The sequence below is a fragment of the Micromonospora sp. 15K316 genome, from assembly GCF_004348525.1.
In the GTDB taxonomy this organism is placed as follows: Bacteria; Actinomycetota; Actinomycetes; order Mycobacteriales; family Micromonosporaceae; genus Micromonospora.
In genome coordinates this window covers 1-40,668 of record NZ_SMKG01000032.1, presented here as the reverse complement: position 1 = coordinate 40,668, position 40,668 = coordinate 1, and the positions used below count along the sequence as shown (strand labels likewise).

Annotated in this window: 39 protein-coding genes; 16 read left to right on the top strand and 23 right to left on the bottom strand. The window is 73.2% G+C overall.

The window, feature by feature from the left end; all coding sequences use genetic code 11:
• Nucleotides 1-33: 33 nt before the first annotated feature.
• Nucleotides 34-1,179, bottom strand: a complete 1,146-nt coding sequence (locus E1211_RS10165) for a hypothetical protein (RefSeq protein ID WP_132347768.1) — start codon at nucleotides 1,177-1,179, stop codon at nucleotides 34-36.
• Between the two features lie 52 nt (nucleotides 1,180-1,231).
• Nucleotides 1,232-1,882 (bottom strand): LysE family translocator, encoded by a 651-nt coding sequence (locus E1211_RS10160; RefSeq protein WP_132347780.1) that lies wholly within the window; start codon nucleotides 1,880-1,882, stop codon nucleotides 1,232-1,234.
• Between the two features lie 151 nt (nucleotides 1,883-2,033).
• Between E1211_RS10160 and E1211_RS10155 the strand changes: the two genes are divergently transcribed.
• The 3 genes from E1211_RS10155 to abc-f all read left to right on the top strand — a co-directional run bounded on the left by E1211_RS10155 (nucleotide 2,034) and on the right by abc-f (nucleotide 5,006).
• Nucleotides 2,034-2,513 carry a DUF1992 domain-containing protein gene (locus tag E1211_RS10155; RefSeq protein WP_132347766.1) on the top strand — a complete coding sequence of 160 codons (480 nt, stop codon included), beginning with the start codon at nucleotides 2,034-2,036 and terminating at the stop codon, nucleotides 2,511-2,513.
• A gap of 49 nt (nucleotides 2,514-2,562) precedes the next feature.
• The gene (locus E1211_RS10150) at nucleotides 2,563-3,141 is read left to right on the top strand and encodes a GNAT family N-acetyltransferase (protein WP_132347764.1); all 579 of its coding nucleotides are present in this window, start codon (nucleotides 2,563-2,565) and stop codon (nucleotides 3,139-3,141) included.
• A gap of 227 nt (nucleotides 3,142-3,368) precedes the next feature.
• Nucleotides 3,369-5,006 carry a ribosomal protection-like ABC-F family protein gene (gene abc-f / locus E1211_RS10145; protein ID WP_132347762.1) on the top strand — a complete coding sequence of 546 codons (1,638 nt, stop codon included), beginning with the start codon at nucleotides 3,369-3,371 and terminating at the stop codon, nucleotides 5,004-5,006.
• 156 nt (nucleotides 5,007-5,162) lie between these two features.
• Here the strand turns inward: abc-f and E1211_RS10140 are convergent, their stop codons facing one another.
• From E1211_RS10140 to E1211_RS10120, 5 genes are all read right to left on the bottom strand, one after another.
• Complete coding sequence (locus E1211_RS10140; protein WP_132347778.1) at nucleotides 5,163-5,729, bottom strand: maleylpyruvate isomerase N-terminal domain-containing protein; 567 nt, start codon at nucleotides 5,727-5,729, stop codon at nucleotides 5,163-5,165.
• A gap of 106 nt (nucleotides 5,730-5,835) precedes the next feature.
• Complete coding sequence (locus E1211_RS10135) at nucleotides 5,836-6,849, bottom strand: HEAT repeat domain-containing protein (RefSeq protein WP_132347760.1); 1,014 nt, start codon at nucleotides 6,847-6,849, stop codon at nucleotides 5,836-5,838.
• Nucleotides 6,843-7,538: a HEAT repeat domain-containing protein gene (locus tag E1211_RS10130; RefSeq protein WP_132347758.1), complete on the bottom strand. Its 696-nt coding sequence runs from the start codon at nucleotides 7,536-7,538 to the stop codon at nucleotides 6,843-6,845. The genes E1211_RS10135 and E1211_RS10130 overlap by 7 nt, the downstream gene beginning before the upstream one ends.
• Nucleotides 7,539-7,673: 135 nt before the next feature.
• Nucleotides 7,674-8,561, bottom strand: a complete 888-nt coding sequence (locus E1211_RS10125) for a hypothetical protein (RefSeq protein WP_207915322.1) — start codon at nucleotides 8,559-8,561, stop codon at nucleotides 7,674-7,676.
• A 117-nt stretch (nucleotides 8,562-8,678) separates the two neighbouring features.
• Entirely contained in the window at nucleotides 8,679-9,482 is an 804-nt protein-coding gene (locus E1211_RS10120) for a bifunctional 2-polyprenyl-6-hydroxyphenol methylase/3-demethylubiquinol 3-O-methyltransferase UbiG (RefSeq protein ID WP_132347756.1), read from the bottom strand.
• Nucleotides 9,483-9,559: 77 nt separating this feature from the next.
• Here E1211_RS10120 and E1211_RS10115 point away from each other — a divergent pair, with 77 nt between their 5' ends.
• Nucleotides 9,560-10,684, top strand: a complete 1,125-nt coding sequence (locus tag E1211_RS10115) for a P1 family peptidase (RefSeq protein ID WP_132347754.1) — start codon at nucleotides 9,560-9,562, stop codon at nucleotides 10,682-10,684.
• A 203-nt stretch (nucleotides 10,685-10,887) separates the two neighbouring features.
• Nucleotides 10,888-11,643 (top strand): helix-turn-helix domain-containing protein, encoded by a 756-nt coding sequence (locus E1211_RS10110; protein WP_132347752.1) that lies wholly within the window; start codon nucleotides 10,888-10,890, stop codon nucleotides 11,641-11,643.
• A 19-nt stretch (nucleotides 11,644-11,662) separates the two neighbouring features.
• Here the strand turns inward: E1211_RS10110 and E1211_RS10105 are convergent, their stop codons facing one another.
• Nucleotides 11,663-12,502, bottom strand: a complete 840-nt coding sequence (locus E1211_RS10105; protein ID WP_132347750.1) for a helix-turn-helix domain-containing protein — start codon at nucleotides 12,500-12,502, stop codon at nucleotides 11,663-11,665.
• Nucleotides 12,503-12,614: 112 nt separating this feature from the next.
• Between E1211_RS10105 and E1211_RS10100 the strand changes: the two genes are divergently transcribed.
• Nucleotides 12,615-13,214, top strand: a complete 600-nt coding sequence (locus tag E1211_RS10100) for an NADPH-dependent FMN reductase (RefSeq protein WP_132347748.1) — start codon at nucleotides 12,615-12,617, stop codon at nucleotides 13,212-13,214.
• 43 nt (nucleotides 13,215-13,257) lie between these two features.
• Here the strand turns inward: E1211_RS10100 and E1211_RS10095 are convergent, their stop codons facing one another.
• Both E1211_RS10095 and E1211_RS33355 read right to left on the bottom strand, forming a co-directional pair.
• Nucleotides 13,258-14,184, bottom strand: a complete 927-nt coding sequence (locus tag E1211_RS10095; protein WP_243709477.1) for a glycosyltransferase — start codon at nucleotides 14,182-14,184, stop codon at nucleotides 13,258-13,260.
• A complete protein-coding gene (locus E1211_RS33355; protein ID WP_243709474.1) occupies nucleotides 14,181-14,426 on the bottom strand; it encodes a glycosyltransferase in 246 nt (81 codons plus the stop codon). Before E1211_RS33355 ends, E1211_RS10095 begins: the two co-directional genes overlap by 4 nt.
• Nucleotides 14,427-14,936: 510 nt before the next feature.
• On the opposite strand from E1211_RS33355, the gene E1211_RS10090 reads away from it, so the two are divergent.
• Nucleotides 14,937-15,470: a DUF1062 domain-containing protein gene (locus E1211_RS10090; protein WP_243709473.1), complete on the top strand. Its 534-nt coding sequence runs from the start codon at nucleotides 14,937-14,939 to the stop codon at nucleotides 15,468-15,470.
• Nucleotides 15,471-15,528: 58 nt separating this feature from the next.
• Here the strand turns inward: E1211_RS10090 and rox are convergent, their stop codons facing one another.
• Nucleotides 15,529-17,070 carry a rifampin monooxygenase gene (rox, locus tag E1211_RS10085; protein ID WP_132347742.1) on the bottom strand — a complete coding sequence of 514 codons (1,542 nt, stop codon included), beginning with the start codon at nucleotides 17,068-17,070 and terminating at the stop codon, nucleotides 15,529-15,531.
• A 224-nt stretch (nucleotides 17,071-17,294) separates the two neighbouring features.
• On the opposite strand from rox, the gene E1211_RS10080 reads away from it, so the two are divergent.
• Nucleotides 17,295-19,196: a S9 family peptidase gene (locus E1211_RS10080; protein WP_132347740.1), complete on the top strand. Its 1,902-nt coding sequence runs from the start codon at nucleotides 17,295-17,297 to the stop codon at nucleotides 19,194-19,196.
• 350 nt (nucleotides 19,197-19,546) lie between these two features.
• Here E1211_RS10080 and E1211_RS10075 read toward each other — a convergent pair whose 3' ends face one another.
• Both E1211_RS10075 and E1211_RS10070 read right to left on the bottom strand, forming a co-directional pair.
• Nucleotides 19,547-19,867, bottom strand: coding sequence for a hypothetical protein (locus E1211_RS10075; protein WP_132347738.1), 321 nt, complete (start codon nucleotides 19,865-19,867; stop codon nucleotides 19,547-19,549).
• 630 nt (nucleotides 19,868-20,497) lie between these two features.
• On the bottom strand, nucleotides 20,498-21,964 hold the full coding sequence (locus E1211_RS10070) for a hypothetical protein (protein WP_132347736.1): 1,467 nt from the start codon (nucleotides 21,962-21,964) through the stop codon (nucleotides 20,498-20,500).
• Between the two features lie 268 nt (nucleotides 21,965-22,232).
• Here E1211_RS10070 and E1211_RS10065 point away from each other — a divergent pair, with 268 nt between their 5' ends.
• Nucleotides 22,233-23,261 carry an aldo/keto reductase gene (locus tag E1211_RS10065; protein WP_132347734.1) on the top strand — a complete coding sequence of 343 codons (1,029 nt, stop codon included), beginning with the start codon at nucleotides 22,233-22,235 and terminating at the stop codon, nucleotides 23,259-23,261.
• Nucleotides 23,262-23,270: 9 nt separating this feature from the next.
• On the opposite strand, the gene E1211_RS10060 is transcribed toward E1211_RS10065, so the two are convergent.
• The 3 genes from E1211_RS10060 to E1211_RS10050 form a co-directional block, all read right to left on the bottom strand.
• Nucleotides 23,271-24,470, bottom strand: a complete 1,200-nt coding sequence (locus E1211_RS10060; protein ID WP_132347732.1) for a low temperature requirement protein A — start codon at nucleotides 24,468-24,470, stop codon at nucleotides 23,271-23,273.
• Nucleotides 24,471-24,667: 197 nt separating this feature from the next.
• Nucleotides 24,668-26,224, bottom strand: a complete 1,557-nt coding sequence (locus E1211_RS10055) for a glycosyltransferase family 39 protein (RefSeq protein WP_371686140.1) — start codon at nucleotides 26,222-26,224, stop codon at nucleotides 24,668-24,670.
• A 78-nt stretch (nucleotides 26,225-26,302) separates the two neighbouring features.
• A complete protein-coding gene (locus E1211_RS10050; RefSeq protein WP_132347728.1) occupies nucleotides 26,303-27,526 on the bottom strand; it encodes an MFS transporter in 1,224 nt (407 codons plus the stop codon).
• A 74-nt stretch (nucleotides 27,527-27,600) separates the two neighbouring features.
• Here E1211_RS10050 and E1211_RS10045 point away from each other — a divergent pair, with 74 nt between their 5' ends.
• The 3 genes from E1211_RS10045 (at nucleotide 27,601) to E1211_RS10035 (ending at nucleotide 29,227) form a co-directional block, all read left to right on the top strand.
• Nucleotides 27,601-28,092 (top strand): MarR family winged helix-turn-helix transcriptional regulator, encoded by a 492-nt coding sequence (locus E1211_RS10045; protein ID WP_132347774.1) that lies wholly within the window; start codon nucleotides 27,601-27,603, stop codon nucleotides 28,090-28,092.
• A gap of 57 nt (nucleotides 28,093-28,149) precedes the next feature.
• Entirely contained in the window at nucleotides 28,150-28,665 is a 516-nt protein-coding gene (locus E1211_RS10040) for a DUF2087 domain-containing protein (RefSeq protein ID WP_132347726.1), read from the top strand.
• A 136-nt stretch (nucleotides 28,666-28,801) separates the two neighbouring features.
• Nucleotides 28,802-29,227: an Hsp20/alpha crystallin family protein gene (locus E1211_RS10035; RefSeq protein ID WP_132347724.1), complete on the top strand. Its 426-nt coding sequence runs from the start codon at nucleotides 28,802-28,804 to the stop codon at nucleotides 29,225-29,227.
• Nucleotides 29,228-29,407: 180 nt separating this feature from the next.
• On the opposite strand, the gene E1211_RS10030 is transcribed toward E1211_RS10035, so the two are convergent.
• On the bottom strand, nucleotides 29,408-30,391 hold the full coding sequence (locus tag E1211_RS10030; protein ID WP_132347722.1) for a YafY family protein: 984 nt from the start codon (nucleotides 30,389-30,391) through the stop codon (nucleotides 29,408-29,410).
• Nucleotides 30,392-30,475: 84 nt separating this feature from the next.
• Here E1211_RS10030 and E1211_RS10025 point away from each other — a divergent pair, with 84 nt between their 5' ends.
• Nucleotides 30,476-31,468, top strand: a complete 993-nt coding sequence (locus tag E1211_RS10025) for a tyrosine-type recombinase/integrase (protein WP_132347720.1) — start codon at nucleotides 30,476-30,478, stop codon at nucleotides 31,466-31,468.
• 71 nt (nucleotides 31,469-31,539) lie between these two features.
• On the opposite strand, the gene E1211_RS10020 is transcribed toward E1211_RS10025, so the two are convergent.
• From E1211_RS10020 to E1211_RS10005, 4 genes are read right to left on the bottom strand one after another with little or no spacing between them, the layout of a single operon-like run.
• Nucleotides 31,540-31,911 (bottom strand): VOC family protein, encoded by a 372-nt coding sequence (locus E1211_RS10020; RefSeq protein WP_132347718.1) that lies wholly within the window; start codon nucleotides 31,909-31,911, stop codon nucleotides 31,540-31,542.
• 55 nt (nucleotides 31,912-31,966) lie between these two features.
• Entirely contained in the window at nucleotides 31,967-32,452 is a 486-nt protein-coding gene (locus E1211_RS10015; protein ID WP_132347716.1) for a cation:proton antiporter regulatory subunit, read from the bottom strand.
• Nucleotides 32,434-33,978: a potassium/proton antiporter gene (locus tag E1211_RS10010; RefSeq protein ID WP_132347714.1), complete on the bottom strand. Its 1,545-nt coding sequence runs from the start codon at nucleotides 33,976-33,978 to the stop codon at nucleotides 32,434-32,436. Before E1211_RS10010 ends, E1211_RS10015 begins: the two co-directional genes overlap by 19 nt.
• Before the next feature lie 28 nt (nucleotides 33,979-34,006).
• On the bottom strand, nucleotides 34,007-35,299 hold the full coding sequence (locus tag E1211_RS10005; RefSeq protein WP_243709472.1) for an SLC13 family permease: 1,293 nt from the start codon (nucleotides 35,297-35,299) through the stop codon (nucleotides 34,007-34,009).
• Nucleotides 35,300-35,832: 533 nt separating this feature from the next.
• On the opposite strand from E1211_RS10005, the gene E1211_RS10000 reads away from it, so the two are divergent.
• Both E1211_RS10000 and E1211_RS09995 read left to right on the top strand, forming a co-directional pair.
• Nucleotides 35,833-36,789, top strand: coding sequence for a HAMP domain-containing sensor histidine kinase (locus tag E1211_RS10000; RefSeq protein WP_132347712.1), 957 nt, complete (start codon nucleotides 35,833-35,835; stop codon nucleotides 36,787-36,789).
• Nucleotides 36,786-37,433 carry a response regulator transcription factor gene (locus E1211_RS09995; protein ID WP_120676592.1) on the top strand — a complete coding sequence of 216 codons (648 nt, stop codon included), beginning with the start codon at nucleotides 36,786-36,788 and terminating at the stop codon, nucleotides 37,431-37,433. The genes E1211_RS10000 and E1211_RS09995 overlap by 4 nt, the downstream gene beginning before the upstream one ends.
• A gap of 87 nt (nucleotides 37,434-37,520) precedes the next feature.
• Here the strand turns inward: E1211_RS09995 and E1211_RS09990 are convergent, their stop codons facing one another.
• A complete protein-coding gene (locus E1211_RS09990; protein WP_132347710.1) occupies nucleotides 37,521-39,224 on the bottom strand; it encodes an acyl-CoA dehydrogenase family protein in 1,704 nt (567 codons plus the stop codon).
• Between the two features lie 161 nt (nucleotides 39,225-39,385).
• Between E1211_RS09990 and E1211_RS09985 the strand changes: the two genes are divergently transcribed.
• Complete coding sequence (locus tag E1211_RS09985; protein WP_132347770.1) at nucleotides 39,386-39,796, top strand: hypothetical protein; 411 nt, start codon at nucleotides 39,386-39,388, stop codon at nucleotides 39,794-39,796.
• Between the two features lie 78 nt (nucleotides 39,797-39,874).
• Here E1211_RS09985 and E1211_RS09980 read toward each other — a convergent pair whose 3' ends face one another.
• Nucleotides 39,875-40,588, bottom strand: a complete 714-nt coding sequence (locus E1211_RS09980; RefSeq protein WP_132347708.1) for a thymidine kinase — start codon at nucleotides 40,586-40,588, stop codon at nucleotides 39,875-39,877.
• Between the last annotated feature and the right edge of the window lie 80 nt (nucleotides 40,589-40,668).

The window sequence follows — 40,668 nt, the reverse complement described above, 5'->3', positions numbered from 1 at the left end:
CGTCCCGCCCGTGGTGGCGCGTCGGGCGCGGGCTCAGCCCGCCGCCGCGCCGGAGCCGAGCCGGGCCAGCGCCGCGGCCAGGTCGCTGACCTGAGCGGCGAGCTGCGCCACCCGCTGCTGGGCGGAGTCCCGGTCGGCCTCGGCGGTCTGCAGGCGTACGGTCAGCTCGGTGAGCCGGCCCTCGGCGGTGGCCGCGGCCCGCCGGGCGGCGGCCAGCTCGTCGGCGAGGGTCTCGCCGCGCGCGGCCGCGGCGGTCAGCTCGGTGCGCAGGTGACCGGCGGCCGCGTCGGCTTCCAGGCGGGCGGTCTCGGCCTGCCGGACGGCCGCCTCGGCGCGGTCCCGAGCCCGGTCGGCCTCCTCGCGGGCCCGGACGGCGTCGGCGGCGCCGGCGCGGGCCCGGGTGGCGTCGGTGCGGGCCTGTTCGGCCTGCCGGCGGACGTCCTCGACCTCGCTCTGCCACCGCTGGGCGCGTTGGTGCGCCTCGGCGGCGTCGCGGGTGGCCCGGTCGGCGTCGACGCGGGCGGCGTCCCGCTCCGCGGTGAGGTCGGCGACCCGACCCCGTTCGGTGTCGCGTTCCGCGCGCACCGTACGCAGCTCCTGCCGCGCCGCGTCCCGGTCCCGTTCGGCCTGCACCCGCAGCGCCTGCGCGGCGGTGGCGGCCCGGCGCGCCTCGTCCCGGTCCGCCTCGGCCTGACTGGCGCGCTCGGCGTCCCGGGCGGCCTGCTCGGCGGCGTGGGCGGCGTCGGTGCGGGCGGTGTCCCGCTCGGCGAGCGCGGCCCGCGCCTGCTCACGGGCCTGCGCGGCGGCGGCCGTGGCGTCCTCGGCCTCGCGGCGGGCCTCGTCCCGCTCGGTCTGCGCCGCGGCGACCTCGGTGGCCGCCTCGGCGCGGGCCTGGGCGAGCTGCCGCTCCACCCCCACGGGGGAGAGTTCGGCGTGCAGCGCCTCGGTCAGCGTCTCCACGATCTGGTCGAGGCGGTCCACCGCCTCCCACGTCCGGGCCACCTGCCCGGGCAGGCCGGGGGCGTTGCGGTGCCGCATGCGGCTGTTGCGCGAGGCCCGCAGGCAGGCGCCGTCGTTGTCGCGGCAGTACCGGAACGGCCGGCCGGCGCCGGCACGTTGCGGCACCGGACGTCCACAGTGGGCGCAGGGGCGGATGTCGGCGGTGGGCTGGGCGTCCATCGAGGGCGAAGTCTAGTGGGATCCGTCCCGCCGGTCGGAACCCGGCGACGACTCAGGGGGTGGCCACGGCGGCGCGGGACCGGTCGGCGGCGATGCGTACGGCCAGGGCGCCCAGCACGGTGCCCATCACCCAGCGCTGCACGCGCAGCCACGACGGCCGCCGGGCGAAGAACCCGGCCAACGCGCCGGCGGTGAGCACGATCAGGCCGTTGACCACCACGGCGACGCTGATCTGGGTCAATCCGAGCAGCAGGCTCTGCAGGGCCACCTGCCCGCGCTGCGGCTGCACGAACTGCGGCAGCAGCGACACGTAGAGAATCGCGATCTTGGGGTTGAGCAGATTGGTCACCAACCCCATGGTGAACAGCCGGCGCGGCCGTTCCACTGGCATCGGCGCCGGAGTGAACGGGGAGCTTCCACCGGGCCGCAGCGTCCGCCAGGCCAGCCAGAGCAGGTACGCCGCGCCGGCCAGCTTCACCGCCGTGTACAGCGCCGGCACCAGCACGAACACGGTGGCCAGCCCGGCGACCGCGGCCAGCAGGTAGATCCCGAACCCGGCGGCGACGCCGAGCAACGAGACGAACCCCGCCCGGCGGCCCTGGGTCACCGACCGGGACACCAGGTAGACCATGTTCGGCCCCGGAGTCAGCACGATGCCCAACGCCACCAGCGACATCCCCACCAACGCGCCCGCATCCACCATCGCCCGCACCCCTCCCTCATTGATCAACGCTTCGACGCTACGGCCGCCGGCACCGGCCGGGGGAGTGCCACCGCAACGACCGTGGCCTGCCTCTTCTCGGTGGCCGGCCGGGAATTCGCGGCGCGTTACGGTGGGCCGGGGAGGTGACCGGATGACGAACATGTGGGAAGCGACGGTCGAGGCGCAGATCCGCTCCGCCCAGGAGCGCGGCGAGTTCGACAACCTGCCGGGCGCGGGCAAGCCGATCCCGGGCCGGAACCTGCCGTACGACGAGTCGTGGTGGATCAAGAGCTTCATGGAGCGGGAGAAGCTCCCCAGCGACCTGCTGCTCCCCACACCGCTGCAGCTGCGCCGCCGGGTCGAGCGGGTGCCCGACGAGGTGCGTGAGCTCCCCACCGAGCAGGCCGTACGCGACTTCTGCGCCCTGCTGAACACCGAGATCATGGCCTGGCTGCGCCTTCCCACGGGCCCGCGGGTCGTGGTGCGTCCGGTCAACGTCGACGCCGTGGTCCGGCGCTGGCGCGACGAGCGACGTGCCGCCGTGACGTCCCGCACACCGCCGACCGCCACGCAGACCGGCCGGACGCCCCGGCGGGCCTGGTGGCCGTGGCGTCGCCGCTCCGCCGCCTGACCCACCTGCCGGGGCCACGGACGACCCGCCTTTTCGGCAGAATGCCCTCGTGTCGATCATCCTGCGGGCCCCGGCGACCGTGACCGCGCCGGAGCTGCTGCTGCGCCCCTGGCGGGACGACGACCGGGACACGCTGGTCGCGGCGCACCAGGATCCGGTCCTGCGGAGCTGGACCCGCAACCCGCTCACCACCGCCACCGAGGCGGGCCGCTGGTTGACTCAGGCGCAGCGAGGTTGGCGGGCCGGCGACTGGCTGACCTTCGCCGTGTGCGAGCCGCACCCGGACGGCGGCCACCGGCCGGTGGCGAACGTGGTGCTCAAGAACGTCGCGCCCGGCCGGCCGGCCGCCGAGGTGGGCTACTGGACGGCCGCCGCGGCGCGCGGACGCGGTGTGGCCGGCCGGGCCGTCGACGCGGTGAGCCGGTGGGCGTTCACCCGCTTCGCCGGGCTGACCCGGCTGGACCTGCTGCACCAGATCGACAACCCGGCCTCCTGCCGGGTCGCCGAGAAGGCCGGCTTCGCCTTCGTCGAGGTGCTGCCGGCCCGGCCACCGTTCCCCCGCGACGGGCACCGACACGTACGCCACGCCGGCTCGACCGGATCAGGCGGCTCGGCGATCAGATCTTGAAAACGAGTTGCCGCGAGTCCGACGGCTGTTACCGTTGGGCCCGCGAAGTGACCAGGACCAGGGAGCAGAACATGGTGGGTGAAGACGACATCTCCGGGTGAGACCGGGCAGTGAGTGGCCACCGGCGGCGCGAGTCAGCGCCGACGCCGGGGCCTCGTCGTCGTCTTCCTGATTCGCCTCCCGGGCTGCGCCCGCAGCGCGCCCGCCAGCCTTTCCGAGGTCCACCCATGTCCAGTGCGTCCATCATCTGCTCGAACCTCTCCTTCTCGTGGCCGGACGACACCCCGGTCTTCGAGGAGCTCTCCTTCACCGTCGGTGAGGGCCGGACGGGTCTCGTCGCGCCCAACGGCGCCGGCAAGAGCACCCTGCTCAAACTCATCGCGGGCGAGTACCAGCCCACCGGCGGCAGCGTCACCGTCGACGGGGTGCTCGGCTACCTGCCGCAGACCCTGCCGCTGGCCGCCGACCTGACCGTGGCCGAGGTGCTCGGTGTCGCCCCGCTGATCGCGGCCCTGCACGCCATCGAATCCGGCGACACCGACGAGGCGCACTTCGCCACCATCGGCAACGACTGGGACGTCGAGGAGCGCACCCGCGCCGAACTGGACCGGCTCGGCCTCGGCGACGTGTCGCTCACCCGCCGCCTGCACACCCTCAGCGGCGGGCAGGTCGTCTCCCTCGGCCTCGCCGCCCAGCTGCTGAAGCGGCCCGACGTGCTGCTGCTCGACGAGCCCACCAACAACCTCGACGTCGAGGCCCGGCGGCGGCTCCACGACGTGCTCGAGGAGTGGCGCGGCACTCTGCTGCTGGTCAGCCACGACCGGGCGCTACTGGACCGGATGGACCGCATCGCCGAACTCGACGGCGGCGAGCTGCGCCTGTACGGGGGCAACTTCACCGCGTACTCCGAGGCTGTGCAGGCGGCCCGGGAGGTAGCCGAGAAGAACGTCCGCAATGCCGAGCAGGAGGTCAAACGGGAGAAGCGGGAGATGCAGCAGGCCCGGGAGCGGGCGGCCCGCCGGGCCAGCAACGCCAACCGCAACCTCGGTAACGCCGGGCTGGCCAGGATCGTCGCCGGTGGGCTGAAGCGCAGCGCCCAGGAGTCCGCCGGTCGGTCCAACGAGGTGCACGCCTCCCGGGTCAGCGAGGCCCGCGCCCGGCTCGACGAGGCCAGCCGCGCCCTGCGCGAGGAGCAGAAGATCGCCATCGAGCTGCCGGAGACCACCGTCCCGGCCGGCCGTACGGTCTTCGAGGGCGAGGGGATGCAGGTCCGCCACGGTGACCGGGCCGTCTTCGGCGGCGACGGCGTCGACCTGACCATCCGCGGCCCGGAGCGGATCGCCCTGTCCGGGCGCAACGGCGCCGGCAAGTCGACACTGCTGCGGCTCATGAACGGCGACCTGACGCCGGAGGGCGGGCGGATCCGGCACGCCGAGGGGCGGGTGGCGTACCTGTCGCAGCGACTGGACCTGCTGGACCTGGAACGCACCGTGCTGGAGAACCTGGCCGCGTACGCGCCCACCCTGCCCGAGGCGCAGCGCATGCACCTGCTGGCCCGGTTCCTGTTCCGCGGGCCCCGCGCCCACCTGCCCGTGGGGGTGCTCTCCGGTGGTGAGCGGCTACGCGCCACCCTGGCGTGCGTCCTGTTCGCCTCCCCGGCGCCGCAGCTGCTGCTGCTCGACGAGCCGACCAACAACCTCGATCTGGTCAGCGTCGCCCAGCTGGAGAACGCGCTCGGCGCGTACCGGGGCGCGTTCGTGGTGGTCAGCCACGACGAGCGGTTCCTGCGGGAGATCGCGGTGAACCGCTGGCTGCGGCTCGACGACGGCCGGTTGCAGGAGACCGGCCCGCCCGAGGAGGACTGACGCCGCTCCCGGTTCCGCGGGGCTGCCACCGCGCCGTCTTGCGTATCGCTCCCGGCCCTGCCGCGCTGCCGGCCGGCCGGGAGCGATGCCCGGTGACCGGGACCGCTCAACCCGGCCCGCCCGGTCGCGCCGCCGTCCGGGATGTGCGCGGCGGTGTCAGTCGCGGGCGGCCCGCCAGCTCCAGGAGGTGCGCCGGGCCCGGCCGGGCAACTCGTCCCGCCCGGTCAGCCAGCGCAGCACCCGCGGCGGCGGGCCGCTGGGCGCGTCCGGGAAGAGCCGGTTGATGACGGCGGCGCTCAGGTCGGCGGGCGTCTCCCACGCCACCCCGAGGCCGGCGGCGATGTCCCCGGTGTGCAGCAGCGTCTCCGCCACCCCCATCGCCGCGAACCCGCCCGGGTCACACGGCCCGTAGTGCCAGGCGCGGGCGCCGGGATCGGCGGCGTCGACGGTCGCGGCGAGCAGCCCGGCGCAGGCGGTGACCACGGTCAGCACCGCACGTGGGCTCGCGGCGGGAGAGACCCGCAGGTCGAACGGAAGGTAGCCGTCCGCCGGTCGGCCGCTGACCTGCCCGGCGTACGCCAGCAAATCGTGGGCGACGTGTGCGACGGTGGTCCAGCAGCTCCACCTCAGGCCGCCGGCCGGCACGCCCCAGTCCTTCCCCGTGTGCGGCCCGAGCACCCGCACCATCTCGCCGGCCGCCCGTACGACGTCACTGCCACCCAGACCCGCCACGCCCCGACCTTCACACGACCGAGGGCCCGCAGACAGCCGTGGGTCGAGGCGAACGGATCGGGTGCGCCGCCGGCGCCCGGTCCCGCCGGTGGAACCTTCAGCCGTCGGAGCGCTCTTCGACGACCCTGACGAGGGCCGAGGCGATGAGGGCGACAGACCGGTCATCGTCGTGCGTCAATCGCCGTAGGGTGCCCTGCGCGACGGTCGCCGGCATCTCGGCGAGTGCCTGGGCCAGGCGTATCCGCACCGCGGAACTCGCGGCGGGGGCGGCGAGTTCCGCGACCAACGCCGTCATGATTCGATCCGCGCACTCCGGGTCCAGTGACAACGCCCCCAGGACCTCGGCCGCTTCGACGTCGTGGGCACCGTGCACCACCATGTCGACGAGGACCGGCACGGCTTCGGTCGCACCACGCCCACCCAGTGCCAGAGCGGCGTGCCTGCGCACCGTCGGGTCCGAGTCCCCGAGGGCGTCGGCGAGCACCGCGGTCGCCTCGTCACCGGGAAGCTCGGCGATCGCCAGGACCGCGCGCCGCCGGACGTCGACGTCCTCCGCGTGCAGGCCGGGGGCGACATCCGCCACCGCGTCACCGCCCGCCCGCGCGAGGGCCCACCGCAGGGCGCCGGCGACGTTCGGGTCGGATTCGGCGAGGATCGACTTGGCGAGCAGTTCGGTGGGGACCGGCATCTCCTCGGCCGGGGCCAGGACGGCCTGCTGCCGACGGGCGGCGCTGGGCGAGTTGAGGCCGTGCAGCAGCTCGACGATACGCAGGACGCCCTGCCAACCGGAGGGCGTCGAGGCGCCGACCGTGCGGAGTCGTTCGAGCAGTTCCTGCTCGCGCTTGAGTCGTTCTTCGGTCCGTCGAATCAGCTCGCTGACCAGCGCGGACGGCGAGAAGGCGGGATCCCGCAGAGCCCGCCCGATCTCCCGTAGCGACAAGCCCAGCGACCGCAGGCTCTCCACCTGGAAGATCCGGCGAATGTCGTCGGCGGAGTACTCGCGGTAGCCGCCGCCGGTGCGTCCGGTGGGGCGCACCAGCCCGAGGGAGTCGTAGTGCCGGAGCATCCGGGTACTCACCCCCGAGCGGCGCGCCACCTCGCCGATCAGCACTCGCCCTCCTCGACCCGTTCCGGGCCGAGCGCGACGATCCGGATCGCCTCGTCGACGGCGGCGTCGAAGGCGGCATCCGGGTCGCGCAGCAGCAGCTCCGTGGCGCGGGCGTGGGCGCTGACCGCCGGGTCGTCACTCGCCGCCGCCGCCCGCAGGGCCGGCTCGATGACGTCCCCGAGTACGACGAGCGCGCGACTGAGGCTCAGTTTCACGTTCCGGTCGCCGCGACCGAGCTGTGCGGCCAGCTCCGTGGCCAGCGCCTCCCGCTCCCCGTCGGGCACCAGGACGACGGCGGCACGCCAGGCGCTCCGCGCGACCTCGTCGTCGGCGTCGTGCAGCAACGACCGCGTGATCGCGGGGTACGCGCTCCGGTCACCGATCTTGGAGAGCGTGTGCAACGCCTGGCTTCGGGCCTGGGCGCGCTCGGCACGCAGCTGCGCGCGGAGCCTGGGCACCGTGACCTCGGACGGGAGACGGGTCAACGCCCAGGTGAGCATGTCACGGACGAAGAAGTCCGGCTCGACCGCGCACCGGGCCACGAGCGCGTCGACGACGCCGGCGTCGGCGTGCGTGCCGACCGCGAGAGCCGCCTGGAGCCGCGTCGACGGGTTCGCGGCGTTCAAACCGCCGAGCAGGCGTGTGTTCTGCGAATTCCTGGATGTCGAGTTGATGGGGACCACCTCCAGCACCCAGTGAAGACCTTGTCACAGTGTCAACGTCAAGTGCGCCGGGGTGGCCGGAATCGGTCGAGTTCCGGGTCACGCCGCGCGCCGCCCGGGCAGGTCACCCGCCGGTCCGGCCGGCTCGATGAACGGACGGGCGAGCTACGACGGGCCGGCGGTGAGCAGCAGCGGGGTCGTGACGCCGTGCGAGGCCGCCAGGTCGGCGAGGAAGCCGCCCAGCCAGCCCAGCGCGTCCAGGGACCACTCGGCGAGCGTCCCGTGGAAGGTCACCCGGTACCGCGGTGGGCCGGGCCAGAAGCGGTCGTCGAACGGCGGCCGCGTTGCCAGCGGATCGTGATCGGTCAGCGAGTGCGACTCGCACACGAACACGTCCTGCTCCAGCCGCCGCAGCGACTCGCTCATCCGCCGCGCCACCGCCGGGGCTGACGGCTCCTGGCCGCTGTCCAGCGTGACCCGTACCCGCGTCCGGGACCGCGGATCGGCGTCGGCGAACCAGCCGACGGCACGCAGCGACGGAACCGGCGCGCGCTGCGGGTGGGCCGCGACGTCGAGGCCCTGGACGGGGAGCAACACCTGCACCGCGTCCAGCCGCAGCGCACCGAGCCGCGCCGCCGCGTCACCGGCGCAGCGCAGGAACGGCTGCACGGGGAGCGGCCGGTCGGCGGCCACCGGCTCGACCCCCACCTGGAACCACGCGACCAGCGACGAACCCGCATCGGCGAGCGGGTGCCGCTGCCCCGCGTCGTTCATGCCCCACAGCCCCGGGGCCCCGGTCCGCGTCTCCTCGACACCACCGGCGGTCTGCCGGACGACCCCGCCGACGTCGTCGAGCCAGCCCATGGCGAGCGACCTGTCGGAGAAGAACGAGTACGCGTCCCGATCGGTGTGGCGCCACGGGTGTGGCGTCAGCTCGCCGTACAACGCCGCGAACAGGGTCCCCGCCGGCCTGCGGGTACCGGGCGCCAGACCGGGTTCGGCCTGGTCGCGGTGCGGGTACCGGTCCGGCATCCGGTCGTCGGGGACGTCCATCGCCGCACTCTACGTCGGCCGGAGCCAGCAGGGACGGTGATCGCGCGCGACGGCGTGGCCTGTCTCCTCGTGCCGTTCCATGGGTCGACACCCGAGACCGGGGACGGGACGAGACAGTCAGTCCTGTGGGGCGGAAGCGATGGTGAGCAGGTGGCTGCTCGCGCCGAGCAGGCTCGGCTCCTCCTCCACCGCGCGCAGCATCTCCAGCGTCAGGTCGGTCTGGTCGGGATCCGCCAGGATCTCCGGCAGCCGGGCACCGGTCATCCACACCGGACCCTCCACGGCGACGCGGCGCCGCAGGAGCAGGCCCGCGTCCGCCACCTCGGCCGCCGGCTCGTCCGGGTGGTGGAAGTAGGCGCTGGTGAACCACCGACGATCGGTGTCGGTGTTGCGGTGCACCCCGTCGGTCAACGCGCGCTCGACCAACGGCCGGAACCGCGGGTCGCTGAAGTAGCCCCGCGCGAAACCGTCGAGCAGCGACGCGAACCGGCTGATGGTGGCACCCACGACCACGCCGCCGGGCCGTACGACGCGAGCCGCCTCCCGCCACGCGGCGACGCGCTCGGCCCGGACCGGCAGGTGGTACAGCGGCCCGAGCAGCAGGACGGCGTCGACGCCGCGATCGGCGACGGGGAGCAGCCGCGCGTCCCCGCGTACCGCTGTCACTCCCGGTCGGATCGCCGCCTGTGCCACGTGCTCGGGCACCGGGTCGACGACGTGAACCCGGTAGCCGGCCCGGGCCAGCGGCGCCGCGTACACGCCGGTGGCACCGCCGACGTCCAGCACGGCGGCGGGCGCATCGGGCAGTTCCCGGCTCAGGACGTCCCAGGTGCGCAGGAACTCCAGCCGGCCCGCGCCCGTGGCCAGGCGGTCCCGTTCGCCGCCCTGCCGGTAGTAATCCATGATCTCTGGAGTCAGCATCCCGCAGATCGTGCACCGCGTGCCGTCGCCGACCAACCGAATTCCCGGCCGGCCGCGATTCGACCTCCTGGAGTCGTATGAGCCGGCCAGCCCGCCACTCCCGCGCCCGTGACCTCGGTATCGCCGTCGGGTCCCTGCCCACCGGAGCGCACAACGCCATCACCGACGTGCCGGGGGTGCTGGTCGGGCACACCACCGTCGACGACGGTCGGGACCTGCACACCGGTGTCACGGCGGTGGTGCCGAGCCAGCTCGGCCCGCAGCGGTGGACGCTGCCGGCCGCCGTGTACGCCGGCAACGGCCACGGAAAGCTGGTGGGCTCGACCCAGGTGGACGAACTCGGCGTCCTGGAGTCACCGATCGTGCTGACCGCCACCCTGTCGGTGTTCCGGGCCGCGGACGCGCTGCTGACCCACCTCATGGACCGCCGGCCGGACGGGGTGTCGTTCAACCCGCTGGTGGGGGAGACCAACGACGGGCACCTGTCGGACATCCGGCGACGCCCGATCACCGAGGAACATGTGCTGGCCGCGATCACCGGGGCGACCGGCGGGCTGCCGGCCGAGGGCTGCGTCGGCGCGGGAACCGGCACCACGGCCCTCGGGTACAAGGCGGGGATAGGCACCTCGTCCCGGCTGGTGAGCGGCTCCGGCGGTCCGGTGGCCGTGGGCGCGCTCACGCAGTCCAACTTCGGCGGCGTACTGACGGCGCTGGGCGTACCGCTGCCGGTGGAGGAACTGGTCCCGGAGGCAGCCCCGACCGAACCGCCCGGCAACTCCTGCATGATCGTGGTGGCCACCGACGCCCCCCTGGACGCGCGGCAGCTGGGCCGCCTGGCCCGCCGGGCCATCTTCGCCATGGCACGGGTCGGCGCTTCGTACAGCAACGGCAGCGGCGACTACGCGATCGCCTTCAGCACGGCCGAGCCGGATCGGCCGACGATCCCGGACGCGCAGATCACCCCGGTCTTCGCCGCCGTCCTGGACTCGGTCGAGGAGGCCCTGCTCAACTCGCTCTTCGCCGCGACGACCACCAGGGGTGTGGGTGGTCGTCGCGGCCATGCCGTACCGCACGAGGCCGCCGTCGGCCGGTTGGCGGCGATGAACTGCACCCGCCCGGCGGGGATGTCCAGGACGGCGGTGATCGGGGTGGGGGTGTCGAACTTCTGCATCGTGCTCTCCTCTTGCGCTTGTTGTTTCTGACACCGGAAACGCTACGTTGCGTTCATGGATCAGGCAACAAGCCTGTTGCATGTGACCTTCATCTTCCCAGGCCAAAGGCCGATAATCGTTGCAACGGCTGTGGTTTCAACGCAACGTTCGTGGCTTCGCGCGTTGCAATGGAGTAGCAGTGAACGCTATGCTCGGTGCGTTCTTGGAAGCGGCGGTGGAGGAGGGAGATCGCGATGCCGGGCGGCAGGCTCACCCAGCAGGAACGCCAGCAGATCGCGCTGGGGCTGACCGACGGACTCGCGTACGCGGAGATCGCCAGGCGCCTCGACCGCCCCACCTCGACCATCACCCGTGAGGTGATGCGCAACGGCGGCCCCACCGCCTACCGCGCCGACCTGGCCCACCGCGCCACCGGACACCGCGCCCGCCGGCACCGGCAGGTCGCCGCCCGAGGCCCGCGCGCGGCCCCACAGGCCGACGGACGCGACGCCGAGGTGGTACGCGAGTACGAGGAGGTCTTCACCACCCTGCTCATGCAGCAGGGCCTGCCCAAGATGATGTCCCGGGTGTTGACCTGCCTCTACACCACCGACGCGGGCAGTCTCACCGCGTCGGAACTCGTGCAGCGCCTCCAGGTCAGCCCGGCGTCGATCTCCAAAGCGATCACGTTCCTCGCGAGCCAGGGCCTCATCCGGCGGGAACGCGACGAACGCCGCCGCGAGCGCTACGTCGTCGACGACGACGTCTGGTACCAGGGGATGATCGCCGCCGCCCGATCCAACATCCAGCTCGCCGAGACCGCGCGGCAGGGCGTCCGGATCCTCGGCCCCGACACCCCGGCCGCCGCCCGCCTGGAGAACATCGCCCGCTTCGTCGACTTCGTCACCGAGAGCCTCACCCGCGCCGCGGAGCAGGCCCGCGAAATCCTCTACACGAAGACCGAGGCGACACCGGGCGCTGCCACCGCGCCGCGCCCCGAGCAGGGGTAGCGGGCCTGTCGCGATCCCCTCACACCACGCGGAGGGCGGCGCGTCGCGGCCGGTGGCGCAGCCGATCGACCGCCGCGGCGGTCGCCTCGTCGGCGGGGAGCCAGACGACCAGCTGCTGGGCGTCCGGGGTGGGAAGTTCGAGCGTCTCCCGATCCCAGCGCAGCGGTTCGGCGTGCGGATGGTTGAGGGTGAGCGGCACCCGGGGCGGAGGCAGATGACGGTGCAGTCGCCGGGTGAACTCGGCGCCGGCGACCGGCGCGAACTCGGCCGTGAACCACTCGAAGCTCTCGGTCGAGGGCCCGAGCCACAGGTTGAAGACCTGCTCGTCCGCGATCTGGTCCCAGTCCGCGAGGACGGCCCGGGCCTGCGGGTGCGTGAAGACGTACCGGGTGAGGTTGGGTTCCTCGGCGTCCAGCAGGCCGGTGGCGCGCATCACCGTGCCGAAACCGTCGGTGTGGGCGAGCACGTCGCCGAGCCGGTTGGTGACGAAGGCGACGCCCGGCTCGATCAGTTCGAGGATCCGGCGGACGTTGGGCCGTACGGTCCGCTCCGGTGGCGCCGGCCGCGAGCGGTCGACGCAGAGCCCGCTGCTGATCTTGGCAAGGTAGCGCAGGTGGGTGCGTTCGGCCGCGTCGAGGTTGAGCCCGTCCGCGAGGGCCTTGACGATGGGGTCGGACGGGTTACGGTCGCGGCCCTGCTCGATCCGGGTGAGGTACTCGACGCTGATGCCGGCTCGGGTGGCCAGCTCCGAGCGGCGCAGCCCCGGAGCGCGTCGCCGCTCGCGCGCCGGGAGCCCCAGCTCCTCCGGCCGCGTGCTGTCGCGCTTGGCCCGGACGAAATCCCCCAACGGCGTACCCATCCTCCGAGCGTACGACCTGATCAGCCGGCCGGACCGGTCGTAGGGTGGCCGTGCGGGGGCCAGCCTGCGACCGGTCTGGCTACGAAGCCGCGAACCGCCGACCGTTTACGGCATGAACCCCAAGAACAAGCTCGTGATCATCGTCGGCAGCGTCCGTGAGGGCAGGTTCGGGCCGGTCGTCGCCGCCTGGGTGGCGGAGCAGGCCCGGACGCAGGGCGACTTCGAGGTCGACGTCGTCGACCTGGCCGACGCGGACCTCCCGCTGACGCTGCCGGCCGCCCCGCCGAAGTTCGCCGGCGAGAACTACCCCCGGCCCGAAGGGATGCGGGACGTCACCGCGAAGCTGGCCGCCGCGGACGCCTTCGTCATCGTCACGCCCGAGTACAACCACAGCTACCCGGCTTCGCTCAAGGCGCTCATCGACTGGCACTTCACCCAGTGGACCGCCAAGCCGGTCGCGTTCGTCAGCTACGGCGGCGCGGGCGGCGGCCGGCACGCCGTGCTTCACCTGCAGAACGTCCTCACCGAGCTGCACGCGGTGACCATCCGCGACGCGCTGGCCTTCCCGAACTACTTCACCGCCTGGCAGGACGGGTCACCTCTCGACGCCGCGGCGGAGAGCTACGCCAAGACCCTGCTGGTGCAGCTCGACTGGTGGGCGAAGGCCATGCGCGCCGCCCGAACCGAAGCGCCGTACCCGGGCGGAGCGTGACCCGCCGGCGTCATCCGGAATCCGTGGCGGGGGGACGGCGCTCTCAGCCGACCATGTCGCACAGCAGCTTCGCAGCCACCGCCGCGCCGTCGGTGCGGACGGTGCCGGCCACGGCGGCCGCCCGGGCTCGGGTCTCGGGAGAAAGTGCGACACCGAGCAGCGCGGTCAGGGACTCGAAGGTCGGGCTCGGGCCGTCGTGTGCCGCGCCGATGCCGAGGTCGGCCACGCGGCGGGCCCAGTACGGCTGGTCCGCCATCTGGGGTACGACCACCTGGGGCGCGCCGGCCCGGGCGGCCGTGGTGGTGGTGCCCGCACCGCCGTGATGGACGACGGCAGCGACACGGGGGAACAGGGCGTGGTGGTTGAGCTCGCCGACGGCGAGGCAGTCGTCCTGGCCGTCGGTCACAGCCAGGTCGGCCCAGCCGCGGGAGAGGAGCGCACGGTGACCCTGCGCGCGGACCGCCTCGACGGCCGCCCGGGCCACGCCGTCCGCGTCACGCATCGGGATGCTGCCGAACCCCACGTACACCGGCGGTTCGCCGGCGTGGAGGAACGCCTCCACGTCGGCCGGCAGCGGACGGTCGTCCGTCCGGAACCACGCGCCGGTCTGCACCACGTCGAGGTCGGCCGGCTCCTGCCACGGGCTCAGGACCGGATCGGTGGCCAGCCAGGGGCGGTCGGTGAGGACGTGTTCGCGGAAGTGCCCCACCGGCGGTAGGCCGATGGCCGCCCGGTGGCTGTTGAGACCGGTCCCGAACAGCACGTTCATGGTTTCGGCGTCCAGGTCCCACAGCACCCGGTTGTCGGTCACGCTCGGCGGGAACGGCCGGCCCGGCCGCTCGAACGGCGGGTGATGCGGCGAGGGCAGGTAGGCGGGGAAGTAGGAGACGAACACGTAAGGAATGCCCCGGTGCTCGGCGGCCGTCCTCGCCCCGGCCGCGGCCGGGAGCAGGCCCGTCGCCAGGATCACGTCGCACCCCTCGGCGGCCCCTCCGCGGGAGCGGTCGTCTCTCCGGTGAGCACCGCCTTCACGAACGGGCGCACCGGCTCGCCGATCGGCGCCAGCGGAAGGCCGACGGAGTCGAACAGCTCCGCGAAGTCCGGAGGCGTGCACATCCGTACGTCCGCTCCGAGCTCCCGCAGCTGCATCGCGACCGCGACCAGCGGTTCGACGTCTCCGCGCGACCCGTAGGCCATCAACAGCACGCGCATGTGCCGAGCCCCGTTTCGTGAGTAGGTACGGTCCAGGCCGTGCCGGTAGCAGCGGGCTGACCTCGTGTTCCCGAGTTGGGTGGTCGATTCTGCGACATCCCCGGGGTCTTGCCGCAAGCCGCCCGGTGCGCGATATCCTGATCATGGAGAGAGCGACTGCCCGCCTCTCCCGCTCCGGCCGCGGGGACGGCGGTAACGACCACCGGCCGGCCTCGACGGCATCATCGCCTTCACCTCCGAGGCTCCGATCGGAAAACCGGTTGAGCCCTCCTTCCGCGTTGCCGTACGTTGCCGGCGGCCCGTCGCAGTGAGGACAGAGGACAACTCGCATGACCCCGCCTGCTCTTTAGACCTGACAGCTTTCATCGCTCGCCTGTAGCCGACGCTCCCGTCGGCTCCGCCGGGCTGCCCTCCTGCGCCCGGTCATACAGCGTTCGAGGCCGCGCGTGATCGGCCTCGTGTCAGGTCTAGAGATCAGGTCTAGAGATCATGTCTTCACAACCTCATATCGTGCTGCCCTGGGTCGTTCGCCGGACCCGGCTGCCGCTGCTCTCCTTGCGCTGCGTGGACTGCCAGTCGGAGACGGCGACCACCGGCGGCGGCAGGTTCCGCGTCAACGCCAACGGCAAGCTGCTGGACGTGTGGCTGCTGGTCCGCTGCGTGTCCTGCGACCGGACGAGCAAGCTCACCGTCCATGAGCGAAAGCCGGCCAGCTCCTTCGATCCGGCCGAACTCCACGGCTACTACGTCAACGATCCACAACTGGTGGCGTCCAGGCTGTTGGACCCGCTGCTCGCCCACCGCAACCGCTTCAGCCTGGACTGGACGAGGGCCTGGCGGCTGGACACCCCGTCGGCCTGGCTCGACGAGGGTTGGCCGGTCCGGGTGGAGGTCGCCTTCGAGGACCCGGTACCGGTACGCCCGGAACGGCTCATCGCCCACGGGCTCGGCCTCAGCAGGAACGAGGTGCTGCGCCGGATCAAGTGCGACGTCGGGCTGCGCCGCCACACCAGCACCGGATTCACCTTCACCGTGCTGCCCTAGGACGGTGGCCGGGCGGGCCGAGTGGCCCGCCCGGCCGCACCCCGAAAGGCTTACCGAACTAGTTGGGCCTGCCGAACCAGCGGGAGAGGTGGTCGTCCAGGTCCTGCTGATCGTCGCCGATCCAGGCGACGTGGCCGTCGGGGCGGAGCAGGACGCACGGGACGTCCAGCGCCGCAGTGGGATCCGCCAGGTGGTCGACCCGGTCCGCCCAGCCGCCGACGGTGAGGCATTCGGTGCGGTCCAGCAGCAGCCCCCGGCCACGGTGCAGCAGACCGTAGAGGTCCCCCTGTTTCACGTCGACGTCGCGCAGGCGGCGCCCGAGCAGGTCGGGGCCCTCGCCGAAGTCGTAGCGGACGCCGATCGCGGTGATCTTCTCGATCAGGTAGCGGTTCACCTCGTCGAAGTCCATCAGTTCGGCGAGCAGCCGGCGCACGGCCCGCGGGCCCGGTTCGGTGGAGAGCAGCTCCACCTGGGCGCGGGTGTTCTCCAGCACCTCCTCGGCGACCGGATGACGTTCGGTCTGGTAGGTGTCGAGCAGCGCCTCCGGCGCCCAGCCGCAGATCTGCGCGGCCAGCTTCCAGCCGAGGTTGACGGCATCCTGAACGCCCAGGTTGAGGCCCTGCCCGCCGATGGGTGGATGAATGTGTGCCGCGTCGCCGGCCAGCAGCACCCGCCCGACCCGATACCGTTCGGCCAGCCGGGTGGCGTCGCCGAAGCGGGACAGCCAGCGTGGGGAGTGCACGCCGAAATCGGTTCCGGCGATGGCGCGCAACTGTTGTGCGAAGTCCTCGAGGGTGGGCGGTTCCGCGCGATCGCTCACTCCGGCGGCGGGGACCACCACGCTGTACACCCCAGCGCCGAACGGCCTGAGCTGGAACTGCTTGCTGGTCTCGCCGAGCTCGGCCAGCTTGGCGGCGACCTCCTCCTGCGGCACGCCCACACTCATCTCACCCATCAGCGTCTCGGTCCGCGCGGGCTCGCCGGGAAAGCCGACACCGAGCAGCTTGCGTACCGTGCTGCGCCCACCGTCGCAGCCGACGAGATAGCGCGTACGCAGCTGCTCCCCGTCGGCCAGCTCGACGGTCACACCGTCGTCGTCCTGGACGAAGCCGGCCACCGCGCGGCCGCGCCGGACCTGCGCACCCAGTTCGATCGCGTGCTCTTCCAGCAGCTGGACGATGACCGGCTGCGGGATGCCCAGCAGGTAGGCGTACGTCGAGTCCAGGCCCGCGGGAGCGGGTTTGTCGATGCCGGCGAAGTAGGCGCCGGCCGGGCGCTGCCGTCCGCGTTCGCGGATGCGCTCCAGCAGCCCGCGCATCGCCATCAGCTCGATACTGCGAATGTGCAGTCCGACGATGCGGACGAACGACACGGGCTCGGTCTCCTTCTCCAGGACGAGTACCCGCACCTCGTGCAGCCGCAGCTCGGCGGCGAGCATCGCACCGGTCGGCCCGCAACCGGCAATGATCACGTCGAAGTCACGGGGCGCGCGATGGGCGCCGGAGGCGGGCGAGGGGAGACCGGAGACGTCGCCCGCGGTGGAGTCGCGCTCGACCGCGTCGGTCGACGACGGCTCGGCGGTGAATGGCAGAGCATGCATGGGTGTTGCCTTTCGGGAGTGCCTTGTCGGCGAGGCGCTCCCGGCGACACCTACGTCAATCGCCCGACCGTGACGGGTAGGGGGAGCACCCACATCGCTGCAACGTTCATGGGTCTCACCTCCTCGGGCGGAGTCACGGGCAACTGCAAGCTACAAGCCCGGGCAGCACCCGTCCACTCCTTTTCCCCGTCTGTGGCCCTGCTTGCTGCTGGCAGACTGATCACATGACAGGCCTGACCGCCGAGCTCGTGGTCGATGGTCGTGACCCGCGGACCCCGGCGCTCGCCCCGAACGGGCGCCTGCTCTGCTACGTCCTCGCTCCCACCAGCCGGACCGGTGACCACCTCGACACCGAACTCTGGCTCGTCGACACCGATGGCGTCGTCGCATCGCGCCGGGCGACCGCCGACACCGCAACCGAGTCCCGGCCACGCTGGTCGGCCGACTCGCAGACGCTCTTCTTCCTCTCCGACCGCGCCGATCGCGGTACCCCGCAGCTGCACGGGCTCACCCTCGCCGACGGCACGACGACCACGTTGACCAGCTGGCACGCCGGAGTCATCGACCACCTGCCGCTCACCGACCCCAACCTGGTCGCCCTGCTCGCCGAGGACGAGCCCACCGAGCAGGATGCGCGCCGCGCCCGGGACCGCGACGACGCCATCGTCGTCGGCGAGCGCGAACCACGTGCCCGGTTGCGCCTGCTCGACCTACGCACCGGTCGGGTCACCACGCCGAACGTGTTCGCGGACCGGCACGTCGTGGAACTGCGGCAACGTCCCGACGGCGGCCCACTCGCCGTGCTGACCGCTGCCAACGCCGACAACGACTACGGCCCCCGCACCGGCCAACTACACCTTCTCGACCCGACGACCGGGACTGCGGAGAACCTCGGACCGGTCGCTGCCGACGCACGATCTCTGGCCTGGTGGCCGGGCGAGGACGGTTGGCACCTCGGTTACCTCGCGCTCACCCCGCCGGTGCTGCAGGCCGGCACCGCCCTGTTCGACCTGGCCGTGCAGAGCCGCGTCCTGCGCAACCGCACCGCTGGTCTCTCGATGTGCCCCACCGAGCTCTGCCAGACCGATGCCGCCCCGCTGGTGGTGTTCGCCGACGGGCTGAACGCGACAGTGGCCCGGCTCGGCCCCGCCGACCTCACGCCCCTGTCGCATCACCCCGGACGCCTCGACAACCTGACCGCCACCCCGGATGGCGAGGAGATCGCGGTACTCACCGGCACCCGCTACCAACCCGCGAACGTCCACCTCGGGCCGCCGACCGGGCCGCTGCGCAGAATCACCACCACCCGCCCGGAACTGGACGGCATCGCGCTCGGTACGCAACAACCGTTGGCCTACCGCGCCGCCGACGGCCTCGAGCTGGACGGCCTGCTCGTACTGCCGGTCGGAAGAAGCGCCTCGGAGGGCCCGTTCCCGCTGGTCACGATCGTGCACGGAGGGCCGTACGAGCGCCACGCCGATCGTCTCCAGTTGTCCTGGTCCCCCAGCGCGCAGTGGCTCGCCGCCGCCGGCTACGCGGTGTTCCTGCCCAACCCGCGCGGCGGCCAGGGTCGTGGCCACCGGTTCGCCGCCAGCGTCGCCGGCCGGGTCGGACAGCAGGAGTGGACGGACATCCTGGCGGGCATCGAGCTGCTGATCGCCGAGGGCATCGCCGACCCCGACCGGCTGGGCATCGCCGGCTGGAGCCACGGTGGCTTCATGTCGGCCTGGGCCGTCGGCCAGACCGACCGTTTCCGCGCCACGCTGGTCGGCGCCGGCGTCGTCGACTGGGGCATGCTCGCCGCGACCGGGGAGAACGGCCAGTTCGAAGCCGCGCTCGGTGGTAGCACCGGCTGGTCCGGGATCGGCCCGCACCCGCATGACGCGGTCAGCCCGATCTCCTTCGCCAGCCACATCCGCACTCCGGTGCTCATCCTGCACGGGGCTGAGGACACCAACGTTCCCCTCGGACAGGCCGTGTACCTGCACCGGGCGCTGCGCCACTTCGACGTCGAGCACGAGTTCGTGATCTACCCGAGAGAGGACCACTCGATCCGGGAGCGCCAACACCAACTCGACGTCCTGCGCCGGACTCGCGCCTGGTTCGATCGCTGGCTTCGGCCCTGACGGGGCGCGTGGACCAGACGTCGTCGCCTCCCGACCGGTCGTTGCCGACCTGAGTTGACTTCCAGGCCGTAGGCGGAACTCGGGTCCGCCTGATGGTCCCGACGGCGGCCGGCGCTCATTATCGGATTACCGGTAATGACAATGCGGTAAATGATGCGGACTATTTGGACATAACGTAGCTACATCATAATGACTGTTATGTGCGCGCGAGAGGATTCCGCGCTGCGGAGGTACCGACGCTTGATCCACTCGAGTTCAGTGAAGTCGGGCTCTCCCGGTCGCGGGAACCCGCGACTCACCTGTAAAGCGAGTCGATCAAGGTCCGGGCCGCGACACGGATCGGCTCGCGCTCAGGTAGGCGCGAGCCATCGGGTCACTGTGTCGGTGAAGACCACCTGATAGGGAAGAGCTCGTAGGTCTTCTGCGGTCGCATCCAGGCCGCGAGCCCGAGCCAGCTCGGCCAGCCACGACCAAGGATGTTCCTCTGCGGACTCTTCGGCGTCGTCGGGAAGCACGGCGTTCAGCACGTTCGGGGTGATGCTCTCCCGAGTCTCGACGAGCGGAATGACACCACCCGGGACGCCGGTTGATCTAGCAGTGAGAGTGAACCCGCGTTCCGCGTGCAGGAGCACGCGCCGACCGTCCTCCAGAATCGCGAGCTCACTGACCATGAAGTTCCGGGTACCCGCATCCTCGGGGTACGCCCCTCGGAGATCGCAGCTGGCGACTAGGCCAACGATACGGCCGGGCTCGACCGGGGGAAGATTTTCGGGAGCACGGTAGGCGCCCGGGTACGGGCGCCAACCGGCTTGTCCGCTGCTCACCGTCCGACTCCCAAGGTCATCACCGACTCCGCCGCCCAACTCGGTGTCCGCTCGTCGCTGCTGTTCACCACCGGGCGAGTCCGCCCGACATCACCGGGTGCGATCGACGACGTGGCTTCACGCTCCCAGGGGCGAGCCGTCTCGGGCCTGGTTACGGGGAAATCGCGACGTCTTCGCGGCTCGGAACCGCCGATGCCGAGCAGAAACCCGGGCGGCATCGTCCGTCTGCTTCTTCTGAACTGAATCCACCGTCGACCGGTGTCCGCATGAGGAATTGAGCGGTTAACCAGGGCCACTCCCTCCGACACTGGTTGATCTAGGAAAGGTGTTTCTGCTGGCCTGCCGGCAGGCCAGCAGAAGCCGGTTGACCTGCTGCTCCGCCCCGGATCCGGCACTGGCGGCGCGCCCCGGTCCGGGCGCACCGGGCCACCGAGCGCGACCGTTCGGCAGGACCCGGCAGGGACGGCCCACCTGGGCTCAGGCGCGGGCCCCGCCGAGACCGAGCAGCACGGCCAGCCCGAGGGCGCTGCGCGGGGCGTACGGCACCCGCCACAGCCCGCCGTGCGCCGCGGCGTACGCCTCGTCCTGCCAGGGCTGGGCGAACGCCGGCCCGCCGGTGCGCAGGTGGTGCACGAGCAGCGCGGCCATCAGGGTGTTGCTGGTCGCCGGGTCGAACACCTCGATCCCGAACCGGTGCGCCCCGGCGTACGCGGCCGCGAGCGCCCGGTTGCGTAACACCGAACGGGTTCGGGTGGGCGGCGCGACGGTGAACGACACCGTCGCGCCCGCCTCCCGCGCGACGGTGGCCCGCCATCGCTGCAACCGTTTCGCGAGTGCGTAGTTGGGCCCCTGCTGCGGCACGAGGCTGTCGTTGATGCCGGGGTCGGCGCCCGGCGGATAGTTGCGGCGCAGCAACCGGCCGGCGGAGAGCATCCGCAGCGCGCGGTGCGCGGCCGTGCGGCTCGCGTACCCGTCGTTGGCGTGGCGCACCGCGTCGACGGGGACGGCGAAGACGTCGGTGGGGGTGGCGAGGAAGGCGAGTGCCGTGTCGGGGCGATGCTGCTGAAGGTGCCGGGTGAGTGCGTCGACGGCCACCGCGACCCGGACGTTCGTGGCCCCGTCGGCGTAGACGTAGTTGCCCAGCACGAGCCGGCCGTCGACCTGCCGCAGCCACTGGGCCACCTGCGGCAGGCGGTGCAGCAGGTCGGCGCCCGCCTGCGCGGCCAGCGCCCGGTCGTCGCCGTCCGCGCCGCTGCCGGGGCGCAGCGGCAGGTGGAGCCGGCCGCCGTGGCGGCGGGCGGTCTGCACCAGACGCCGCCAGATCTCCGGCCGGGGCAGGTCGACCGCCACGACCTCGCCGCCCCAGCGCAGCACCGACGTCAGAGGGCCCATCTCGGCGCCCGCGCCGAGCACGACGATCCGCTGGTCGCGCAGGTCCAGCCAGTCGGGATTCTCGACGACCGTACCGACCGCCTCGGCGCACGAGGGTTCGACGACGCCCGCGCCGACCCACGCGTCGAGGCGGCGGCGCAGGTCGTCGCCGCGCAGTCGCCGGCCGCGGTACGGCAACGAGAGCTCCCGCTCGACCGGGCCGGCGCCGGTGACGGTGGCCGTACCCAGCATCGGGTGGTCGCCGGACGCCGCGCAGGCGTCGTCGAGTCGCGCCTCGCGGCCGTCCTCGTCGATCACCGTCATCCGGCTGTGCAGGGAGGTCAGCCCGGCGCGGGCCACGGTGACCGCGGCGTCGGCGGAGAGCAGTCCGGCCTCCACGAGCCGACGGAAGTGGCCGAGGTAGCCGTGCCGCCAGTCCGTCTCGTGCTCGGCGGAACGGGCGCCGACCGGGTCGACCGCGCGCAGCGCGTCCGCGACGACCGACCGGCCGAGCGCGGTCGTGCTGCGCCTGCCCTCGGTCACGGGAAAGACCACCCCGGTCGGACCTTCCACTGTCGCTCCTTCCCGTACCGGCCGTCGCACACCTCGCGGGCCACTCTGCCCGATCCCAAGCCGGAGCGCACTGTCGCATCGACGCGCCCGGCCGAGCCCGGCGCCGCCACGTCGGATCGATCGGGCGGCTGACCAGGGCCGCGGCGGCGCGCCCGCCCACCTGCGACGGTCGACCGCGGCGCACGAGGCGCCGGAGCACCCGGGCCCGGGGCGCGGCCGACCGCGCTCCGGTGCGAAGATCGCGCTGTTCCTCGACTGGAAGGAAGCCATGCGCTACCGGACCCTGGGCGCCACCGGCACGGTGGTGTCGACCCTCTGCCTCGGCACGATGACCTTCGGCTCCGAGACCGACGAGGCGGGCAGCTTCGCCCAGCTCGATCGGTTCGTCGAGGCCGGCGGCACCTTCATCGACACCGCCGACGTCTACTCCGCCGGTGTCTCCGAGGAGATCGTCGGCCGGTGGTTGCGGGCGCGGCCCGGCATGCGCGACCGGGTGGTGCTGGCCACCAAGGGCCGGTTCTCGATGGGGCCGGGAGCGAACGACGCCGGTCTGTCCCGGGTGCACCTGACCCGCGCCCTGGAGGCGAGCCTGCGGCGGCTCGGTGTGGAGGCCGTCGACCTCTACCAGGCGCACGCCTGGGATCCGCTGACTCCGCTGCCGGAGACGCTGCGCTTCTTCGACGACGCGATCCGCGCGGGCAAGATCCGTTACGCCGGGGTCAGCAACTTCACCGGCTGGCAGCTGCAGAAGGCGGCGCTGCTCACCCAGCACCTCGGCCTCAACCCGATCGTGACCCTGCAGCCGCAGTACAACCTGCTGGCCCGGGAGATCGAGTTCGAGCTGGTGCCGGTCTGCGAGAACGAGGGCATCGGCATCCTGCCGTGGTCCCCGCTCGGCGGCGGATGGCTGACCGGCAAGTACCGCCGGGACACCCCGCCGACGGGAGCCACCCGGCTCGGCGAGAACCCCGAGCGCGGCGTCGAGGCGTACGCCGGGCGCAACGCCCAGGACCGCACCTGGCGGGTGATCGACGCGGTGCGTCGGGTCGCCGACGACCGGGGCGTGTCCATGTCGGCCGTGGCGCTGGCCTGGCTGGCGGCGCGGCCGGCGGTCACGTCGGTGATCCTCGGAGCGCGGACCGCGGAGCAGCTGGACGACAACCTGACCGCCGCGGACCTGACCCTCGACGCGGAGCAGATCCGCCTGCTGGACGAGGCCAGCGACCCGCCGGTGGGCGACTACCCGTACGGCCGGGCGGGCGTGCAGCAGCGCGGCCGCGACCTGCCGACGGGCTGAGCGGGCCGGTCACCGTCCCGGGGCGGGCTCGGAGCGCTCGCCCCGGTGCCGATTCCGTCGCAGCCACCGTGCGACCAGGATGTCGGAGACCACCACACCGGCCAGCACCACCACTACCGCGCCGGCGACCAGCAGCGGGGGCCAGCCGCCCGCGAACGGCACCATGGCGCCCAGCACCGGGATCCAGACCAGCCGGCGCCACGACGGGCCCTCTTCGACCAGGTAGGTGAAGAGGGTCCGGCCGACCAGGAACAGCATCGGTCCCACCAGCATCAGGGCGACCGAGTGTATCGGCGTGTCCCCGGTCGGCTGGTGGATGATCCGGTCCGCGCCCGCGGCGACGAGGACCACTCCGGTCAACGTGACCAGGTGGGTGTACGGGGCCGCCCGGGCGGCCCGGCCTCGGCGGCGTTTGGACATCTTCAGGATCGAACCCGACCGGTACACGTAGAGCTGCCAGAGCAGCAGCATCGTCACGAAGACGATCAGGAACCCGACCATCCGGGACGGGGCGAAGTCCGAAGAACTGATCTTCAGGGTGGGCACGAGGATGATGTCGCCGAGCGCGAGGATGACGAACTGCTGGTACCGCTCGCCCAGGTGCTCGGTCACCTTCTCGTACTGGTCGAGCGGCACGCGGCCCAGAAACGGCGTCGGATAGCGTGCCGCGGTCGACACGTACTCGATGGCCAGGGCGGCGGCCCAGAGTGGCCAGTGCGGCTGGTTGGGCAGGAGCGCCCCGACGATCCACAGGATTCCGGAGACCGTGAACCAGAAGAAGAACCGGGTGGCCCGCTCCTGGGCCTTGTGCCGGTGCTGGTGCAGGACGCCGACCAGGATGACGCCGCGAACCACGTGCGGGGCGACGTAGGCAAGCGCGAAGAGCAGTGGATGCCCGTCGACGGCTCTCGGAAGGGTGGCGGCCGTACCCACCGCGCCGAGCATGGTCACCATGAGCACGGCCTGGAGGGGGCGCTGCTCCGGGTCGTAGAAGTCCGTGGTGACGGCGGTGACCGACCAGGTCCACCAGATGGCCATGAACAGCAACAGGGCGTGCCCGGTGGTGGCCCAGGACTCGCCCTCGGCGATGGTCATCGAGACGAGCGCGATGGCCGCCACGAAGACCACGTCGAAGAGCAACTCCAGCAGCGTGGCGCGGTTCGAGGCGTCCGGCCGGCGCACCAGGCTGGCGCCGTCCCCGGTCGTCATCCCGGCCTCCCGCCCCGTCGCGCCCGGATCGCGGAACTCGCCGGGCGCCGCCGGGCGAACGGCAGCCGCACGGCTTGCCGCCGCATCCTGGGAGGAATTATCGACGCGACCGCGCCGGGTCGTCCCCGGTTCCGGGGATTCCTCCGGGCCGGCGGGCACGGTGAGGTATTCGGACGCGGGGTAACGCCGCAACGGGGTCAGCCCGCGTGGCGTACCTCGGTCTGCCAGATCTCGGCCCAGGGTCGCCGCAGCCCGGTGCAGAGCCAGATCGGGCCGCCGTTCTCGTCGTTGTCGACCTCGACGCGCTGGTCGACCCGGCCGGCGAGGGTGACGTCGGTGAACCACTCCCGCAACCGGTCGGGGCGTTCCCAGCCGACGGCGATCACCACGTCGGCGTCGGCGGGGGGTCGGCCGAAGTCGGCCATGCTGTTGTGGCCGGAGTAGGCCGCCGGTAGTCCCCGCGTCGGGCCGTAGCGGGCGATCGCGCCGGCCTCGCCGTAGTTCGCGGTGAGGATGACGGCCCGTTGGCGCTGCGGCTCGGGCAGCGCGCGGTGCACGGCGGCGACGGAGTCGGCGAACGCCGGCCAGCCGATCGTCTCCCCGGCGTCGTAGTTGACGGCGGTGACGAAGCCGGGCAGCCGGTCGGCGGGCAGGGTGGGCAGCAGCAGCACCCCGTTGGGGGCGACGAACAGTAACGCGCCGAGGACCAGCAGCCCGCGCTTCAGCGTGGCTGTGCCGCGGCCGGCCCAGGCGACGGTGAGCACGGCCCCGGTGGCGGCGAGCACCAGCAGCAGCGGGGCGTCGTAGTAACCCTTCCCGCCGGCGAGCAGCACGACGGCGACCACCACCAGCCAGGCCCAGGCCAGCGCCCGGTAGGGCCGCCACGCCGGGCGGCGCAGCAGGGCGACGAGCCCGGCGATCCAGATCGGCACGGCGTACGGGCTGATGATGACGAACTGGAGGGTGAGCGCGTCGATGCGACCGCTGTAGGAGCTGTCGCCGTCGGCGATGGCGGCGGCCACGGAGAGCTGCGGGAAGCCGTGCGCGGCCTGCCAGATCAGCGTGGGCGCGGCGAGCAGCACGGCGACGCCGGCGGCGGCGAGCACCCAGCGGTCGCGCAGCAGCCGGCGCGGCCCGGCGATGGCCACCCCGGCGACGAGCCCGACCGCGAGCAGCGCGGGCAGCAGCTTGTTGAGCATGCCGACGCCGAGGGTCAGCCCGATGCCGAGCGCCCACCGAGGGTCACCGGTGCGCAGCACCCGCACGGCGAAGAGCGCCACGGCCAGCCAGACGAGCATGTCGACGGTGGTGGTGCTGAGCAGGTGCCCGGTGGCGAGCACCAGGCCCGAGGTGCCGGCGAGGAACGCCGCGAACGTCTGCGCCCCCCGCCCGGCGCCGAGCTCGCGGGCGATCGCGGCGACGAGCAGGACGCAGCCGCCTCCGATCAGCGCGGACGGGGTGCGCAGCGCCACCAGGCTGCCCGGCGCGACCGTGTCGATCAGTCGAGCCAGGGCGGGCACCAGCGGGCCCTGGTCGACGTATCCCCAGTCGAGGTGACGGCCGCAGAGCAGGAAGTAGAGCTCGTCGCGGTGGTAGCCGTAACGGTTGGCCAACAGCAGCAACAGGGCGGTCACCGCGCCGGCGATCGGCCACGGCCCGCGGGCGTGCGGGCCGGGAGCGGGCGGACCGCCGGCCGGGGCGTCGTCTCCGCTGCGGGCACGACCCAGGTCGGTGACGGATTCGGCCACGTCCATATCATGGTGGTCGCCGCGTCGCGGGGGTGGCCCGAACGCGCGTGCGTGACGTAACGGATCGGCCACGGATACGGTGGATCACCGTGCCGGCGCGATCTCCGGGGCCGGTGCGGGCCAGTTCAGCCGGCGTACGGCAGGGACGAGCGCGGTGCCGGCGCAGGCGACGAGAACCAGCAGGCCGGCGACGGCCAGAGGCGCCGGTTCACCCCAGTGGCGGGCGGCGAGCGGCGCGAGGGCGTAGCCGATCGGCGTCGCGCCGAGCGACACCAGCCAGTCGTACGACGTGACGCGGGCCAGCACGTGCGGTGGGAATTGGCTCTGCACCACGGTCTCCCAGACCGGGTTGAGAAATCCGAGGGCGGCCAGCGCGACGCCGTAGGCGACGACGACGGTGGCGGCCGGTGCGGCCAGGGCGAGCAGGATCAGCGGCGCGGCGTAGCCGGCCAGGGCGAGGTTGGCCGTGAGGACCGGGCGGCGGGGCCGGAACCGGCCGGCGACCAGTGATCCGGCGAGCATGCCGACCGCGCCGGCCTGGAGCATCAGCAGCCAGACCCCTTCGCCACCCAGGCGATCGACGGCGACGGCCGGGCCGAGGGTGGTGAGCACCGCGGCGGCGCCGTTCCACGTTCCGTGGCCGAGCAGGCTGGTCCAGAACCAGGTCCGGGCGCGGACCTCGCGCCAGCCGTGCAGCAGGTCGGCGGTGAGCGACCGCCGCCGCGGTCGCGGCACGTGCCGCACCGTGATCACCGTGAGCAGGGCGGCGCTGAGCGCGAAGGAGGCGGCGTCGAGGACGAACGCCCAGCCGGGGCCCGCGGCCCAGATGAGGGCGCCGGCCAGTGCCGGGCCGGCGAGCCGGCTGGCGTTGGCGCTCGCGCCGAGCAGCGCGTTGGCCCGCTGCCGTTGTGCGGCGTCGACGGTGCCGGCGACCAGCGGCGACGCGGTGGGCAGGGCGAACGCGGCGGCGGTGCCGCCGACCGCGGATGCGACCGCGAGGTGGGCCAGCGACGGGTCCCCGCCGAGCAGTTCGAGGCCGACCACGAGCTGGGTGCCGCAGCGGGTGAGGTCGGCGAGGACGGCGACCCGTCGGGCGGCGAACCGGTCGGCCGCGACGCCGCCGAGCGGGAGCAGGAGCAGCCGGGGGAGCATCGCGGCAGCGAGGACGAGGGCGAGGGCGCTGGTCGAGCCGGTGGCGCGCAGCACGGCGAGGGCGAGCGCGGCGGGGACCACCGCGTCGCCGACGGCGGAGACGGTACGGCCGACGAAGAGCAGCCGGAAGGCGCGCAGGCGCAGGGGGTGGGTCACCGACGCAAGTTACTTCGACATCGAACCTTTCGGCAATGAATATTTCGTCACCGTAGTATCATGCTGGCGTGACGATGCCCGACCGCGCCGACCGGCACGTGCAGCGCTGGCTGCCCGTGCTGCCCGATCTGGACCCGGACGTGGAGGCCGTGGTGACGCGGGTGTCGCTGCTCACCCGGCACCTGCGCGCCGTCAAGGAGCGCGCGCTGGCCGACGTGGACCTGCCGGCGCACGAGTACGACACCCTGCACGCGCTCGCCGGTCGCCGGGGTCGGGCCGCCCCCTCCGAGCTCGCCGAGGACCTCGGTGTCGCACCTGCCTCGATCACCGCTCGGGTGGACTCGCTGGTGCGCCGGGGTCTGGTCGAACGCATCCCGTCCAGCACGGACCGGCGGCGGGTGGACGTGGCGCTCACCGACGCCGGGCGCGCGGCCTGGCGGGGCGCACTGGACGCCCGGGGCGCCGAGGAGCATCGCCTGCTCGACGTGCTCGACCCGGACGAGCGGCGTGTCCTGTCCGACCTGCTGCGCCGCGTCCTGCTCGTCGCCGAGCAGCCGGGCAGCTGAGCGGCGGGCCGGAAATCGCGTGGCGGGGCGCGTGCCGCCGCTGGCAGGGTGGCCGGCATGACGGCACACGCTCTCGCCGGCGCCCTCGCCGATGACGTACGCCGGCGCGTCTTCGCGGCGGTCGCGCTCGGCGCGACGGGCACGACCCAGATCGCCGACCGCGCCGGACTGCCCGCACGGGAAGTGGTGACCGCGCTTCGCCGGCTCACCGCGGCGAGCCTGCTCGTCGACGCCGGTGGCGCGTTCAGCGTCGACGAGGCGCGACTGCGTGAACTGGCCCGCGCCCCGCAGCCGGTCCGCAAGGCGGCCGGTCCGGAGGAGACGGTGCTGCGCACCTTCGTACGCGACGGGGTGCTGGTGGGCCTGCCGGCGCAGCGCAGCCGGCGACGGACCGTGCTGGAACATATCGCGCGGCGCTCGTTCACGCCGGACACCCCGTACCCGGAGAGCGCGGTGAACGACGCCCTGCGTCCGTGGTGTGCCGACGGCGGCTCCGACCACGTGACGTTGCGCCGGTACCTGGTGGACGAACTGCTGCTCACCCGGGAGCGGGGCGTCTACCGCCGGCCCTGAGCCGGCGTATGCCGGCGGCGCCCCTCGATGGCGCAGCGGTTGACGGTGTGGCGGGATCGCGGTATCAAGGAAACCGGAAGTTGAGTCACTGAGACTCAACCTGAACCCTTCGGACTGGAGACCGAGGAGACCGACCATGCTGATGCGCACCGACCCGTTCCGTGAGATCGACAGGCTCGCCGAGCAGTTCCTCGGCACGACCGCCCGCCCGGCGGTGATGCACATGGACGCCTACCGGGACGGAGACTTCTTCTACGCGGCGTTCGACCTGCCCGGTGTCGACCCGGAGAGCATCGACTGCACGGTGGAGCGCAACGTGTTGACCGTCCGCGCCGAGCGGCGCCGTCCCACCGACGACAAGGTGGAGCTGGTCGCCGCCGAGCGGCCGATGGGGCTCTTCACCCGGCAACTCTTCCTCGGCGACACTCTCGACGCAGACGAGCTCGAGGCGGGCTACGAGAACGGCGTGCTCACACTGCGGATCCCGGTGGCGGAGCGGGCCAAGCCGCGGCGGGTGCCCGTGGTCTCGCGCGGGAACGGACACAAGCAGATCAACGCCTGACACAACGCGGGGGTGGGGCGGCCGTCCCGCCCCCGCACGTGCGGCCGATTCCACCGCCCGGAGGTCACCGGGCGTGGAACTTCGGGCAGGAGCTCGACATCGACGGGCCGCTCCCGCGGCGCGTCGGGCACCGCCAGCGCTCGACGGGTGGGTGCTGGCCGCAGCCGGTCCAGAATGCCGTCACTCCTGCCCTGCCGGATAGAGCGTGGCGAGCCGGTGCGCGGTGGCGGTGAACCGTTCCCGCAGCTCCGGCGGGTCGAGCACCTCCACCTCGGCGCCGAGCTTGAGCAGCTCGACGTGACCGTGCTTGACCGACTCGATCGGCACCGTGGTGAGCAGCCAGCCGTCGGCGTCCGGTTCGCCGGCCGCCGAGTGGGCGGCCCGGCTCATCGCCGGCGGGAAGACGAACGGCATCATCTCCAGCGCCGCCACGGTCATCCGGACCCGGGCCTGCGCCCGGTAGACGCCCTGCTCGTAACGATCGGCGTGCTCTCGCCAGCAGCGCGTCAGGTCGAACCCGTCCGGCCGGTCGACCGGCTGGTCGAGCGTGACCAGTTCCAGGATCGCCCCGACCCGGTAGGTACGCACCTCACCGTCGACGGCGGCGACCAGATACCACCGGCCGGCCTTGAGCACCAGACCGAGCGGGTCGAGGACCCGGCTCACCTCCCGCGGCGCCCGCCAACGCCGGTAGCGCACCCGGACCCGGCGGTCCGACCAGACCGCCTCGGCGAGCGCGGGCAGGTGCGGGGTGGGCTCCGGCTCGCGGAACCACGTGGGCGCGTCGAGGTGGAAGCGCTGGCGGATCCGCCCGCCTCGGTCGGACAGCTCGGCGGGCAGGGCGGCCCGCACCTTCAGCTCCGCGGCGGCGAGCACCGAGCCGAGTCCCAGCTCGGCCGCGGGGCCGGGCACGCCCGCCAGGAAGAGGGCCTCCGCCTCGGCCGGGGTCATCCCGGTCAGCCGGGTGCGGTATCCGTCGAGCAGCCGGTAGCCGCCGGCCGGCCCGCGCTCCGCGTAGACCGGCACACCGGACGCGCCCAGCGCCTCCACGTCCCGGTAGACCGTCCGGACCGACACCTCGAGTGCGTCGGCCAGCTCCTGCGCGGTCATCCCGCCCCGGGTCTGCAGGAGCAGCAGCAGGGACACCAGGCGACTCGCACGCACCGGCCGACGGTATCCGGTGTCCCCGACAATCTTGTCGGGCGCGCCTCACCGGCTCACCCACCCGACTCTGAGAACCTTTTTCACATGGTTCTCCCCGAGGCCCCGGCCCGACCGTCGACCGGCCCCGCCCTGCCCGCCGGCCCCACGGAGTTCACCGAGGCCTGGCTGCAGAACCGTCGACTGTCGGCGCACACCCGCGACGCCTACCGGCGGGACATCGCCGGCTGGCTCGGCTGGTGCGCCGAGCGTGACCTGGACCCGCTGCGGGCGAGCTTCCTGCACGTCAACGAGTACGCCCGGGACCTGGAGAACACCCGCAACGCGCGTACCGGCCGGCCGCTGACGCCGGCCAGCGTGGCCCGCAAGCTCTCCGCCCTGTCCAGCTGGTACGACTTCCTGGCGAAGCTGCGCGCGGTCGACGCGAACCCGGTGGCCGGCGCGGACCGTCCCCGCGTGGACCGGGACCACTCGGCGACTGTCGGACTCACCCCGGAGGAGGTCGACGCCCTGCTGACCGCCGCGGAGGCGGAGACCGGCCCGACGGCGGCCCGCAACCGTGCCGCCGTCGCGCTCCTGGCCGACCTCGGACTACGGGTGGGGGAGCTCGTCTCGCTCGACGTCGGCGACCTCGGCGCCGAGCGGGGACACCGCAGCGTGCGGTTCACCGGCAAGGGTGGCCGGCAGCGCCGCCGCGCCTTGACCCCGGGCACCTCCTACACCGTGGACGACTATCTGGCGCAGCGCGCCGCCGCGGCCGGGGTGCCGGTGACCGAGCTGACCGGGCCGCTGCTGGTCACCGCCAGCGGCGGCCGGCTGGACCGGCACGCGGTGTTCCGGCTCGTACGTCGGTTGGCCCGGGCGGCCGGCATCCCGGCGTGGGCGAAGCTCTCCCCGCACTCGCTGCGGCACGCCTTCGCCACCACCGCCCGCGCCGAAGGGGTACCGCTGGAGGACGTGCAGGACGCGATGGGGCACGCCGATCCCCGGACCACCCGCCGCTACGACCGGGACCGGCACAACCTGGACCGCGACCCCGCGTACGTGATCTGGGCCGCCCGGTCCCGGCGGCGCGGCTGACCCGGCGGCGCGCTCCGCCCACCCCGGTTTGCCGCGCCGCTGCGGGAGCGAGCGGCGTGCGACGCCTCCGGTCAGCTCCGCGGGCGGGGGCAGATGCAGAACGGCTGCCCGATCGGGTCGACGAGCACCACCCACCGCCCGTCGCCGGGCTGGAACTGCGGCCTGGTGGCGCCCGCCGCCATGAACTCCTTCTCGGCCTGAGCCAGGTCGTCGACGTAGAGGTCGAGGTGGTAGCGCTTCCCGCTGTCGGGGTCCGGCCAGGACGGCGGCTGGTACGCCTCGACGAGCCCGAAGCCGAGGGCGACGCCACCGCCGCTGATCATCGCGTACTCCGGCTGGCTGTGCGTGATCTCCCAACCGAGGACCTGCTGGTAGAAGGCGGCGTGCGCGGCGGGGTCGGAGCTGTCGAGGTTGACCATGGCGAGGTCGGCTTTCACTGTCATGTCCGGCAGCCTGCCGCACGTACCTGACATCTCCTGTCAGGTACGTGCGCGGTGGTCACGGCTCTTCCGGGGTCAGCCGAGTGCTGAGCGCGCCGACGCCCTCCGGGGTACCCGCGACGAGCAGGGCGTCGCCGTGGGTGACGCGGTGCTCCGGCCCCGGTGCCGTGGTCGTCCGCCCACCGGAGAGCACGGCGACGACGGTGACGGCGCGTACGCCCGCGACCGCCTCGCCGAGCCGGCGGCCGACGTACGGCGACGCGGCGGTGATCGGCACAGCGGCCACCGTCAGCGACCCGGCCCCGCGCTCAAGGTCCGGCACGTGCTCGAGGGTGGCCACCGGGTGCAGCAGCTCACCCAGCTCCCGTGACTCCGCGGCGGTGAGCGCCAGCGACCGCTCCACGGTGTCCGGGTCACCTGGCGCGTAGAGGACGAGGTCGCGGCGTCCGCCGCGGTGACGCACGACGCCGACGAGCTGCCCCTGCGCGGTGCGCAGGGTGTAGCCGACGCCGATGCCGGGCAACATCACGCGTTCGATGTGCACTGTCGCCTCCTGCCGGTTGGGGTCGCGGGCTCGGGGTCACCGGTCTCGCCGAACCAGCCGGCCAGCCGGCCGCCGCGGGCGACCGCCCGCAGCCGCCGCTCGGTGGCCTCCCGCACCCTCGGGGTGGTGAGCACGACGAGCTGGTCGCCGACCCGGAGCCGGGTGTGCTCGTCGGGCACGAACGTGTCCGGGCCGCGCACCACGAGGGTGGTCGCGGCCGGCGGGGGTAGCCGCAGCTCCGGCAGGTACACGCCCTGCAAACGGGATCCGGGCTCGACGGTGACGTGGATCAGATCGGCGTCCATCGCGTCCAGCGGCGCCAGTTCGACCTGGAGGTCGGGCCCCACGTCGTGCGGGGTGAGCCGCAGTCGTCGCGCCAGCCAGGGCAGCGCCGGCGCCTGGATGATGGTGAAGACGACGACGAGCAGGAAGACGATGTTGAAGACCCGGTCGCTGCCGGGAGAGTCGGCCACGACCGGGATGGTGGCCAGCACGATGGGTACCGCGCCACGCAGCCCCGCCCAGGAGAGGAAGACCTGCTCGCGCAGCGGCACCCGGAACGCCGCCAGGGACAGCAGCACCGACACGGGCCGCGCGACCAGCAGCAGGGCCGCGCCGACCACCAGCGCCGGCACCACGCTGGCGCCGAGTTCACTCGGCGTGACCAGCAGGCCGAGCATGACGAAGAGACCGATCTGGGCGATCCAGCCGAGCCCTTCGGCGACCGACCGGGTGGCCCGCCGGTGCGGCAGCCCCGCGTTGCCCAGTACGAGACCGGCCAGGTAGGCGGCGAGGAAGCCGCTGGTCTGCGTCAGCCCGGCGACGGCGTACGCGAGCACCCCGCAGCCCACGATCGCGATCGGGTGCAGCCCGGAGGTGGGCAGCGTGAGGCGGCGCAGCAGCCACACCCCGGCCGCGCCGACGGCCAGCCCGATCGCCCCACCGGCGGCGAGCTGGAAGATCATGGCGGCGAGCAGCGGCAGCGGCTCGATCGCCGCCAGCCCGGTCGCGCTGAACGTGAGCACCAGGATGAACGTGGGGGCGTCGTTGAGGCCGGACTCGGCCTCGACGAGGCTGGTCAGCCGCTTGGGCAGCGGTACCGCCCGCAGCACCGAGAAGACCGCCGCGGCGTCGGTGGAGGAGACGATCGCGCCGAGCAGCAGGGCGGTCTGCCAGCCGACGTCCAGCAGCAGGTACGCCGCGACCGCGGTGAGCGCCACACTGACCAGCACGCCCAGGGTGGCCAGCACGGTCGCCGGCGCCAGGACCGGGCGGACGTGCTTCACGTCGGTGGTCAGACCACCCTCGACCAGGATCACCGCGAGCGCGGCGAGGCCCAGCGCCTGCGCCAGGGCGGCGTCGTCGAACGGCAGGCCGAGCCCGTCCTGACCCAGCAGCAGACCCACCCCGAGGTACGCCAGCAGCACCGGCATGCCCAGCCGGGTGGCGAGTCGCGCCGCGGTGACGCTGACCAGGACGACGCCGGTGCCGACGGCCAGCACCAGGTACAGCTCGGTCGGCGTCACCGCGGCCTCCCTCGCTGCTGCGGCGGGCTCAGGCGAAGTAGCGCAGCCACACGTATCCCCAGGCGATCAGCGCGGTCAGCACCGTGGTGACGATGCCGTACCGGGTGAACTGCCAGAAGCTGATCGGTTCGCCGGCGCGGGCGGCGATGCCGAGCACGACGATGTTCGCGCTGGCCGCGACGGCGGTGCCGTTGCCACTCAAATCGGCGCCGAGGGCGAAGGACCACCACAGCGCCTGCCCGGTCTGCGGGTCCGCTCCGGCGACGATGTTCTCCACGATCGGCGCCATCGTCGCCGTGTACGGGATGTTGTCGAAGAACGCGCCGAGCACCGCCGAACCGAAGATGAGGCTTGTCGCCCCGGCGAACCAGCTCTCGCCGACGGCGGCGGTCGCCCACTGCCCGAGCTGCGCGATGACCCCGGTCTCGGTGAGGCCGGCGACCATCACGAAGAGGCCGAGGAAGAACACGAGGGTGGGCCACTCGACCTCCGCCACGTACTTCGCGGTGTCGGCGCGGGTGACGAGGACCATCAGCCCGGCGCCGACCAGGGCGATGATCGCCACGTCGACGTCGATCACGGTGTGCAGCGCGAAGGCGGCCATCACCAGCGCCAGCACGATCAGGCTGCGGGTCAGCATCGCCGGGTCGGTGATCGCGGCGCGGGCGTCCATGTCGCGTACCGCCGCGAACCGCTCCGGGTGGTACTCGAACGACCGGCGGAACATGAACCGTGCCAGGACGACGAACGCCAGGAACATCAGCACGGCGACCGGGGCCATGTGCAGCAGGAAGTCGTTGAAGCTCAGCCCGGCACGGCTGCCGATGATGATGTTCGGCGGGTCACCGATGAGGGTCGAGGCGCCCGCGATGTTCGACGCCAGCACCTCGGCGATCAGGTACGGGGCGGCGGAGATGCCGAGCCGGCGGCAGACCGAGATGGTGATCGGGGCGACCAGCATGACCGTCGTGACGTTGTCCAGGAACGGTGAGGCGAGCCCGGTGATCGCCACGAGCAGCACCATCAGCCGGTAGGGGCGGCCCTGCGAACGTTGGGCCGCCCAGATCGCGAGGAACTCGAACACGCCGGTCTGTTTGATCACCCCAACGATGATCATCATGCCGAGGAGCAGGAAGATGACGTCCCAGTCGATGCCGGCGTGGTGGGAGTAGAACACCTCTGAGCCCGGCACCAGACCGAGCAGGGCCATCAGGCCGGCGGCACCCAGCACCACCGCGACCCGGTTGATCTTCTCGGTGGCGATGAACATGAACGCCACCGCGAAGATCACGGTGGCGGCGATCGCGGGCCAGGCGCTCACGAACGCCGACCCGGCGGGCCGTGCTCGGCGCCGGGACGCGCCTGAGCGGCTGCGGGCGGGCGCGCCGCCGGTACCTGTCGTTTCTGTACTGCGATCACGGGGACCTCCGGTGGGTCGACCACCAGGGCCCTCCCCGGCAGGCTCGGGACCACCGGGGAGGGCCGTCGGGGTGGCGGCGGGTTACCGGCCGGACGGCACCCCCGGCCTCCTGGTGCAAGTTCATCCGGCCGGGCCGCCGCCCGACATCGGGTCTGACACCCATTTGCCGCCGGTGCCGACCCGCAGATCCGTGCGCGACGAGGTGCGCCACACCGGAGCGCCGGGCGACGCCCCCTGCGGCCCGCGCCGGGTACCGTGCCATGCTGACCGCACGACGACCCCGGGTTCGCCGCCGCGCGTGCCCCGCCCGCCGTGGGGTATGCGCCGGCACTGTCGAATGGGTGTCGGCACGCATTTACACGGCACCCGGCGCCGGGAAGGCTGGCAGGACGAGTCGGCGCGCGAGCACGGCCGGCGGCGGAAGGAGGTCACTGGTGTCGCTGTTCTGGCGGATCTTCCTGCTCAACGCCGCCGTGCTGATCGCCGCGACACTGCTGCTGCTCGGTCCGGTCACCGTCTCCACTCCGGTGCTGCTCACCGAGGCGATCGTCCTCACGGTCGGCCTCGCGGCGATGCTGGTCGCCAACGCCGCGTTGCTGCGGGTCGGCCTGGCGCCGCTGCGGCGGCTGGCGCGAGCCATGACCACCATCGACCTGCTCCAGCCCGAGCCGCGCCTGGTCGCCGCCGGTCACGGTGGCACCGCCGAGCTGATCCGGGCGTTCAACGCCATGATCGACCGGTTGGAGGCGGAGCGGGCCGCCAGCGCGTCCGCCGCGCTCTCCGCGCAGGAGGCCGAACGCCGCCGTGTCTCGCAGGAGCTGCACGACGAGGTGGGCCAGACGCTGACGGCGATGCTGCTCGAACTCAAGCAGGTCGCCCGGCACGCCCCCGAACCGATCCGCGTCCAACTCGCCGGGGTGCAGGAGACCACCCGCGACAGCCTCGACGAGATCCGCCGCATCGCCCGACGCCTGCGCCCCGGAGTGCTGGAGGAGCTGGGGCTGGTCAGCGCCCTCAAGGCACTCACCAGCGAGGTCACCGGGCACAGCGAGCTGAGCGTCGAGCAGCACCTCACCACGGACCTTCCCGCCCTCGGCGACGAGGCGGAGCTGGTGATCTACCGGGTCGCCCAGGAGGCGCTCACCAACACCGTGCGGCACGGCAAGGCCACCGCCGTCGAACTCTCCCTGGAGCACGCCGGCGGGTCCGTCCGGCTGTGCGTGCGCGACAACGGGCGGGGCATCGGCGGCGCGCCCGAGGGGGCCGGCATCCGCGGCATGCGGGAACGGGCCCTGCTGATCGGCGCGCACCTCGGGGTCGGCCCGGCGCCCGCAGGGGGCACCGAGGTGCGGCTCACCGTACCCGCCGACCGGGCGGTCAGCCCCCGGTGACCACCCGCATCCTGCTCGCCGACGACCACGCCCTGGTCCGCCGAGGCGTGCGGCTGATCCTCGACAGCGAACCCGACCTGACCGTGGTGGCCGAGGCGGGCGACGGCGCGGAGGCGGTCAGCCTCGCCGCCGCCGAACGCCCCGACCTGGTCATCCTCGACATCGCCATGCCCCGGATGACCGGCCTGCAGGCCGCCCGCGAACTGGCCCGGCAGCAGCCGGAGCTGCGCATCCTGATCCTGACCATGTACGACAACGAGCAGTACTTCTTCGAGGCGCTCAAGGCCGGCGCTAACGGGTACGTGCTCAAGTCCGTCGCCGACCGGGACCTGGTGGAGGCGTGCCGGGCCGCCATGCGCGACGAGCCGTTCCTCTACCCCGGGGCGGTCAACGCGCTGATCCGCAACTACCTGGAGCGCAGCGCGCAGGGCGCGGACGCCCCGGCCCGCGCGATCACCGAGCGGGAGGAGGAGATCCTCAAGCTGGTCGCCGAGGGCCACTCCTCCAAGGAGATCGCCCGGCTGCTCTTCATCAGCGTGAAGACGGTGGAGCGGCACCGGGCCAACCTGTTGCAGAAGCTCGGCCTGCGCGACCGGCTGGAACTGACCCGCTACGCGATCCGGGCCGGCCTGATCGAACCGTAGACGGCCCAGACCGTGAGCCGTCCGGCAGGAGTGCGGCACGCCGGTGAGCCGACGACGCGGTCACCGGCCACCGCGACGCCCCGGACGTCAGCCGAGCAGTTCCAGGTGGTGGTGGGCGTCCTCGGCGATCTCCTCGTGCCGCAGCCAACGGCGGGCCCAGAGCCGGGCGGCGACCTCTGCCTGCTCGTCGCCCCACGCCGCGTGCTCCACCAGCAGCGCCGTGGTGAGCGCGTGGGCGAGGCGCAGCGCCAGCTCACGCGCCCCGGCGACCGCCGCCACGGCCTGCGGGTCGGCGGCGACCCCGGCGAGGCGCTCGCGCAGCTCGGCGGTGACCGCGGCGAGCGTGTCGGCCAGCGCGGGGGAGAGCGGCCGGGCCAGGTCGGCGGCGGCGTCGAGGCGGCGCAGCAGCGGCGGCCCGGCGTCCTCGCGGCTGACCGCGCGCAGCACGTCCAGGGCGAGCACGTTGGTGGTGCCCTCCCAGATCGGCAGCACCTGAGCGTCCCGCAGCAGCCGGGGCACGCCGGTGTCCTCCACGTAGCCGGCGCCGCCGAAGCTCTCCACGTACTCGGCGGCCGAGCTGACCGCGAGCCGGCCGGTGGCCAGCTTCGCCAGCGGCGCCACGATGCGCAACTCGGCGGCGGCGGCCGGGTGGGCGCCCACCTCCACCCGCCCGAGCAGCGCGAACGCGTGCCCGGCGAGCACGAACGCGCCGGCCGCATCGAGCGCGAGCGTGCCGAGGGTGGCCCGGTGCAGCGGGGACGTCGACAGTGCCCCACCGGCCACGTGCCGCGCCGAGGCGTACGCCCGCGCGTAGGCCAGACCGCGACGCATCCCGCCGGCGGCGGCTGCCGCGTTGTGCACCCGGGTCACCACCACCAGGGTCATCGCCCGGACCAGGCCGGGGCGGGCCGGGTCACCCAACGGCAGGGCGTACGCGTCGCGCAACCCGATCTCCGCGGTCGGCAGCGCCCGCGTACCCAGCTTCTCCTTGAGCCGGTGCACGGTGACCCCCGGCGCCGGGGCGAGCGCCGCGGTGTGACCGGCCAGCGGCGAGTCGGCGGCGTAGCGGGGCACCAGGAACGGGGCGAGGACCCGGCTGCCCCGCCCGGCCCCCTCGGGCCGGGCCAACGCCACCGCCATCGCCGAGTCGGCGGCCGAGCAGAACCACTTCTCCCCGGTCAGCCGCCACGAACCGTCGGCGGCGGGGCGGCCGATGGTGCTGGAGCGTCCCAGGTCGGAGCCGCCCTGCGACTCGGTCATCCACTGGCCGCTGGTGATCGCCGTGTCCGGGTCGGTGGAGAGCAGCCGGGGCAGCCAGGCGTCCCGGACCGCCGGGTCGACCTCGGGGAGGCTGAGCAACGCCGCCGCGCCGTCGGCCATGGCCACCGGGCAGGAGAAGGTGGCCGACTCCGGCCCGTACAGGTGCAGCAGGGCGTGCTGGACGACGCGGACGGCGGCACCCCAGGTGCCGCGCGCCGATTTCAGGTAGGGCAGGGCCACCACGGCGTGCCGGGCGGCGGCGGCGCGCTGCGCCTGCCAGCCGGCGGAGGTGTCGATCCGGTCGACGCGCGCCCCCCAGGGGTCGTAGCGGACCAGCGTCGGCGGGTGCGACTCGGCGTCGGCGTGCGCGAGGCGCAGCGGCCCGGTCACGTCGGCGGCCAGGTCGGCGAGGCGGTCCTTGGCCGCGGCGTGCCCGGCGGCGCCGAGCTGCCGTTCCAGCCAGGACCGCAGCAGCGGGTCGCTGCCGTACGGGTCGTCGGGGGCGGGTACCGGCTGCACGTAGCGGGTCATGCGCGCTCCTGGCACGGCGGGAGGGTGGTGGCCCGACGGTAGACGATGCGGTGGGACCGGCGACAGAGGCGAATGCCGCCCGCGGACCCGTTCCGGTTCTTTACGGTCGTGGCGTGGGCGCTGGGCAGTCGTGGAACCGGCCGGCCCGGCGGCGCCGCCCGATGCGTACCGGGCTGGTGTTCGCCGGTGTCGGTGTCGCCCTGTGCTGCATCGGCGTGGCCGGGCTCGGCGTGCGCAACCTCCAGGTGGTCACCCAGGCGGCGGGCCCGGTGCGGGAGGCCGCCGACGAGTTCCTGCGGGAGGTCGTCCTCGGCGACACCGGCCGCGCCTATGACCGGCTCTGCGCCGACGCCCGCAAGAAGTGGAGCGAGGGTGGCTTCGAGAGCTGGGTACGCACCCCGCCGGAGGTCCGTGACTACGAAATCGTGGACGTGGCGGTCACCACCCGCGGTGGCCGGCCGCGCGGCACGGTGGTGGTCGAGCTGACCCGCGCGAGCGGCCTGACCGAGCAACGCGAGCTGCCGGTGGTGCAGGAGGACGGTGGCTGGCGGGTCTGTGGTGACCCGCTCTGACGCCGGCCGGCACCGTCGTCGGCGTGTCCGGCGAGGAGCGGCCGCGCGGTGGCCCGGGCGGGGTGCGACGTGGGCCGGTCAGGGCCGGGGGCCGAGGTCTCCGCTGCGGTAGTGCCGCCGGCACAGCACCTGGTAGCGCACCTCGGCGGTCTCCACGGTGTCGCCGATGACGACCTGCGCGCCCTCGCGGGCCACCCGGCCGTCGACCACCCGCGCGTTGAGTAGCCCTTCCCGCCCGCACCAGCAGAGCACCTCGACCTGGATGCGGGCCACCTCGTCGGCGAGTTCGAAGAGCCGCTGGGCGGCGGGGAAGAGGTGCGAGCGGAAGTCGGTGGCCAGCCCGAAGGCGTACACGTCGACGTCGTAGCTGTCGACCAGTTCGGCCATCTGCTCGACGTGCTCGACCGTGTAGAAGCTGGCCTCGTCGCAGATGAGGTAGTCGACGCGGACGCCTTCGTCCCAGCGGCCCCGCACCAGGGCCCGCAGGTCGAGGTCGTCGGTGACCTCGATGGCGGAGTGCGCCAGCCCGATGCGGGTGGTGACCTGCGCGCTCATGGACCGGTCGATGCGGGTGGTGACGAGGCCCCGCCGCCCCTGCCGGGCGTGGTTGTAGTTCATCTGCAACGCCATCGTGGATTTGCCGCAGTCCATGGGTCCCCAGAAGAACTTGAGCGCGGCCGCGTGCAGCGGCCGGCCGTTCAGGCCGCGCGCCGCCGCACACCCGGCCGGGAAGTCGTCCGGTCCGGTGAAGGGGCGGGCCAGGCAGGTGGGTGCGGCGGCGGCGTCAGTCACGGTCGGGCAGCCTAGCCCATCGACCGGCCTGCATCCGGCCGGACGATCATGAGCTGGGCGGGCGGGCGTGCTACAGGACC

Excerpts from the sequence above, each read along its gene's own strand:
- E1211_RS10125 (WP_207915322.1), bottom strand. The coding sequence starts at position 8,561 with ATGGACGTCCCCGACGACCGGATGCCGGACCGGTACCCGCACCGCGAC.
- E1211_RS10035 (WP_132347724.1), top strand. The coding sequence starts at position 28,802 with ATGCTGATGCGCACCGACCCGTTCCGTGAGATCGACAGGCTCGCCGAG.
- E1211_RS10020 (WP_132347718.1), bottom strand. The coding sequence starts at position 31,911 with ATGACAGTGAAAGCCGACCTCGCCATGGTCAACCTCGACAGCTCCGAC.
- E1211_RS10120 (WP_132347756.1), bottom strand. The coding sequence starts at position 9,482 with ATGCTGACTCCAGAGATCATGGATTACTACCGGCAGGGCGGCGAACGG.
- E1211_RS10040 (WP_132347726.1), top strand. The coding sequence starts at position 28,150 with ATGACGGCACACGCTCTCGCCGGCGCCCTCGCCGATGACGTACGCCGG.
- E1211_RS10080 (WP_132347740.1), top strand. The coding sequence starts at position 17,295 with ATGACAGGCCTGACCGCCGAGCTCGTGGTCGATGGTCGTGACCCGCGG.
- E1211_RS10155 (WP_132347766.1), top strand. The coding sequence starts at position 2,034 with ATGACGAACATGTGGGAAGCGACGGTCGAGGCGCAGATCCGCTCCGCC.
- E1211_RS10075 (WP_132347738.1), bottom strand. The coding sequence starts at position 19,867 with ATGGTCAGTGAGCTCGCGATTCTGGAGGACGGTCGGCGCGTGCTCCTG.
- E1211_RS10160 (WP_132347780.1), bottom strand. The coding sequence starts at position 1,882 with ATGGTGGATGCGGGCGCGTTGGTGGGGATGTCGCTGGTGGCGTTGGGC.
- E1211_RS10165 (WP_132347768.1), bottom strand. The coding sequence starts at position 1,179 with ATGGACGCCCAGCCCACCGCCGACATCCGCCCCTGCGCCCACTGTGGA.
- E1211_RS10100 (WP_132347748.1), top strand. The coding sequence starts at position 12,615 with ATGAACCCCAAGAACAAGCTCGTGATCATCGTCGGCAGCGTCCGTGAG.
- E1211_RS10045 (WP_132347774.1), top strand. The coding sequence starts at position 27,601 with ATGCCCGACCGCGCCGACCGGCACGTGCAGCGCTGGCTGCCCGTGCTG.
- E1211_RS09990 (WP_132347710.1), bottom strand. The coding sequence starts at position 39,224 with ATGACCCGCTACGTGCAGCCGGTACCCGCCCCCGACGACCCGTACGGC.
- E1211_RS09985 (WP_132347770.1), top strand. The coding sequence starts at position 39,386 with ATGCGTACCGGGCTGGTGTTCGCCGGTGTCGGTGTCGCCCTGTGCTGC.
- E1211_RS10110 (WP_132347752.1), top strand. The coding sequence starts at position 10,888 with ATGCCGGGCGGCAGGCTCACCCAGCAGGAACGCCAGCAGATCGCGCTG.
- E1211_RS10065 (WP_132347734.1), top strand. The coding sequence starts at position 22,233 with ATGCGCTACCGGACCCTGGGCGCCACCGGCACGGTGGTGTCGACCCTC.
- E1211_RS10060 (WP_132347732.1), bottom strand. The coding sequence starts at position 24,470 with ATGACGACCGGGGACGGCGCCAGCCTGGTGCGCCGGCCGGACGCCTCG.
- E1211_RS33355 (WP_243709474.1), bottom strand. The coding sequence starts at position 14,426 with ATGCGCGTGCTGTTGATGGCCTACGGGTCGCGCGGAGACGTCGAACCG.
- abc-f (WP_132347762.1), top strand. The coding sequence starts at position 3,369 with ATGTCCAGTGCGTCCATCATCTGCTCGAACCTCTCCTTCTCGTGGCCG.
- E1211_RS10055 (WP_371686140.1), bottom strand. The coding sequence starts at position 26,224 with ATGGACGTGGCCGAATCCGTCACCGACCTGGGTCGTGCCCGCAGCGGA.
- E1211_RS10105 (WP_132347750.1), bottom strand. The coding sequence starts at position 12,502 with ATGGGTACGCCGTTGGGGGATTTCGTCCGGGCCAAGCGCGACAGCACG.
- rox (WP_132347742.1), bottom strand. The coding sequence starts at position 17,070 with ATGCATGCTCTGCCATTCACCGCCGAGCCGTCGTCGACCGACGCGGTC.
- E1211_RS10025 (WP_132347720.1), top strand. The coding sequence starts at position 30,476 with ATGGTTCTCCCCGAGGCCCCGGCCCGACCGTCGACCGGCCCCGCCCTG.
- E1211_RS10115 (WP_132347754.1), top strand. The coding sequence starts at position 9,560 with ATGAGCCGGCCAGCCCGCCACTCCCGCGCCCGTGACCTCGGTATCGCC.